Origin of the sequence: Bradyrhizobium sp. DOA1, assembly GCF_001593325.1 — a bacterium.
Lineage (GTDB): Bacteria > Pseudomonadota > Alphaproteobacteria > Rhizobiales > Xanthobacteraceae > Bradyrhizobium.
Map to the genome: position 1 here is coordinate 7,236,544 of NZ_JXJM01000001.1, position 43,881 is coordinate 7,280,424.

At 64.3% G+C, this 43,881-nt stretch carries 43 protein-coding genes; 13 read left to right on the forward strand and 30 right to left on the reverse strand.

The genetic code is table 11. The features are described 5' to 3' along the window. Positions 1-125: 125 nt before the first annotated feature. The 10 genes from phoB to SE91_RS33560 all read right to left on the reverse strand — a co-directional run bounded on the left by phoB (position 126) and on the right by SE91_RS33560 (position 10,065). Positions 126-833 (reverse strand): phosphate regulon transcriptional regulator PhoB, encoded by a 708-nt coding sequence (gene phoB, locus SE91_RS33515; RefSeq protein ID WP_008143479.1) that lies wholly within the window; start codon positions 831-833, stop codon positions 126-128. A 22-nt stretch (positions 834-855) separates the two neighbouring features. Further along, positions 856-1,572, reverse strand: a complete 717-nt coding sequence (gene phoU, locus SE91_RS33520; RefSeq protein WP_008541005.1) for a phosphate signaling complex protein PhoU — start codon at positions 1,570-1,572, stop codon at positions 856-858. 11 nt (positions 1,573-1,583) lie between these two features. Continuing rightward, complete coding sequence (gene pstB / locus SE91_RS33525; RefSeq protein ID WP_008541003.1) at positions 1,584-2,405, reverse strand: phosphate ABC transporter ATP-binding protein PstB; 822 nt, start codon at positions 2,403-2,405, stop codon at positions 1,584-1,586. After that, a complete protein-coding gene (pstA, locus tag SE91_RS33530) occupies positions 2,402-3,247 on the reverse strand; it encodes a phosphate ABC transporter permease PstA (protein WP_008541001.1) in 846 nt (281 codons plus the stop codon). The genes pstB and pstA overlap by 4 nt, the downstream gene beginning before the upstream one ends. A gap of 4 nt (positions 3,248-3,251) precedes the next feature. Further along, positions 3,252-4,241: a phosphate ABC transporter permease subunit PstC gene (gene pstC, locus SE91_RS33535; RefSeq protein WP_060737311.1), complete on the reverse strand. Its 990-nt coding sequence runs from the start codon at positions 4,239-4,241 to the stop codon at positions 3,252-3,254. 153 nt (positions 4,242-4,394) lie between these two features. Further along, a complete protein-coding gene (gene pstS / locus SE91_RS33540) occupies positions 4,395-5,408 on the reverse strand; it encodes a phosphate ABC transporter substrate-binding protein PstS (RefSeq protein WP_008540997.1) in 1,014 nt (337 codons plus the stop codon). Positions 5,409-5,553: 145 nt separating this feature from the next. Continuing rightward, the gene (locus SE91_RS33545) at positions 5,554-6,852 is read right to left on the reverse strand and encodes an ATP-binding protein (protein WP_060737312.1); all 1,299 of its coding nucleotides are present in this window, start codon (positions 6,850-6,852) and stop codon (positions 5,554-5,556) included. Between the two features lie 33 nt (positions 6,853-6,885). Continuing rightward, complete coding sequence (locus SE91_RS33550; RefSeq protein ID WP_061850679.1) at positions 6,886-7,941, reverse strand: putative bifunctional lysylphosphatidylglycerol flippase/synthetase; 1,056 nt, start codon at positions 7,939-7,941, stop codon at positions 6,886-6,888. A 424-nt stretch (positions 7,942-8,365) separates the two neighbouring features. Further along, a complete protein-coding gene (locus SE91_RS33555; protein WP_060738012.1) occupies positions 8,366-8,668 on the reverse strand; it encodes a hypothetical protein in 303 nt (100 codons plus the stop codon). Positions 8,669-8,670: 2 nt separating this feature from the next. Then, positions 8,671-10,065, reverse strand: coding sequence for an OmpA family protein (locus tag SE91_RS33560; RefSeq protein WP_061850680.1), 1,395 nt, complete (start codon positions 10,063-10,065; stop codon positions 8,671-8,673). Between the two features lie 166 nt (positions 10,066-10,231). Here SE91_RS33560 and SE91_RS33565 point away from each other — a divergent pair, with 166 nt between their 5' ends. Both SE91_RS33565 and SE91_RS33570 read left to right on the forward strand, forming a co-directional pair. After that, positions 10,232-11,290 carry a polysaccharide deacetylase family protein gene (locus SE91_RS33565; protein ID WP_061850681.1) on the forward strand — a complete coding sequence of 353 codons (1,059 nt, stop codon included), beginning with the start codon at positions 10,232-10,234 and terminating at the stop codon, positions 11,288-11,290. A gap of 87 nt (positions 11,291-11,377) precedes the next feature. Beyond that, entirely contained in the window at positions 11,378-12,190 is an 813-nt protein-coding gene (locus tag SE91_RS33570; protein WP_061850682.1) for an SDR family oxidoreductase, read from the forward strand. 257 nt (positions 12,191-12,447) lie between these two features. On the opposite strand, the gene boxB is transcribed toward SE91_RS33570, so the two are convergent. From boxB to SE91_RS33595, 5 genes are all read right to left on the reverse strand, one after another. Next, positions 12,448-13,884 (reverse strand): benzoyl-CoA 2,3-epoxidase subunit BoxB, encoded by a 1,437-nt coding sequence (gene boxB / locus SE91_RS33575; RefSeq protein WP_061851451.1) that lies wholly within the window; start codon positions 13,882-13,884, stop codon positions 12,448-12,450. 133 nt (positions 13,885-14,017) lie between these two features. Beyond that, a complete protein-coding gene (gene boxC, locus SE91_RS33580; RefSeq protein ID WP_061850683.1) occupies positions 14,018-15,706 on the reverse strand; it encodes a 2,3-epoxybenzoyl-CoA dihydrolase in 1,689 nt (562 codons plus the stop codon). Between the two features lie 119 nt (positions 15,707-15,825). Beyond that, a complete protein-coding gene (locus SE91_RS33585) occupies positions 15,826-16,350 on the reverse strand; it encodes a DUF309 domain-containing protein (protein WP_061850684.1) in 525 nt (174 codons plus the stop codon). Between the two features lie 21 nt (positions 16,351-16,371). Next, entirely contained in the window at positions 16,372-17,190 is an 819-nt protein-coding gene (locus tag SE91_RS33590; protein ID WP_061850685.1) for an alpha/beta fold hydrolase, read from the reverse strand. Positions 17,191-17,317: 127 nt separating this feature from the next. Then, the gene (locus tag SE91_RS33595; RefSeq protein WP_061850686.1) at positions 17,318-18,859 is read right to left on the reverse strand and encodes a benzoate-CoA ligase family protein; all 1,542 of its coding nucleotides are present in this window, start codon (positions 18,857-18,859) and stop codon (positions 17,318-17,320) included. Positions 18,860-18,990: 131 nt separating this feature from the next. On the opposite strand from SE91_RS33595, the gene SE91_RS33600 reads away from it, so the two are divergent. Then, positions 18,991-19,899: a helix-turn-helix transcriptional regulator gene (locus SE91_RS33600; protein ID WP_061850687.1), complete on the forward strand. Its 909-nt coding sequence runs from the start codon at positions 18,991-18,993 to the stop codon at positions 19,897-19,899. Then, positions 19,900-20,295 (forward strand): group II truncated hemoglobin, encoded by a 396-nt coding sequence (locus SE91_RS33605; protein WP_061850688.1) that lies wholly within the window; start codon positions 19,900-19,902, stop codon positions 20,293-20,295. 6 nt (positions 20,296-20,301) lie between these two features. Here the strand turns inward: SE91_RS33605 and SE91_RS33610 are convergent, their stop codons facing one another. Further along, positions 20,302-21,081: a cobalamin B12-binding domain-containing protein gene (locus tag SE91_RS33610; RefSeq protein ID WP_197489552.1), complete on the reverse strand. Its 780-nt coding sequence runs from the start codon at positions 21,079-21,081 to the stop codon at positions 20,302-20,304. A gap of 167 nt (positions 21,082-21,248) precedes the next feature. On the opposite strand from SE91_RS33610, the gene SE91_RS33615 reads away from it, so the two are divergent. Further along, positions 21,249-21,929, forward strand: a complete 681-nt coding sequence (locus SE91_RS33615; RefSeq protein WP_061850690.1) for a transglutaminase-like domain-containing protein — start codon at positions 21,249-21,251, stop codon at positions 21,927-21,929. 109 nt (positions 21,930-22,038) lie between these two features. On the opposite strand, the gene SE91_RS33620 is transcribed toward SE91_RS33615, so the two are convergent. The 4 genes from SE91_RS33620 to SE91_RS33635 form a co-directional block, all read right to left on the reverse strand. Then, positions 22,039-22,371: a PRC-barrel domain-containing protein gene (locus tag SE91_RS33620; RefSeq protein ID WP_061850691.1), complete on the reverse strand. Its 333-nt coding sequence runs from the start codon at positions 22,369-22,371 to the stop codon at positions 22,039-22,041. A gap of 112 nt (positions 22,372-22,483) precedes the next feature. Then, entirely contained in the window at positions 22,484-22,744 is a 261-nt protein-coding gene (locus tag SE91_RS33625; protein WP_144441639.1) for a hypothetical protein, read from the reverse strand. Then, positions 22,698-24,431 (reverse strand): YbaL family putative K(+) efflux transporter, encoded by a 1,734-nt coding sequence (gene ybaL / locus SE91_RS33630; protein WP_061850692.1) that lies wholly within the window; start codon positions 24,429-24,431, stop codon positions 22,698-22,700. The genes SE91_RS33625 and ybaL overlap by 47 nt, the downstream gene beginning before the upstream one ends. 63 nt (positions 24,432-24,494) lie before the next feature. Beyond that, entirely contained in the window at positions 24,495-25,280 is a 786-nt protein-coding gene (locus tag SE91_RS33635; RefSeq protein WP_061850693.1) for an IclR family transcriptional regulator domain-containing protein, read from the reverse strand. 111 nt (positions 25,281-25,391) lie between these two features. Between SE91_RS33635 and SE91_RS33640 the strand changes: the two genes are divergently transcribed. Both SE91_RS33640 and SE91_RS33645 read left to right on the forward strand, forming a co-directional pair. Next, entirely contained in the window at positions 25,392-26,750 is a 1,359-nt protein-coding gene (locus tag SE91_RS33640) for an aromatic ring-hydroxylating dioxygenase subunit alpha (protein ID WP_061850694.1), read from the forward strand. Between the two features lie 130 nt (positions 26,751-26,880). Further along, on the forward strand, positions 26,881-28,317 hold the full coding sequence (locus SE91_RS33645) for a glutamine synthetase family protein (RefSeq protein WP_061850695.1): 1,437 nt from the start codon (positions 26,881-26,883) through the stop codon (positions 28,315-28,317). A 679-nt stretch (positions 28,318-28,996) separates the two neighbouring features. On the opposite strand, the gene SE91_RS33655 is transcribed toward SE91_RS33645, so the two are convergent. The 9 genes from SE91_RS33655 to SE91_RS33695 form a co-directional block, all read right to left on the reverse strand. Then, on the reverse strand, positions 28,997-31,291 hold the full coding sequence (locus SE91_RS33655) for a TonB-dependent siderophore receptor (protein ID WP_245318580.1): 2,295 nt from the start codon (positions 31,289-31,291) through the stop codon (positions 28,997-28,999). 184 nt (positions 31,292-31,475) lie between these two features. Further along, complete coding sequence (locus SE91_RS33660; protein WP_061850697.1) at positions 31,476-32,348, reverse strand: helix-turn-helix transcriptional regulator; 873 nt, start codon at positions 32,346-32,348, stop codon at positions 31,476-31,478. Positions 32,349-32,505: 157 nt separating this feature from the next. Then, on the reverse strand, positions 32,506-33,219 hold the full coding sequence (locus SE91_RS33665) for an ABC transporter ATP-binding protein (RefSeq protein ID WP_061850698.1): 714 nt from the start codon (positions 33,217-33,219) through the stop codon (positions 32,506-32,508). Continuing rightward, positions 33,212-33,979, reverse strand: a complete 768-nt coding sequence (locus SE91_RS33670) for an ABC transporter ATP-binding protein (RefSeq protein ID WP_061850699.1) — start codon at positions 33,977-33,979, stop codon at positions 33,212-33,214. The genes SE91_RS33665 and SE91_RS33670 overlap by 8 nt, the downstream gene beginning before the upstream one ends. After that, on the reverse strand, positions 33,972-34,916 hold the full coding sequence (locus tag SE91_RS33675) for a branched-chain amino acid ABC transporter permease (RefSeq protein ID WP_061850700.1): 945 nt from the start codon (positions 34,914-34,916) through the stop codon (positions 33,972-33,974). Before SE91_RS33675 ends, SE91_RS33670 begins: the two co-directional genes overlap by 8 nt. Continuing rightward, positions 34,913-35,830, reverse strand: coding sequence for a branched-chain amino acid ABC transporter permease (locus SE91_RS33680; protein ID WP_060737326.1), 918 nt, complete (start codon positions 35,828-35,830; stop codon positions 34,913-34,915). Before SE91_RS33680 ends, SE91_RS33675 begins: the two co-directional genes overlap by 4 nt. A 286-nt stretch (positions 35,831-36,116) precedes the next feature. After that, complete coding sequence (locus SE91_RS33685) at positions 36,117-36,335, reverse strand: hypothetical protein (RefSeq protein WP_008540920.1); 219 nt, start codon at positions 36,333-36,335, stop codon at positions 36,117-36,119. Position 36,336: 1 nt separating this feature from the next. After that, positions 36,337-36,996: an acyl-homoserine-lactone synthase gene (locus SE91_RS33690; protein WP_061851453.1), complete on the reverse strand. Its 660-nt coding sequence runs from the start codon at positions 36,994-36,996 to the stop codon at positions 36,337-36,339. 83 nt (positions 36,997-37,079) lie between these two features. Then, the gene (locus SE91_RS33695) at positions 37,080-37,817 is read right to left on the reverse strand and encodes a LuxR family transcriptional regulator (protein WP_060737327.1); all 738 of its coding nucleotides are present in this window, start codon (positions 37,815-37,817) and stop codon (positions 37,080-37,082) included. Positions 37,818-37,983: 166 nt separating this feature from the next. Here SE91_RS33695 and SE91_RS36735 point away from each other — a divergent pair, with 166 nt between their 5' ends. Continuing rightward, complete coding sequence (locus tag SE91_RS36735) at positions 37,984-38,160, forward strand: hypothetical protein (RefSeq protein WP_061850701.1); 177 nt, start codon at positions 37,984-37,986, stop codon at positions 38,158-38,160. 150 nt (positions 38,161-38,310) lie between these two features. Here the strand turns inward: SE91_RS36735 and SE91_RS33705 are convergent, their stop codons facing one another. Then, positions 38,311-38,523: a hypothetical protein gene (locus SE91_RS33705; RefSeq protein ID WP_008540912.1), complete on the reverse strand. Its 213-nt coding sequence runs from the start codon at positions 38,521-38,523 to the stop codon at positions 38,311-38,313. Between the two features lie 293 nt (positions 38,524-38,816). Between SE91_RS33705 and kaiC the strand changes: the two genes are divergently transcribed. The 5 genes from kaiC to SE91_RS33730 form a co-directional block, all read left to right on the forward strand. Beyond that, complete coding sequence (gene kaiC, locus SE91_RS33710; RefSeq protein WP_060737329.1) at positions 38,817-40,514, forward strand: circadian clock protein KaiC; 1,698 nt, start codon at positions 38,817-38,819, stop codon at positions 40,512-40,514. 3 nt (positions 40,515-40,517) lie between these two features. Continuing rightward, positions 40,518-40,805: a circadian clock KaiB family protein gene (locus SE91_RS33715; RefSeq protein ID WP_008540910.1), complete on the forward strand. Its 288-nt coding sequence runs from the start codon at positions 40,518-40,520 to the stop codon at positions 40,803-40,805. After that, complete coding sequence (locus SE91_RS33720) at positions 40,805-42,289, forward strand: sensor histidine kinase (protein ID WP_063921176.1); 1,485 nt, start codon at positions 40,805-40,807, stop codon at positions 42,287-42,289. The genes SE91_RS33715 and SE91_RS33720 overlap by 1 nt, the downstream gene beginning before the upstream one ends. Positions 42,290-42,356: 67 nt before the next feature. Then, positions 42,357-43,295 carry a LysR family transcriptional regulator gene (locus SE91_RS33725; RefSeq protein WP_008540909.1) on the forward strand — a complete coding sequence of 313 codons (939 nt, stop codon included), beginning with the start codon at positions 42,357-42,359 and terminating at the stop codon, positions 43,293-43,295. A 132-nt stretch (positions 43,296-43,427) separates the two neighbouring features. After that, the coding region (locus tag SE91_RS33730) for a shikimate dehydrogenase family protein (protein WP_502687167.1) at positions 43,428-43,881 on the forward strand (454 nt) is incomplete at its 3' end.

The window sequence follows — 43,881 nt, forward strand, 5'->3', positions numbered from 1 at the left end:
GATGGTCACACCGAGTCGTCGTCAAACCACGTCTTGTGGTTATGGGTCCCGGGTTCGCGCTGCGCGCGCCCCGGGACGACAGCTGAGATTGTAGCCACAGCTGCCAGCGAACAAACTCAAAAACCTTACGTCTGCTCCGCCTTCGCAAACCGATCGTCGAGCGCATAGCCGGCACCGCGGACCGTGCGGATCGGGTCCTGCTCGCGGCCGAGATTGAGCAGCTTGCGCAGGCGGCCGATATGGACGTCGACGGTGCGTTCGTCGATGTAGATGTCGCGGCCCCAGACGCTGTCGAGCAGTTGCTCGCGCGAGAACACGCGGCCCGGATGCTCCAGGAAGAACTCCAGAAGGCGATACTCGGTCGGGCCGAGATCGATCGGCCGGCCCGAGCGCGCGACGCGGCGCTTGTCGCGGTCGAGCTCGATGTCGCCATAGGCCAGCACAGTGGCGAGCCGCTCCGGGCTTGCCCGCCGCAGAAGGCCCTTCACCCGCGCCAGCAGCTCCGGCACCGAGAACGGCTTGACGATGTAGTCGTCGGCGCCGGTCGCAAGACCCCGCACCCGCTCGCTCTCCTCGCCGCGCGCGGTGAGCATGATGATCGGCAGCTGCTTGGTCTCGGGACGGGTGCGCAGACGCCGGCACAGCTCGATGCCTGACAGCCCCGGCAGCATCCAGTCGAGCACGATCAGATCGGGGATGTGTTCCTTGAGGCGGGTGTCGGCGTCGTCGCCGCGCATCACCGTCTCCACGTCATAGCCGTCGCCTTCGAGGTTGTAGCGCAGAAGCTCGGTGAGAGCTTCTTCGTCTTCAACCACCATAATGCGTGCGCCCATGTGGTCGTCGCTCCTTAAGTCGTCAGGTATTCGGGACCGTCGTGGCGAAGGTCGTCATGTCGCCCTTCGGCCGCTTGTCGGTCATCGCCTGACCCTCGATCATGTAGAACACGGTCTCGGCGATGTTGGTGGCGTGGTCGCCGATCCGCTCGATGTTCTTGGCGCAGAACATCAGGTGGATGCAGAACGAGATGTTGCGCGGATCCTCCATCATATAAGTGAGGAGCTCGCGGAACAGCGAGGTGCAGATGGCGTCGACCTCCTCGTCGCCCTTCCACACCGCCATCGCCGCCGGCAGATCATGCGCGGCATAAGCGTCCAGCACCGACTTGACCTGCTGCTGCACGAGGTCGGTCATGTGCTCGAGGCCGCGAAACAGCTTCAGCGGATGGAAGTCCGCATCCAGCGCGGCGACGCGTTTGCCCATGTTCTTGGCGAGGTCGCCGATGCGCTCCAGATCGGTCGCGACGCGCATGGCGCCGACGATCTCGCGCAGGTCGACCGCCATCGGCTGGCGGCGGGCGATGGTGAGCACGGCGCGCTCCTCGATGCGCTTCTGCAGCGCGTCGAGCTCGGCGTCGATGGTGACGACGCGCTGGCCGAGTGCGACGTCGCGGCGGATCAGCGCGTCGACGGAGTCGACGATCATGCGCTCGGCGATGCCCCCCATCTCGGCGACCAGGCGGGTGAGCTCCTGGAGGTCGGTGTCGAAGGCCTTTGCGGTATGTTCAGAACCCATGTCCCGTCTCCTCAGCCGAACCGGCCGGTGATGTAATCCTGCGTGCGCCGGTCGCTCGGCGACGTGAAGATCTTGCTGGTGTCGTCGAACTCGATCAGCTCGCCGAGATACATGAAGGCGGTCTTGTCGGAGACACGGGCCGCCTGCTGCATGTTATGGGTGACGATCGCGATCGTGTAATTTTCGGACAGTTCCTGGATCAGCTCCTCGACCTTGGCGGTCGAGATCGGATCGAGCGCCGAGCAGGGCTCGTCGAACAGGATCACCTCGGGCCGCACCGCGACGGTGCGCGCGATGCAGAGACGCTGCTGCTGGCCGCCGGAGAGCGACAGGCCGGAGGCGTTGAGCTTGTCCTTGACCTCGTTCCACAACGCGCCGCCGCGCAGCGCCTTCTCGACCCGATCATCCATCTCGGATTTCGAGATCTTCTCGTAGAGGCGGATGCCGAAGGCGATGTTCTCGTAGATCGTCATCGGGAACGGCGTCGGCTTCTGGAACACCATGCCGACGCGGGCGCGCAGCAGGTTGAGGTCGAGCTTGGGATCGAGGATGTTGGTCTGATCCAGCAACAGCTGGCCGGTGGCACGCTGGCCCGGATAGAGATCGTACATCCGGTTGAAGATGCGCAGCAGGGTCGACTTGCCGCAGCCCGACGGGCCGATGAACGCCGTGACGCGGTTGGTGCCGAGCGCCAGATTGATGTTCTTCAGCGCGTGGTGCTCACCGTAATAGAAGTTCAGGTTGCGCGCGGTGACCTTGGCGGGCGCCTCGGGCAACGGCTGCGAGCCGGGGTGAACGGTCGGCGCACTGACGGAAACAGACATTTCGCTCATTTTGCAGTCCTCTCGGCGCCAAGGATGCGCGCGCCAATGTTCAGGGCAAGCACAGTCAGAGTGATGAGCAGCGCGCCGCTCCAGGCGAGTTGCTTCCAATATTCGTAGGGGCTCTGCACGAAGTTGTTGATGGTCACCGGCAGGTTGGCCATCGTCTTGTTCAGGCCGAGGCTGAAGAACTGGTTCGACAGCGCCGTGAACAGCAGCGGCGCGGTCTCGCCCGCGACGCGGGCAGTCGCCAGCAGCACGCCGGTGATGAGGCCGGAGCGCGCGGCCCGATAGGCGATGCGCTTGATCACCAGCGACCGCGGCAGACCGAGCGCGGAGGCCGCCTCGCGCAGCGGGTTCGGCACCAGCAGCAGCATGTCTTCGGTGGTGCGCACCACGACCGGGATCACGATGACGGCGAGCGCCAGCGCGCCGGCGATGGCCGAGAAGCCCCGCATCGGCACCACCACCGCGCCGTAGATGAACAGGCCGATGATGATCGAGGGCGCCGACAGGAGAATGTCGTTGATGAAGCGGATCACCGAGGTCAGCTTGTCGTTGCGGCCGTACTCGGCGAGATAGGTGCCGGCGAACAGGCCGAGCGGCGCGCCGATGCCGACGCCGATCACGGTCATGATGAGCGAGCCGACGATGGCGTTGAGCAGACCGCCCTCGTTCGATCCGGGCGGCGGCGTGTTCTCGGTGAAGACCTGGAGGTTGAGCCCGGCAAGGCCGTTGTAAAGCAGTGTTGCCAAGATCAGCGCGAGCCAGGTGACGCCGAACGCTGCGGCTGCGATGCAGAGGCCGCGAATGACGATGTCCCAGCGGCGGCGGCGTAAATAGATCGGGTTCATGGCTTCACTTCCCCGCCTTGGTTTCCAGGCGCAGCAGCATCAACCGGGCGGCCGCGAGCACGAAGAACGTCAGCACGAACAGCAAGAGGCCGAGCAGGATCAGGCCGGACTGGTGCAGGCCGTCGCTTTCGGCGAACTCGGAAGCAATCGCCGCCGAGATCGTGGTGCCCGGCGCGAAGATCGAGGAGGAGATGCGGAACGAATTGCCGATGATGAAGGTCACCGCCATGGTCTCGCCCAGCGCGCGGCCGAGCGCCAGCATGACGCCGCCGATGATGCCGACGCGGGTGTAGGGGATCACCACGCTGCGGACGACTTCCCAAGTGGTGCAGCCGACGCCGTAGGCGGCTTCCTTGAGCACCGGCGGCACCGTCTTGAACACGTCGACCGAGATCGACGTGATGAAGGGCAGCACCATGATGGCGAGGATCAGCGCCGCGTTGAACAGGCTGAGGTAGGACGGAGGCCCTGCGAAGATAGCGCCCAGCACGGGGACGCCGTCGAAGACCCTGATCATGAAGGGCTGGAACGTGTTGGCCAGGAACGGGCCGAGCACGAAGAAGCCCCACATGCCGTAGATGATCGAGGGAATGCCGGCGAGCAGCTCGACCGCCATGCCGATCGGGCGGCGCAGCCATTGCGGGCAGAGCTCGGTGAGGAAGATCGCAATGCCGAGACCGACCGGAATGGCGATCAGCATCGCGATGAAGGAGGTGACGAGCGTGCCGTAGATCGGCCCGAGCGCGCCGAGCACGGGCGGATCGGCCGACGGCGCCCAGCGCTGCGTCCACAGGAACGGCAGGCCGTATTCCTTGATCGCGGGGAAGGCTCCGACAATTAAGGACATGATGATGCCGCCGAGGATAAGCAGCACCGAGATCGCGGAAAGCCGCGTGATCCAGTAGAAGGTGACGTCGCCGAGCTTGAACGCGCTCAAAGCCTTGGCGCGATCATACGGTCCGGCGTCGTCGATTACATCGCTCTGAACGGCCATCTCTGCCACGCCGATCCCCTGTACCCGTTTATGTATACGCTTGTTTTTGGTCCGGTGCCCCGGATGCGGCGCTAGCCCATCCGGGGCTTGGTTCTTGCGGATCAGCGGCCCAGCAGTTCAGGCTCCGCCGCCTCCGGACGCGAGAGGAGAGCCTCAGCTCTTGATTTCGGCAGCCCAGGTCTTCTCGACCTGCTGGACGACGCTGTCCGGCATCGGGATGTAGTCGAGGTCCTCGGCCATCTTGCCGCCGTTCTTGAAGGCCCAGCGGAAGAACTTGATGGCCTCCTGCGAGGCAGCCTTGTCGGTGGCGGACTTGTGCATGAGGATGAAGGTCGCCGCCGTGATCGGCCAGGACTTGTCGCCGGGCTGGTCGGTCAGGATGACGTAGTAGCCGGGGGCCTTGGACCAGTCGGCGTTGGAGGCGGCCGCCTGGAAGGCTTCGACGGTCGGCTGCACCGGCTTGCCGGCCTTGTTGACGAGACCGGCGTAGGTCAGCTTGTTCTGCTTGGCATAGGCGTACTCGACATAGCCGATCGAGTTCTTGGTCTGGCTGATGTTACCCGACACGCCTTCGTTGCCCTTGGCGCCGACGCCGACCGGCCACTCGACCGCGGTGCCCTCACCGACCTTGCTCTTCCAGTCCGCGCTGGCCTTGGACAGGTAGTTGGTGAAGTTGAAGGTGGTGCCCGAACCGTCCGAACGGCGGACCACGGTGATGGCGTCCGACGGCAGCTTCACGTTCGGATTGAGCTTCTTGATCGCGGCGTCGTCCCACTTGGTGATCTTGCCGAGATAGATGCTGGCCAGCGTCTCGCCGTCGAACACCAGCTCGCCCGGCTTCACGCCCTCGAGATTGACGACGGGAACAATGGCGCCCATCACCATCGGCCACTGCACGAGACCGTCCTTCTCGAGCTGCTCGGCCTTGAGCGGCGCGTCGCTGGCGCCGAAGGTCACGGTCTTGGCCTGGATCTGCTTGATGCCGCCACCCGAGCCGATGGACTGGTAGTTCAGACCATTGCCGGTCTCTTTCTTGTAGGCGTCAGCCCACTTCGAATAGATCGGGAACGGGAACGTCGCGCCGGCACCGGTGATGTCGGCAGCAAAGGCTGCCGTCGCCGATGCGGCGACCAAGCCAGCAGCGACGATAGTTTTGAGGAAATTCATGCTGGTCTCCATACAGGGGAGCGAAGCGCCATCCGCGCCCGATCGCGCTCCCCACGCCCGCCCCTTTAGGAGCGGTCGGCTGTGCTTTTACGAAGGTTTCGTGACAGCTGGATGACACCCTCAAGCAACTGGAATCGCTTGATTTTCAGGTCACGGCCTGCGACTTGGCCTGGGGAAAACAGGCGGTGAAAGTGGCACCCTGGCGGGGCACGCTTTCGATCAGGAGGCGGCCGCGATGACGGTTAAGAATATGTTTCACCAGCGATAATCCGAGGCCGGTTCCACCTTGCGAGCGGCTGTCGCCGACATCGACCCGATAGAAGCGCTCGGTCAGCCGCGGCAGATGCTCGGGCGCGATGCCGGGGCCGAAATCGCGGACCATGACCCGGATTTCCTGAGTTCCATCAGTGGCCGATGTCGAGGTCAGCGACACGATGACGCGTCCGCCCGAGGCGCCGTATTTGAGCGCGTTCTCGATCAGGTTCTCGAACAGGCGGAGCAATTCCTCACGGTCGCCTGCGATCATCACCGGGGCGTCCGGCAGATGGGTCTCGACCTCGACCTGGCGTTCCCGCGCCAGCGGCTCGAGCCCGTCGGCGACCTGGCGGATGATCGGCAGCAGGTCGACCAGGGTGTCGGGGCGGACATGGGCCGAGAGCTCGACACGCGACAGCGAGAGCAGGTCGTCGATCAGGCGAGCCATGCGGGTGGCCTGGTTGTGCATGATGCCCAGGAAGCGCTCGCGCGCCTTCGGATCGTCCTTGGCCTGGCCCTGGAGGGTGTCGATGAAACCGGACAAGGCAGCGAGCGGAGTGCGCAGCTCGTGGCTGGCATTGGCGACGAAATCGGCCCGCATCTCTTCGACGCGCCGCAGCGGCGTCTGGTCGTGGAAGGTCATCAGCATGCATTTGTCGGCGCCGCCGAAGCTGGTCGGCACCGGCACCGGCGTGATCATGAGCTCCAGCCAGCGATCGACCGGGACATGGTCGAGATAGGTCGCGCGCCGCGGCTCGGTGGTCGCGATCGCCTCGCGCAAGGCCGTGATGATCTCCGGCGAGCGCAGCGCAAATTGGGCGAGCTCGTTCCTGCGCAGCGCCGGCGCGAGCTGGGCGGCGGCGGCATTGAGATGGATGACGCGGCCGGCGCGGTCAAGCAGCACTGCGGGATCCGGCATGCCGGCGACGACGGCAGCCACCGCCGCACTCTCGACCGGGTTGATGCGCCTGACGTCGTCGCGCGATGCGGCGGGATCGTGCAGACGCCAGGGGATCAGCGCCGCCGCGGCGATGCAGAGGAACACGAGGGCGGCGTGCAGCGCCGACAACTCGCCCAGCGAGACCACCACCGACAGCGCCAGCGCCGCGGCGATCAGGATGATGGTGGAGTGCCGCAACCGATCGGACCAGGGCTGGGCGTTGGGAGAAGATGGGGCGTCGATCGCCATCGGGGAGGGCTTCTCCTTCAGGGCTTGCGCCGGTCAGGCGCCGCCGTCGCTGCGCTCTCTCACATAGGCGGCCTCACGCGCCGGACCGGGATCGAGCTTGAGCGCCGCCTGCTGCAAGCGCTTCGAACGTGCGCCGATCATAACTTCGCGAAACGTCAGCAAGATTACAGATATGACGAAGGGGGCCAGATAATAGAGGACGCGGAACAGCAGCATCCCGCCCAGGAGCTCCTCCCGGTCCATCTGCCAGAGGCCGACCAGCATGGCGGCGTCGAACACGCCAAGGCCTCCCGGCGAATGGCTGGCGAAACCGAGCAGCGTCGCCGAGACGAAGATCACCGCGACCACGACGAAGCCGAGATTGGGCTCGTCCGGGACCAGCACGTACATGGCGAGCGCGCAGAAGCCGAGATCGACGATGCCGATCGCGATCTGGAGCAGCGTCAGCGGGCCGCCCGGCAGCACCACGGTCCAGGGCCCGCGGCCGACCACCCGCGGTTGGGTCCAGACCCAGACCACGTAGGCGATCAGCGCCACGATGATCATCAGCGCCAGCGTCCGGTTCAGCCAGGCCGGCAGCTGGTCGATCGAGGCGGCGGCCTCCGGATGGTAGGCGATGCCGAGGCCGAGCACGGCGGCGTTGCCGAGCCAGAAGGTCAGGCCGGCGAGGAAACAGATCTTGGCGACGTCGATCGCATTCAGCCCATAGGCCGAATAGATGCGGTAGCGCACCGCACCGCCGGTGAAGACCGATGCGCCGACATTGTGGCCGATTGAATAACTGGTGAAGGCGGCGAGCGCATTGATGCGATAGGGAACGTGGGGGTGGCCGATCGCGCGCGTGGCGAACAGGTCGTAGAAGGTCAGGGTGAAATAGCCAGCGGCGACGAACAGCGCCGCCATCGCAATCTGACTCGGCTCGGTGCTCTTGATCGCCTCGACGACCTCGTTGCGATCGATGCCTCGCAGCATGTGGTACAGCACATAGCAAGCGATGCCGATGACCGCGACGCTGATCACAACTCCAAGCTTATGCAGGACTTGCTTCTCGCGCAGAAACGTCATCGCTCTGCGTATGGCTTCCAGCATCTAGACCTCGAACAACGCTTCAGCGGCCAGGGTGGCCGGCAGACAGGCGGACGACGCACAGGCACCCAACGAACCCTTGCCGCCGGCTACGGTATCGCGCATGCCCCCTGTCCCTCCACTAGCGCGTTTTGGGGCGAAGTGGAATTCGCCAATTCGAACAAAAACACGTGCCTTCAATATTTTAGGCAGGGTTCTGGCTCCTGTTGCACGATTTGACCCTTTCGGCGGCAAGGCGTGACGCGAATCTCCTTGGCAATCCTGCGCAGGCGCCATGAAGTTTTGATGATTTCGCGCAGACAATGTTCCGTCACGGCTTAAGTCGACGTCAATCTATGGGGCACCCCTGCCTGTTGAAAGAGGGGCATTGCCCGGTCGTTTACGGGTTTCCGATGCGCCGAAAGGCCGCGGCCGACGCGCGCCCCGCTCACAGGGCAGCCGGCGGGGTGCTCCTCGACACCACGCGGTCGCGCAGCCACGCGCCGATGGTACAGCCGACGAGATAGCAGGCGAACATGATCAGGCCGAGGTCGAGCCAATAGCCGAAGCGGCCGGGGACGACATGCGCGAGCGAAGCCGCGACCAGACCGGCGGCAAGCGCGGCGAGCCAGCGTGCGGTCACCTTGGAGGTGCCGTTGCCGCGCTGAACCACCGAGATCCAGCCCATGCAAAAGCCCAGCAGCAGCGAGCCGATCAGCCAGCCCATGTGGAACGAGACGAGATAGGGCATCATCACCTCACCAGGAATTCGATGCGGCGGTTCTGCGCCTTGCCTTCGTCGGTGTCGTTGCCGGCGAGCGGCTGCGTGCTGCCGTGACCAACCGCCGTGAAGCGGCTGGCGGGCAGCCCGGCCTTGACCAGATAATCGATCACCGCCTGGGCGCGCTTCTCCGAGAGAGCCCTGTTGAAGCCGTCCTCGCCCTCGGCATCGGTATGCCCGGCGATCTCGACATTGACGTTAGGGCAGCGCAGCGCCGTCTCGATCAGGTGATCGAGAATGCCGGCCGAATCCGGATCGATGTCGGCGCGTTTCGCCGCAAAGCGGATCTTGCCCTTATTCAGCAGGTCCGAGAACAATTGCTGGCACACGGTGCCGTCGACGGGGCCGGCCGCAGGCTTCACCGTGATTTCCGGCTTGTATTGCCAGTTCTTCGGAAAATCCTTGCCAAGCCCGGCGCGGATGTCGTTGGCGGCGCCTTCATAGAGCGCATCGCCCGACAGCTTCACCTCGCGGTCCGACACCACGAGCGTGCCGGTGGACAGCCGCGACAGCGCACCGAGCGCTGCGATCACGGCGGTGTTGAAGGAGCCGGGCGCGCCGATGCTGGCCTTGAGGCTGTCGACGACCTTCTCGTTGAAGAACTTTCGCGAGGCGCTGGTTGCGATCGCGGCGTGAACAGCGTTGTCCGGGACATAGCCGGTCAACGTCACCGTTGCGGCCACCGGATCCTTGTAGGCCTGGAAGATGTAGGGCGGCGCCTTGACGTCGTTGGCGGCAATCGAGAAACCCTCAGGCAGGTTCTTCAGTGCGGCCGCAATCGCCTCACGGCCGCCGAGCTCGCGCGCCATGCCCGACAGATTGACCTTGGTGTCCGTGATCGTGATCTTGCCGTCCTTGAGCTTGCCGATCTGGTCGAGCAGCAACGTCGCGGCGGCCTCGAACCGCGGAGGCGCGCCCCGCGCCAGACCCATCTGATCGGCGACCTCGACGCCGGCGACCTCCTTGCGCGCCGCCTCGGTCAGCCGCGCACGCATCGAGGGCAGCGGCGCGGAACCCGAGAGGGTGACCCGCACCACATCGCGTTCGGCATTCCAGACGAAGGGCTTGGCCTCGGGAACAAGTCGGGTCCGGTCATCCACCAGCCGCACGCCCGGGACGGTCTCCACCGCCATCACGGCGTCGCGGCGCCCCTCCTCGGAGAAGGCCTCCGCGGCCAGGCTGACATCGCGGCCATCGACCGCGATCCGGGTCTTGTCCAGAACGGTATCCTTCAGCGCCGCCGCGCTGCGGGCCGACAGGTCCGCCTCGACCGGCAAGGTATTATTCCAGGCCGCAAATCCCCACATCACGGCCAGGGGAATCAGCCCCGGCCACCATTTGCTGGCCCACCTGAAAAGCTTCTGCATTCGACGACCCGAACTCTGGAACCGGAGACAAAACAAACCCTTGGCAGGCTGTCAAACCGGAAATGGGACCCTTCCGGTGGGCCTGCGTGGACAACCGGAATAACTTTTTCTTCAAGGGTCCTTCCGTAAGTTGTGGGTGGAATGCCCGGGGGTCCGCCAGCCTGCAATGAAACAACTCCGCAACAACGTCATCCGCGCCGGGCTGGAAGCGCTCTATTTCAGCGGGGCGCACCATTTGTTGCGCCCGTTGCTATCGGGCGTCGGCGCCATTTTCATGCTGCATCACGTGCGGCCCGCCCGCGAGGCTGCGTTCCAGCCGAACCGGCATCTCGAAGTCACCCCCGATTTCCTGCGCGCGACGCTGTGCCACTTGCGCTCGCGCGACATCGACATCGTCAGCATGGACGAGCTGCATGAGCGGCTGGCGCAAGGCCGGTTCGAACGCCGCTTCGCCGCCTTCACCCTCGATGACGGCTATCGCGACAATCTGGAGCATGCGCTGCCGGTGCTGCGCGAATTTGACGCGCCTTTGACCGTCTATGTCGCGAGCGATTTCGCCGAGGGCACCGGACGCCTGTGGTGGATCGCACTGGAAGCGGTGATCGCCAAGACCGACCAGATCGACGTGCGGATCGGCCACTCCGCACTGCGGCTCGATGCATCGACACCCGCCGCCAAGCAGGCGGCGTTCGGCCGCCTGCACGACTGGCTGCGCGCGTTGCCGGGCGAGCACGACCTCAAGCGCGAGATCGAAGCCCTCTGCACGAATTACGGCGTCGACATGGAAGCGCTGTGCCGCAGCCTCTGCCTGTCGTGGGACGAGGTGAAGACATTGGCCGCCGATCCCTTGGTCACGATCGGCGCCCATACCGTGAGCCACAGCAATCTCGCCAAACAGACCGAAGAGATCGCCGCGCGGGAGATGGCGGTGAGCCGTGCCCGGATCGAGCAGGCATTGGAGCGGCCCGTGCTGCATTTCGCCTATCCCTATGGCGACCGCGACGCGGCGGGCGAGCGCGAATTCGCACTCGCTGCGGCAGCGGGCTTCAAGACCGCGGTGACCACGCGCCCCGGCATGCTGTTCGCCGAGAACGCCGGCCACATGACCGCGCTGCCGCGCGTCTCGCTCAACGGCAACTACCAGGACGCGCGGATCCTGCCGGTGCTCACCTCGGGCGCCGCGACCGCGATGTGGAACGGCTTTCGCCGGATTGCGGCGGCGTAGCCGTTGCCCTGGCTTTCGCCAGGACGACGACGCGATTGACTCCCCTGCCCGCCCCGCACACAACGGGCGCCAACCAAGGGAGGCATCATGTTCAACGACCTGTTCTCGCTCAAAGGCCGCATTGCGCTCGTCACCGGCGGCTCGCGCGGCATCGGCAAGATGATCGCGGCGGGCTTTCTCAGCGCCGGCGCGGCAAAGGTCTACATCACCGCGCGCAAGGCCGGCCCCTGCGAGGAGACCGCCAAGGCGCTCACCGCGCAATATGACGGCGAATGCATCGCGCTGCCGATCGACATCTCGACGGTTGCCGGCGCCGAGCTGCTGGCGAGCGAATACAACAAGCGCGAGTCCAAGCTCGACATCCTCGTCAACAATGCGGGCGCGGCCTGGGGCGCGGATTTCGACGAGTTTCCGGAAAGCGGCTGGGACAAGGTGATGAACCTGAACGTGAAGGCGCCGTTCTTCCTGACCAAGGCACTGGCGCCGACGCTGCGCGCATCCGCGAGCGCGGAGCGGCCGGCCAAGGTGATCAACATCGCCTCGATCGACGGCATCTTCGTCAATCCGGGCGAGACCTATTCCTACGCGGCGAGCAAGGCCGGGCTGATCCACCTGACGCGGCGCATGGCGGTGAAGCTCACCCCCGACCACATCGTGGTCACGGCGATCGCGCCCGGCCCGTTCAAGTCGGACATGAACCGCGCCGCGCGCGATCATGCCGACGAGGTCGCGACCCGCGTGCCGGTGGGCCGCATCGGCACCGACGAGGACATGGCTGGCGCCGCGATCTATCTGGCGTCGCGTGCGGGCGATTACGTGGTGGGCGCAACCATCGCGGTGGATGGCGGGATCGTTTATGCGAACCCGGGCATCAAGGGGAGCGGCTGGGACAGCGATTGATCGGGCGATTTCCGCCGCACGCAGCGGGCTCCGAACCAAACGCCGAAAACAACCCCATGCACAGTAGGATGCCCCTTGAACAATAAGGGGTTTTTCAAAGCCGTGCGGCGATGCCATTCACGGCTGCGATGATGTTGACTCGTCGGGCAAAACACTGGGACGCGGGACCCATCTCCCTCGTCCCATACTCGCCGTCATGCACCCGCTTTCGCGGGTGATGACGTCATTTGTGTCGCGCGAACGTCAAGCCGCGCCCCTTACGACTCGATCTTCACATACTCGAAATCGCCGGGCTTGTTGTCGATGCCGACCTTCGGCGGCGAGATCCAGGACGCGAACTTGCCGGTCTCGGTGACGGGCTGCATCAGGGAGGTGATGAAGTCGCCGTCAGCGGTCGACGGCAGCCATTCGTCCTTGCGCTTGGCCCAGGTCGCCTCGTCGATCAAGATGCCGTCGGGCGTGGCGTGGATGTCTTTGAATTCGCCGATGTGGCGATGGAAGGCGACGTTGGGCAGCGTCAGTTTGAAGTCGTAGCCCGCGGTCGAGATCACCTTATTCCAGCGCAGCATGCCCTTGACGCAATCCTGGCTGTAATCGTCGCGCAGGCGCATGTTGAGCGCGGTCAGCGCCGGCTCGTCCACCAGCTTGATCTCGCCGTTGATGAACTTGAGCACGGGATAGGTGGCGTTCTTGAGCTGGTGATCGTCCTCGATCTGGGTCTCGTGATAGCGGCCCTTGATGCCGGCATTGAAGGCGTTGGCGGCGTTGGTCGAGACCTCCGAGCCGAACAGGTCGAGCGACAGCGTGTAGTGCAGGTTCAGCTTTTTCTGGATGGTCGGAAGGTCGATCACCCCGAGCGCACGGACTTTGGCGATGTCGGTGGGATCGGTGATGCCGGCTTCGCGCATGGCATCGCAGGTGCGCTGCACGACGCGGGTGATGCCGGTCTCGCCGACGAACATGTGGTGCGCTTCTTCGGTCAGCATGAAGCGGCAGGTGCGCGACAAGGGATCGAAGCCCGACTGCGCGAGCGAGTGCAGCTGCATCTTGCCGTCGCGGTCGGTGAAATAGGTGAACATGAAGAAGGACAGCCAGTCCGGCGTCGCCTCGTTGAAGGCGCCGAGCATGCGCGGCGCATCGGCATCGCCGGAGCGGCGGCGCAGCAGATCATCCGCTTCCTCACGGCCGTCGCGACCGAAATATTTCTGGAGCAGATAGACCATCGCCCAGAGATGGCGGCCTTCCTCGACATTGACCTGGAACAAATTGCGCATGTCGTAGAGCGAGGGCGCGGTCTTGCCGAGATGGCGCTGCTGCTCGACCGAGGCAGGCTCGGTGTCGCCCTGGATCACGATCAGGCGGCGCAACATGGCGCGATGCTCGCCCGGCACTTCCTGCCAGGCCGGCTCGCCATAATGCTCGCCGAACGGCACGACGCGATTTTCTTCCTGGGGAGCAAGGAGAATGCCCCAACGATATTCAGGCATGCGGACGTAGTCGAACTTGGCCCAGCCGCGCGGATCGACCGAGTATGCGGTGCGCAAATAGACCAGCGATTCCTGGAAGCCTTCCGGCCCCATGTCGCTCCACCAATCCATGTAGCCGGGATGCCATCCCTCCAGCGCCTTCAGCACCTGGCGGTCTTCGGCGAGGTTCACGTTGTTCGGAATCTTGGTCGAGTAGTCGACGTTCATGATGTTCATGGCCGTGCTCCTTGCGATCTCTTTCCGTCATGCCCGGCCTTGTGCCGGGCATCCACGCTCCTGCTTATTCGAGCGAAGGACGTGGATGGCCGGGACAAGCCCGGCCATGACGCAGTGAATGTCGTTACACCCGCGTCATATCGAATTTCGGCTTCTGACCGCTGCCATAGCGGCGCAGAGCGCCTTCCTCGCCGACTGCGTTCGGGCGCTGGAAGATCCAGTTCTGCCACGCAGTCAGCCGCGCGAAGATCTTCGATTCCATCGTCTCGGGACCGACGAAGCGCAGGCTCGCTTCCATGCCGGTGAGGCTGTCGGGCGAGAAGCTGGCGCGCTCCTCCAGGAACACGCGGACTTCGTCGTCCCAGTCGATGTCGTCGAGCGCGAAGGTGACGAGGCCGAGCTCTTCCGCCTGCTCGGCGTCGAGCGCGGTGCCGAGCGTTGCTTCGACGCGCTCCACGTCGGACGGATCGGCCTGGAAGCGAGAATCCAGCCGCGTCAGCCCATGGCTCATCGGATACGGGCCGAAATTCATTGCGGAGAGTTCGATCGACGGCGGCGGACGGTTGTCGCCCTGGCGCGTGCCGATCAGCATGTAGGAGCGGTCGGCAGCGAAGACGAGTTCGGCGAGCGTGCCGGCAAAGCAGGAGCCGGGCTCGACCAGGGTAACCAGCGTGCGCGAGGTGACGTCGATGCGCTTGAGCACGCGCTTCCAATAATGCCTGATCTCGTTGACCAGCCAGTGCGCCTTGTTGGCTTCGAGGAAAGCATCACTGGCGAGCACATGAGCGCGATCGCCGTGGCTCTTGAACACCAGCATGGCGATCTCGAGCTCGTTGATGCGCAGATGCAGGATGGCGTCGTCGATCTCTCGCGCGACCTGGAGCGGCCAGAACGCAGCGCCTTGCGCCATCATGCCATCGATGTCGGCTGGCGGTGCGGTCTCGGAGGCCTTGATCGAAATCGTGGCGATGCGCGCCGTGCGGTCGATATCGACCGTGACGAAGCCGTAGCGGATGCTGTTTTCGTCGATGACGCGCTTGAGCGGCGTCAGCGCGATGCCCTTGCCGCTGCCCTTGCGTTTCGATTGGCCTGCGAACTCCTTGGCACGCTCGGCGATCTTGGCCTCGAGCTTCGAGTTCGGCGCGATCTCGTCGACGAGACGCCATTGTACCGCGCGCTTGCCCTTCACGCCCTCCTCGATGGTGCAGAAGAAGTCGGCGTGATCGCGGCGCACCTTGCGCTTGTCGACGACGCGCGTCAGACCGCCGGTGCCCGGCAGCACCGCGAGCAGCGGCACCTCGGGCAGCGCCACGGCGGACGAGCCGTCATCGGCGAGGATGATGTGATCGGTCGCAAGCGCCAGCTCATAACCGCCGCCGGCGGCGGAGCCGTTCACCACGGTGATGAAGCGCTGGCCGGAATTCTCGGAAGAATCTTCCATGCCGTTGCGGGTCTCGTTGGTGAACTTGCAGAAATTGACCTTGTGAGCGTGCGTCGAGCCGGCGAGCATGCGGATATTGGCACCGGCGCAGAACACGCGGTTCTTGGCCGAGCGCATCACCACGACCTTCACCTCCGGGTGCTCGAAGCGAAGCCGCTGGATCACATCGGCGAGCTCGATGTCGACACCGAGGTCGTAGGAGTTGAGCTTGAGGAGATAGCCCTCGAACAGGCCGCCGTTCTCGTCGACGTCCATGGTCAGCGTCGCGACGTCACCCTCGACCGCGAGCTTCCAGTGCTTGTAGCGAGAGGGTTCGGTCTGGAAATCGATGAATGTCGCGCCGCCTGCAAGGCGCCGATCTTCCCCGGCCATGGGTCATCCCTGAGCTTGGTTATGCATTGTCGTCGTAGTGTTAGATGCACAATAGTGCATCTTTTTGAACGCGTCTAGTCGTTAACAGCCACCACATGCACTTTGTTTCATGAACGCACTTACGAGCGCACGATCGCCCCGAGCGCGATCCAATCGGCCTTGGAGAGCTCTGAACGGCCCAGCTTGGCTTGCAACAGTGCGATCAGGGCCGCGACCGGGAAGGTCTCGACGAAGCCGTCGCCGGCCGCTGCGGCCTTGCGGGACTTCAGCATGCGCAATTCGCCGAGCGCATCCCCGAACAGGCGCGCGGCCGAGTGCGGCCGCTGCATCCGCAGCCTCAAATTGGCATTGGCGATGTGGACGCAGGCGCGCAGCAGAATGCGCTCTCGGCCGCCTTGCGGGGCTGCGGCCCATACGGCCTCCAGCACCTCCTGCGCTTCCCAGAAATAGCCGCGATCGTTGAGAGCAAGTCCGTACCGTAGCGCCGGGTGGCGCGCCGGCACATGGCCGCGGAACGCCGGAGGCACCAGCGCCTTGGCGATGTCCAGCGTCTCGCCATCGGCATCGGGCGCACCGGTCTCGCCCGGCACATAGGCCCATTGCGGCCACCGCAGCGGCCCGCTCGCGTTCGAAGGCACACTCATTGAAGGTGCACCCCCGCAACATCATGCGGCGCGTCCCTGAAGCCCCTGATCGTCGCGCAGGGCCGCGCTTGCAAATTGCTCGATTGCGTCAAGCGTCGCCCCCGGCGCTTCACGATGCGGGGAATGCCCCGCCTCTGAAATGACTTTAAAATCCACCGGACAGTAGCACTCTTCCTGCGCGATTTCGACCTGACGCAATGTCCCATATTGGTCGTTCTCGCCTTGCAGGATCAGGACGGGAACGCGGACATAGGCGAGGTATTCGGAGATATCCCAGTCGCGGAATTTCGGATCGAGCCAGGCGCCGTTCCAGCCATAGAAGGCGTTGTCGGCATCCTGATGCCAGCGCGCCAGCTTTGCCTTGAGGTCCGTGGTCTCGAACGTCGTCTTGATCGCGGCGATGGATTTGACCGAGATGTCCTCGACGATGAAATGCGGCGCGATCAGCACGAGACCGCTGAGGCGATGATCCTGATGCGCGCCGGCATAGATCGTCGCGATCGAGGCACCGTCGGAATGACCGAGCAGCAGGCCGCGCTTGAAGCCGATGGCGTCGAGGAGCTTGGGCAGCACGTCCAACGCTTCGCGCTGCATGTAATCGAGCGGACGCGGCAGCGTCACCTTGCTCGACTGGCCGTAGCCGGCGCGCGAATAGACGAAGATGCCCGCGCCCGTGGCTTGCTGGAGCCTTTCCGGGAAATCGCCCCAAAGGCCGACGGAGCCGAGGCCTTCATGCAGCATGACGATGGTGGGAGCGTCGGCGGATTGCGGCGCCAGCCATTTGTATTCGAGGCTGGCGTTGCCGATGCTGAGGAAACCGGTAGGGGTGAGGTTGGTCATGTTTGCGCTCTTCTCTCTCAGTCGTCATGCCCGGGCTTGACCCGGGCATCCACGTCTTTCCTCGTTCGCGGCCGCACGTGGATGGCCGGGACAAGCCCGGCCATGACGGCCTGTTGCACGTGGCTGACTAATTCGCCCCTTCCCGCAGCTTGAACCGCTGGATCTTCCCCGTCGCGGTCTTCGGCAGGGAGTCCACGACGTCGATCCAGCGCGGATATTTCCAGGGGCCGATCTTCTGCTTGACGTGCTCCTTCAACATCTCCTGCAGGTCGCTCGCCTTGGCGCCGGGCCGCAATACGACGAAGGCCTTTGGCTTGAGCAAGCCTTCCGGATCGGCCTCGGGCACGACGGCAGCTTCCAGCACGGCCGGATGCGTGATCAGTGCACTCTCGACCTCGAAGGGCGAAACCCAGATGCCGGAGACCTTGAACATGTCGTCGGCGCGGCCGCAGAAAGTGTAGCGGCCGTCGCTGTCACGAACGTATTTGTCGCCGGTGCGCGTCCACGGGCCCTCGAAGGTGCGCCGGCTCTTGTGGCGCTGGTTCCAGTAGCCTTCACCGGCGGAGGGCGCATCGACCAGGAGCTCGCCGACCTCGCCGTCGGCGACGTCCTGGCCGGCCTCGTTGACGAGCCGCACCGCATAGCCGGGCACCGGCTTGCCGGACGATCCGTATTTGATGTCGCCGGGCGCATTCGACAGGAAGATGTGCAGCAGCTCGGTTGAGCCGACGCCGTCGAGAATGTCGACGCCGAAGCGCGCCTTCCAGCTGTTGCCGACGGATTCCGGCAGCGCCTCGCCGGCCGAGGTGCAGATGCGCAAGTTTTTGCCGCCGCGCTCGGTCTTCATCGTCTCGTCGTTGAGCATGGCCGCGAACAGCGTCGGCACGCCGTAGAAGATCGACGGGTTGTAGCGGTTCATCAGGTCGAACATGCGCGCCGGCGTCGGCCGCTCGCTGTTCAGGATCACGCTGGCGCCGACCGACATCGGGAAGGTCAATGCGTTGCCGAGACCGTAGGCGAAGAACAGCTTTGCCGCGGAGAGGCAGACGTCGCTCTCGCGGATGCCGAGCACCTGCTTGGCGTAGGTATCGGCGGTCGCCTGCAAATTGGAGTGCAGATGGCGGACGCCCTTGGGCATGCCGGTCGAGCCTGACGAATAGAGCCAGAACGCCGGCTCGTCCAGATGCGTCGCCGCGGTGGTGAACTGGTCGCTCTCGCCGGCGATCTCCTCGGCGAGTTGCTTGTGGCCGTTCTGCTTGGCGCCGGAGACCACGACATGCTCGAGGTCGGGCATGCGACCGACGACGTCCTTGATGACGGGATAGAGCGCTTCGGACACGAACAGCACGCGCGCGCGGCAGTCGGCCAGGATGTAGGCGTATTGATCCGCGGTGAGCAGCGTGTTGAGCGGCACCGGCACGATGCCGGCGCGGATTGCGCCCAGGAACACGATCGGAAAATCGACCGTATCCAGCATGATCATCGCCACGCGTTCCTCGCGGCGGACGCCGAGCCGGCGCAGCATGTTGGCGGCGCGTCGCGTCTGGTGCTGGAGTTCGCCATAGGTGAGCCGCGAGACGGTGTCGTCGAAGACGAGCTTGCTTCCCCTGCCCTCCTCGACGTTACGGTCGAGCAGCCAGGTCACCGCGTTGTAGGATCCCTCGCTCACGGACGTCTCCCCAGAATTTAGAATTATAATTCATAGAAAGACACTGCGACGGCTTGCTGTCAATGCCATCAGGCACTATGTTTCATTAAAGCGCGGACCTTCTTCAAGAAGACATCCGTTAAAGAAGGCTCATGACCGACAGTCCCGGCGCCGAATCCCACTTCCTCGAACAACTCGGCCAGCGTGTGCGCACCATGCGCGCACTGCGCGGCATGTCGCGCAAGGTGCTCGCCAAGGTATCAGGCATTTCGGAGCGCTACATCGCGCAGCTCGAAAGCGGCAAGGGCAATGTCTCGATCGTGCTGTTGCGCCGCGTCTCCGACGCGATGGGCGCACATCTCGAAGATCTGCTGCCGTCCGCCGATCCGACGCCGGACTGGCAGATGTTTCGCGACCTGCTGCGCAAGGCGACACCGGCGCAGATCGCGCAGGCCAAGGACCTGCTCGCCGGCGGCAGCGCAACCGCGCCGCGGCGCGCGCCGTTCTGCGGCATTGCGCTGATCGGTCTGCGCGGCGCCGGCAAATCGACGCTGGGGCGGATGCTGGCGAAGAAGATCGGCTGGAGCTTCGTCGAGCTCAACAAGGAGGTCGAGCAGCAGAACGGGCTCTCGGTCGCCGAGATCATCGCGCTCTACGGCCAGGAAGGCTTTCGCCGCATGGAGCAGGCAGCCTTGCAGCAGCTGCTCGCGCGCAACGAGTTGATGGTGCTGGCGACCGGCGGCGGCATCGTCTCCGAGCCGCTGACCTTCGACCAGATCCTGTCTTCGTTCTACACGATCTGGCTGAAGGCCGAGCCCGAGGAGCACATGGCCCGCGTCCGCCGCCAGGGCGACCTCCGTCCGATGGCCGACGACCGCTCCGCGATGGCGGAGCTGCGCAACATCTTGCTGAGCCGCGAGCCGCTGTATTCGCGCGCAACGGCGGTGGTGGATACCGCGGGGCTCAGCGTCGATGCCGCGGCGGTGCGGCTGATCGATGCGGTGCGGCCGGTGCTGCAGAACGAGGCGCGCAGCTTCGGCCTGCGCAGCGTGGCGCTGTAGATGACCGACAGCACGGTCACCCTCTCCATGTTCGAACGGATCGGCGGGAGTAGCGCGATCGATCGTCTCGTCGATCGCTTCTACGACCGCATGGACACGCTGCCGGAAGCGAAGATCATCCGTGCCATGCATGCGGACGACCTCGGCCTGATCAGGGACGTCTTGAAGCGCTATCTCACCGAATGGACCGGCGGGCCGCGCCTCTATACGCCCGAGAAGGGCCATCCGCGTCTGCGCCAGCGGCACATCGGCTTTGCCATCGGCGATGCCGAGCGCGACGCCTGGATGATGTGCATGCGCGGCGCGCTGGAGGAGACGGTGACAGATGCCGCCGCGCGGCAGGATCTCGACAAGGCGCTGTCCGGCCTCGCCGACTGGATGCGCAACCGCAGCTAGCCGCTTTCAGTCGAGGCCCAGCGCGCTGATGTCGCGGGCGAGCACCACCCCGGGGATACGAGGCACCAGGTGCGTTTTGACGGCGTAGCCACCGAGGACGATCTTTGGACGACTAGGTGCCGGCAGCGCCTGCACCCGCTCGACGAGCGCCCTGACGGCCTCGCACTGCTCGGGCAATGCGATCGAGACGAGCAGCGTCTTGGGCTCGCCGGCAAGAGAAGGCTCGGACAAGGCATCGAGAACCGTAAGCTCGTCGACGTGACGCGTCTGCCATCCCTGGTTCTGCAGCCAGAGCGCGAGAATGCGAATCCCCACCACATGGGTGTTGGCGGGCGCGTTCATCAGAAAATAGCGGCCGTCACCGGCGAGCCGCGCCCGCTGTGACGAGGCCTGATTCATCCGCGCCTCGACAAGATCGACCACCCGCTCGGCGAAGGCCGTGAACTCGTGCTCGCCCGCGACCGTGAGCGTGCCGCGCTCCCAGGCGCGGCCGATCTCGTAGAGCATCGGCGCGATCATGCCGACGAGGATGTCCACCGGACGGCAGTTGGCGACGATGGCCCGGTCGACCAGCGGCCCGGCCGCATCGAAATCGCTCTTGCGACCGGCGGCAAACAGCGCCTGAAAGATGTCCCGCAGCACCACCGCATGGGCGAACTCATCGTTGCTGAGCAGATCCGGCTGCTCTCCCGAGCATTTCCTGCACAGCCCGTGCGTGATGCTCAGGTCCGCGTGCGGCGGCATCTCCCCAATGAACTGCTGGCAATGGGCACACCACCTCAGCACGCTACGTCTCCCCCGGGGTCGACGGTTCCAGTAATCCTAGCGCAGCGTCGCCGCTTGCAAAAGCCGTAGCGGCTCGACGCAAGCGGTGACGGGGTAGTGCCGCGAGCATGGGCGGCCTGCAACGAACGAAATTGAGCCCGGCCAAAGCCGGCTGCTAAGCTCAGATCATGACCGAAACCCTGCCCGATACCATCCGCCGCCTCTACACCGACCCCGGCGAGTACATCGACAGCGACCACCCCGCCGTGCGGCAATTCGCCGAGACAGCCGTGCGCGCGGATGCGAGCGTGCGCGGCAAGGCGAGCGCGCTCTACAAGGCGGTGCGCGACGGCATCCGCTACAATCCCTATGTCAGCATGCGCGCCGCCGAGACCTTCCGAGCGTCGAGTGTGCTCGCCGCAGGGCAAGGCTATTGCGTCGGCAAGGCCGCACTCTATGCGGCCGCCTGCCGCGTCCACGGCGTTCCGGCCCGCGTCGGTTTTGCGGATGTGAAGAACCACCTCACCACCGAGAAGCTGCGCCAGAGCATGGGGACGGACATCTTCACCTGGCATGGCTTTACCGAGGTTTATGTCGATGACGCCTGGCGCAAGGCGACGCCAACCTTCAACGACACGCTCTGCGCCAAGGTCGGCGTGGCCCCACTCGATTTCGACGGCCACACCGACGCGCTGCTGCATCCCTTCGACGGCGAGGGACGCGCCTATATGCAATATGTCAACGACCGCGGCACCTATCACGACGTGCCGGCGAAGTTCTTGATGCGGGAGATGGCGCGCGACTATGCCAACATGCAGGGCGAGGATCTCTCCGGGCGCGACATGGAGCGCGAGGCGGCCGAGCGGTAAGGACGGGCGCGGGACGCCGAAGCCCGGATGCGCGCAGCGATATCCGGTCGTCGCGATGACTTCACCCGGTCTCGCTTCGCTAGTCCGGGCAACAACGATTGCTGCTCGGCTAGATCGACCAGTAATTCGGATGCTGGTACGGCCGCGAGCGGTCGCCCCAGTCGAATTCATCGCCATCGGCTTCGCAGGGGCCGCGGCTCAATTGCTCCGGCGTCAGATCGACCTGGAAGGCCTGACGTCCCGAATCATATTTCAGCGAGCTCCACTGCACGGGATAATGGTGATGGGTGCCGAGCAGCCGGCCGGTCTTGATGACGGCGTAGGCAACCGTTCCGCTCATCTTGTCGAGCATCAATCGCTCGATCGTGCCGAGCTTGGTGCCGTCACGGCCATAGACGGCGACGTGCTCGACGCGATCACTGGGAACCATGGTGTGTTGCATGGCATGCTCCCTTGGACTCGTGTGGAGCGGATTATAGGCCCGCAGTCCGGATGTGCGAAGCGACATCCGGGGTCTTGCGACACTTTCGCGGGTATCGCTTCGCTTGCCCGGGTTACGACATTCCAATCGGCTGCCCAATCCGATCATTGCACGCGTCAAACATCGACCGATCCAAGGCCTCGGCGGCAAAGCCCGCGACATAGATCAAGCCCAGGATAGCGGCCGAGATCGCCAGGGTTTCCGCATGTGCCAGTCCCCACCGCAGCAGCCGCTGCGCCAAGGTCGGCGGCGGAAACCGGTAGATCCGCCCTGCAGGCGTCATCAGATCAAAGGACCGAACCCGCCGCGATGGTAGAGGGAGTTTGGGCAGCATCTGGATATCTCCTCTCCAGCTCCTCGATCATGCCGCGCGCGATTTCGCGTTCACCCATGATCACGACATCCGCGCCCAGCCCCTTCAAGTGCTCGACTTCGGCATCCGCATGCGCCCGCGCGATGATCTGAATGTCCGGATTGGCGGCACGCGCCTGTTGCACGATCTGTCCCGCCTCGAACGCTTCTGGGATCGCGATCACCAGATGCTTCGCGCGAGAGGGGTTGGTTGCACCGAGAATCTCGGGCTTCGCGGCGTTGCCCATGACGGTTTCGATGCCGCCCTGCTTCAGCTTCTCGAGCACGCGCTCTCCGACTTCGGCGACGAGAAATGGCCATTGCCGCTGCATCAACGCATCGCCAACGAGTGCGCCGACGCGGCCATAGCCGATCACGATCGTATGGTCAGTCAGCTCAGTTGTGCGGATCGGCTCGGGCACTGCGGCGACCGCTTGGGGCTCATCCCGGCGCGGCTCTAGCAGCGGCGCCAGCCAGGTGACGGCTGCAAACATCAGCGGATTGAGCATGATGGAAAGGATCGCCCCCGCCATGATCAGATCGCGGCCCTCCTTCGGCAAAATTTGCGAGGAAACGCCGAGTTCTGCCAGGATGAAGGAGAACTCGCCGATTTGCGATAGGCTTGCGGAGATCGTCAGCGCGGTCGCGACCGGATGCCGGAACAGGATCACGATCAGGAATGCCGCAGCCGATTTGCCGAGCATGATGATCGCAAGCGTCGCCAGCAAAGGCCAAGGCTCGCGGATGACGCTGAGCGGGTCGAACATCATGCCGACCGAGACGAAGAACAGCACCGCGAAGGCATCGCGCAGCGGCAGCGATTCCTGCGCGGCGCGCGCGCTGAGCGGCGATTCCCGCAGCATCATGCCGGCGAAGAAGGCGCCCAGCGCCAGCGAGACGTCGAACAGCTTCGAGGCTCCGAACGCGATGCAGAGCGCAATCGCGAGCACGCCCAGGCGGAACAGTTCGCGTGAGCCCGTGTGCGCAATGTAATGCAGGATCCAGGGGATGAAGCGGCGCCCCACTACCAGCATCAAGCCGATGAACACGACGATCTTGACGACCGTCAGCATCACGACGCCGGCCAGTCCGAGGCCCAGCTGCGCCGCGAGCGGATCGAAGGCAGGCTTGCCATCGGATCCACCCTGGAGGCTCGCGATCGCCGGAAAAAGCACCAGCACGAGCACCATCGCGAGGTCCTCGACGATGAGCCAGCCGACGGCGATGCGGCCGCGATCGGTTTCCATCAGTCGCCGCTCCTGCATTGCGCGAAGAAGGACGACAGTGCTCGCGACTGACAAGGCCAATCCGAACACGAGACCCGCGCCGATGCTCCAGCCCATCAGAACTGCAAGACCGAGCCCCATCACCGTTGCGGCCGCGATCTGCACGACGGCGCCGGGAACGGCGATCTTGCGCACACTGAGCAGATCCTGAAGGGAGAAATGCAGCCCGACGCCGAACATCAGCAAGATGATGCCAAGTTCGGAGAGCTCGGTGGCAAGCGCTTGATCGGCAACGTATCCCGGCGTGAACGGGCCGACCGCGACGCCCGCAAGGAGATAGCCGACCAACGGCGGAACACGGAACCGTTGCGCGATTGTTCCGAGTACGAAAGCTAGTCCAAGTCCAGCAACGATGGTGGCGATGAGAGGTGTGTCATGCGGCATTTTTGCCTTTTGACACACGAGGTGCGCATGTGCACCGCGACCTGTGCGCGCGGCTAGCGACGCTCACAGCAGTTGCGAGCGCACCGATTCCGCGCCATCGCGCAGCAATGGCAGAAATCGATCGATCAATTCGCGCTCCGGCACACGGTCGACATGTGCGCCCATGTTGATGGCGGCGACGATCACATTATCGTAACGATGCACGGGAACCGAGATCGAGCGGAAATGCGGCTCGGCCTCGCGGTCGACCAGCGAATAGCCTTGCGCGCGGTCGGAAGCGATGCGCGCGAGCAGCGCCTTCGGGTCCGTCACCGTCTGCGGCGTCAACGCCTCGCGCTTCATCGCCTTCAGCCGAGCAGCGAGTGCGGCCTCGTCGAGCTGACCGAGCATGGCGCGGCCGACCGAGGTGCAGAAGGCCGGCAGCCGATAGCCGATCTCGAGGCCCCCGGAGAACATCCGCGCCGGACTGCTGCGCGCGACGAACACGACATCGTCCCCGTCGAGCAAAGCGAGCGAGGAGATTTCGTTAGCCGCGATCGCGACGCGGTCGAGCACGGGCTGAAGCACCGCAACGAGCTGATTGGAGCGCAGGTAGGACGCCGCCAGGGTCAGCACATGCGGCGTCAGCGAGAACAGTTTGCCGTCGCCGGAAACGTAGCCGCCGCGCTGAAGTGTGAACAGCATGCGCCGCGCGGTGGCGCGCGGCAGCTCCGCGGCCCGGGCGAGATCGCTCAGCGTCATCGGGCTCGTAGTCGAGCCGAAGCATTGCAGCAGGCGCAGGCCACGATCGAGCGCCTCGACGAAATCCGTCGCGCGCTCGTCGCTCTCGCTTCGCTTCAGCTTGGGCATGGCCTCGGGACAATCCTGCAAAATAGTGCTTGCCGCCTTTTCGAGGCATGTCATAATTCGCCCATTCGTTCAATAGGCGAACAACCGCCACTCCACAAGGATGTATGCGCCATGATGAGCCAGGAGCAGAACGACCTGATCACCCGCACGGGGCCGAAGGACCCTTGCGGCAAGCTGATGCGGAGCTATTGGCAGCCGGCCGCGCTGGTCGATGAGCTCGAGGGCGCGCGGCCGATCCGCCCGCTCAAGCTGCTCGGCGAGGATCTGGTGCTGTTCCGCGACGAGAGCGGACGCTATGGCCTGATCGACCGCCATTGTGCGCATCGCGGCGCCGACCTCGCCTTCGGCCGGCTCGAGCATGGCGGCCTGCGCTGTGCCTTCCATGGCTGGCTGTTCGACGCGACCGGCCAATGCATCGAGACGCCGGCCGAGCCGAAGGAGTCAAAGCTCTGCCAGAATATCCGACAGCGCTCCTACCCCGTGGTCGAGAAGAGCGGCATTCTCTGGGCCTATCTGGGCGAAGGCGCCCCGCCGGCATTCCCGGAGCTCGACTGCTTCGTCGCGCCCGGCACTCATACTTTCGCTTTCAAGGGCCACATGGCCTGCAACTGGCTGCAAGCGCTTGAGGTCGGCATCGATCCCGCGCATGCCTCCTATCTGCACCGCTTCTTCGAGGACGAGGACACGTCCACCGCCTACGGCAAGCAATTCCGCGGGGCTTCCGCCGGCTCCGATCTGCCGATGACCAAGATCCTGCGCGAATACGACCGCCCGATCATCAATGTCGAGCACACCGAATATGGCTTGCGGCTGATCGCGCTGCGCGAGATCGACGAGGAGCGCACCCATGTGCGCGTCACCAACCAGCTCTTCCCGCACGGCTTCGTCATCCCCATGAGCACGGAAATGACGATCACGCAGTGGCACGTGCCGGTCGATGACGAGAACTGCTATTGGTACGCGATCTTCACCAGCTATTCGAACCCGGTCGACAAGCAGAAGATGCGCGAGCAGCGGCTCGAGCTCTACGAGCTGCCGGACTACAAGTCGCGCAAGAACCGCAGCAACGATTACGGCTTCGATCCGCACGAGCAGCAGACCGCGACCTATACCGGCATGGGCACCGACATCAATGTCCACGACCAATGGGCGGTGGAATCCATGGGCGCGATCCAGGACCGCACCAAGGAGCATCTCGGTTCGAGCGACAAGGCGATCGTGCAATATCGCCGCCTGCTGCGGCAGGAGATCGAGAAGGTCGGCGGCGGCGAGAAGCCGATGCTGTTCCTGGACGAAGGCAATGCGCGCAGCATCCAGGGGCCGGCGACCATGGACGGCATCGGCCCGACGCGGGGCTGGGAGACCTACTGGATGGAGGTCGACGTCAAGCGCCGCCGCGGCGCGCCGTGGACCGCGCCGGTGCCCAAGGACATCGCCGACAATGTGCACCGGCTGACGGCGGCGGAGTGACGTCCATGCACGGACCCCGTAGGGTGGGCAAAGGCGCAAAGCGCCGTGCCCACCATGTTTCCGTGAGGACGATAGACACGGTGGGCACGCTTCGCTTTGCCCACCCTACGGCAGTTGAGGGGGTGATGAAGTGACTTTCGTCGCGCGTCATGCGCTGTGGTCGGATGAGCAGAAGGACGCGGCGGCGCGCATGCGTCGCATCGTCGAGGAAAAGAACCTCGAAGTCATCCGTCTCGCCTTCCCCGACCAGCACGGCATCCTGCGCGGTAAGACCATCATCGCCTCCGAGGCGGTTGCCTCCCTGGAGAGCGGCTGCTCCATCACCACCACCATGCTTGCCAAGGACACCTCGCACCGCACGGTGTTTCCGGTGTTCACCGCCGGCGGCGGCTTCGGCATGAAGGAGATGGAGGGCGCGGCCGACGTGCTGATGGTCGCCGATCCCAGCACGTTTCGCGTGCTGCCGTGGGCGCCCACGACGGGCTGGGTGCTATGCGACCTCTATTTCGGCGATGGCCGTCCGGTGCCGTTCGCAACGCGGGGGCTCTATCGCAAGGTGCTCGATGAGCTCGGCACGCGCGGCCATGAGTTCGTTGCGGGTCTCGAGGTCGAATTCCACATCTTCAAGCTCGATGACGCACATTTGCGGCCCGAGGACGCCGGCCAGCCGGGCACGCCGCCCTCGGTCAGCCTGCTCAGCCATGGCTATCAATATCTCACCGAGCAGCGCTTCGATCAGATGGAGCCGGTGCTGGAGATCGTGCGGCGTGACATCGTGGCGCTCGGGCTGCCGCTGCGCTCGGTCGAGGTCGAGTTCGGGCCGAGCCAATGCGAATTCACCTTCGCACCGAAGAAGGGCGTGGAGGCCGCCGACAACATGGTGCTGTTCCGCTCGGCCGTGAAGCAGATCGCGCGCCGTCACGGCTATCACGCCACCTTCATGTGCCGGCCGAAGCTGCCGAACGTGTTCGCGAGCGGCTGGCATCTGCACCAGTCGGTCGTGTCGCGCGCAAGCGGTGAGAACCTCTTCATGGCGAAAGACGGCGGCGAGCCGCTCAGCCCGTTCGGCAAGGCGTACCTGGCGGGCCTGCTCGACCACGCCCGCGCCTCCGCCGTGTTCACGACGCCGACCATCAACGGCTACAAGCGCTACCGCTCCTATTCGCTGGCGCCGGATCGCGCGATCTGGGGCCGCGACAATCGCGGCGTGATGATCCGCGTGCTCGGTGGCGCCAATGATGCCGCGACGCGCCTGGAGAACCGCATCGGCGAGCCCGCGGCCAATCCCTATCTCTACATGGCCTCGCAGATCCTGTCGGGCCTCGACGGCGTCGATCGCAAGCTCGATCCCGGCCCGTCCGCCGATACGCCCTACGAGACCAAGGCGCCGCTGCTGCCGAAGTCACTGCGTGATGCGGTCAGCGCGCTGAAGGACGATCCGTTCTTCCGCGAGAAGTTCGGGCCGGAATTCGTCGACTATTACACCCACATCAAGAACGCCGAGATCGACCGCTTCCTGTCAGAGGTGACCGACTGGGAGCATCGCGAATATTTCGAGACGTTTTGATGGGGATAGGCCTCACGGCGGCGTGAGGCGACTTCGTCCGGCCTGTTCCGACGACATCACTCCGCGCGCCGACGAAGCCAATTTCCCAATGTCTCGAAAACCGCCGGAAAAACGGCCGCGCTAGGCTGCCTGCATGTGATCAACAGTGGAGTTCGGTCATGTGGGGTCAATTGTTCAACCTGATCTATCGCCTGTCGTGCCGGACCACCTTGATCGAGATCGGCGTGCATCGCCTGGCGCGCTAACGCCAAGGGGATGCGAAATAGGTAAGGCGGATTGACAGATACGGGGCTTCCCATGCGCAAGCTTGTTCTGATCGCCGCGGTGTCGCTGCTGGCAAACCCAGCCTATGCGGGCGGTTCGCGAGGCCTCAGCTTAGCCGCAGCCAATGCAAACCAACCGGTAGCCGAGCAGCCGGCCGCCACACCGCCGCAGGCGACGTCACCGTCACCGGCAAGCGTGCAGACAGCGACCACAACGCCAACGTCAGCTCCGCCGGCCGCAACGGCGTCAACTGCAACGGCTCCTGTTCAATCGAGCCCCGCACCGGCGGCGAGGACAATCGAGGCGCCGAAGCCGAAGCGCCGGCAGCCGTCCGTCGAAGCCCGCGTGATCCGCGAACTGCACCGCCACGGCATCTATTGGTGACCGTCCGGCCGTTTCCTTCCTGCGGCAACGTTCACCAGCGATAGCCGAGCGTGGCGATGACGGTCAGCGGGGCGCCGCGGTAGCAATAGCCGACCTGGCACGTGGTGTAGTGCAGATTGAACAGGTTCTTGGCATTGACCTGGAACTGAAGCCCCTTCAGCTCCTTCGCCGCCTGGCCGAAATCATATTTCAGCGCCGCGTCGACCAGGGTCACCGAGTTGTTCCTGAACGTGTTCAGGTCGTCGCCATAGCTCCACGACATGTAACGCACGCCGCCACCGATGCTCAGCCCCGCGAACGGGCCGGCAAACGGCAGGGTATAATTGCCCCATAGCGTTGCCGTGTGCGGAGGATTGCCCGACGGAAACTTGCCGACCAGCGAACTGTCACCAGCCTGCTTGGTGACCATGTCGAGATAGGTGTAGGAAGAGGTGATGTCGAAACCGCCGCCAAGACTCGCGAGCCCCTGCAATTCGAAGCCGCGGCTTTGAATCTCGCCGCGCTGGACCGTCACGCCCGTTCCCGTCGTGACCAGCCCGCCGTCCTGGGTCAGGTCGAACACCGCGGCGGTGATGAAACTCCTCGTCCCCTGCGGCTGATACTTGATACCGACCTCGGTCTGCTTGCCGGTGGTGGGCTTGAAGAAGGCGCCCGAGGGGTCGACGCCGAGATTGGGAAAGAACGACGTCGAATAGGCGACATAAGGCGCCACGCCGGAATCGAACACGTAGGTCAACCCGGCTCTGCCGCTATAGGCCTGATCGGATTGCTGCTGCCGCGTCAGCGCGAACAGATTCTCGCCGGTGGTGCTGACCCAGTCGCTGCGGCCGCTCAACGTCAGGATCCAGTGGTCGAGCCTGGCCTGATCCTGGATGTACACGCCGGACTGGGTCTGGCGCTGCTGCGTCGAGGACGAGATCGCAGGATCGGGAATCGATTCCGGCGCGTAGACTGGCGAGGCCACGTTGAGGTCGGAGACACCGAAGCCGAAACCCTGCCTGTCGTTGAACTTCGACGCGGTGTAGTCAGTGCCGACCAGCAGCGTGTGCTGCACCGGCCCGGTCGAAAGCTTGGCCTCGACCTGATTGTCCATGATGGCCGATTGCAGCGTGTCATGAACAAGGCCGGTATAGCGCGAGACCACATTGCCCACGGGAGCGCCGAGAAAACCGACATAGCGGGTGACCGCATCGATATCGACGTAGCGGAATTTCTGGCGGACGGTGATGTCGTTGTTGAACGCGTGCTCGAACAAATAGCCGACACGTCCCTGCTCCTGGTCGAGCGAATTGTAAGACGGGCTGCCGGTGAAAACATCGGTGGCGGTGCCGGTACCCGTGGAATAGGTGAACATGGATCCGGGCGTCTTCGACTTCTGATAGGAGCCGAGAATCGTGAGTGTCGTCGATTGATCCGGCTTCCAGGTAAAGGCGGGAGCGATGTAGGTCCTGTTGTCCTTGCCGCCGGGCACGAACACGTTGGCGTCACGCATCACGCCGGTCAGCCGGTACGAAATCTGGCCGTTGGGATCGACCGGTCCCGAGAAATCGAAATTGCCTTGGATGCGCTCGCGGTCGCCGAACACGGTCTGCACCTCGTGAAACGGCTGGCTGGTCGGCAGCTTGCTCGAGAGGTCGATGAGTCCCCCGGGCGAGCCAAGGCCATAGAGCGCCGAGCTGGGCCCGCGGACCACGGTGATGCTGTCGACTCCATAGGGCTCGGTCTTGAAGACGCTGAGACCGGCTCCGACGAGACGCAGCCCGTCGAGATAGACACCGTTATAGGTGATGTCGAAGCCGCGGATCGAGATGGCGTCGAAGCGCGGATCGTAGCCCGACGCGTCGATGCGGACGCCCGGTTCATAGCCGACCGCCTCCGTCAGGGTCTGCACGGCGCGATCGTTGAGCTCCTTGCGCGTCACCACCGAGATCGACTGCGGCGTCTCCAGCAGCGGAGTGTTCGTCTTGGTGCCGGCAGAACTGCTGTTGGCGACGTAGCTGTTCTCGCTCGCCAGCTTGCCTTCGCCGGTGCCTGCTTCGCGCGCGTCCGGATTTCTGGCCGGCCCGGATGCGGCATTGCGCTGCGCCGCGACGCGGCCGCGCTGAGACGCTGAATTGCGCTGGGCGGACTGGGCACGCGGACGCGCCTGGTTCGGCGCCTCGACGGTGACGGGAGGCAAGGTCCCCGCCGTCGATCCCGAATTCGTCCCGGAGACCTGGGCGAGCGTCGGTGTGGCGTGCAGCACCACGCCGAGGCCGGCCACACCCAGTCCGGCCTTCACCACCCGTTCCCAACCGAACGTCTGTCCGTCGTCGCGCCGCATCATCTTCCCCAAGTTCCGTCTTTAAGCAAACCCGGGAGTAATCAGATCGGGGCGCGCACCGCCTTTGCGGCTGCGCAAATCGTCTTTGATTCCAGGTGGAGCCTTTCAAGACTGCGGACGGAGACCTCATCGCGAACGACGCAGACACATCGCGAAACATTTCGGCCGGCGCGCAATCCTCTCGCCGCTACTGACAGCGGCTGGGCGAATAGCCGAAGTGCCTGCGAAAGGCCGTCGCGAAATTGGCCGGATGGGCGTAGCCGACCCGAAAGGCCGCTTCGGTGACCGACAACCGTTGATGAATCAGAAGGTCACGTGCGGCCTCGAGCCGCCGGGCCCGCAAATAGTCGATCGCGCTCTCGCCATACGCCATCTGGAATTTCTGGTTGAAGGACCGCCGGCTCAGCCCTGCGTTGCGCGCCAGCTCGTCGATGCCCCAGCGGTAAGCAAGATCGGCGTCCATCCGCTCCTTGACCAATTGCAGCCGCATCCGCTGCAGGTCGGTCGCCGGATCGAGTGCGATCCGGCCACGCTCGCTGCACAAGGCATGGACGACGATCTCGGCGGCATGCGCCGACAGCAACAATTGCGCCGCGTTTCCGGCGACCGGCGGCGAGAACATTTCCGCCGCGACGGCCTGCACGCGTGCAGATGCCACCAGCGAGACGATGGCCGGCTTAGCCCCCTCGTCCCGGAACAGCGCCCGAAACTCATCGCCGAGGCCGAGCTCATCGATCGAAGTCTGGGGCAGTGCCAGGCCGATCGCAGGACGTTCGTCGCGCCGGACCGAGCGGCACATCGCGAGGGATTCGCGCACGGCAATTGTCGTGATCTGCCTTATCGCGCGCGTCGAACTGCCGCGGTCTGCACCGTCATCGAAAACCACAGAGATGAACAAGCCCGCCGCGCCCATCGCAGGCCCGTTCGCATCGGCGCGAAACTCACCTCTGACGAACACGCAGCCCGGGAAATCCAGCCATTGGCCTCTCGTTGAAGCTCCTTGCGCGGAACCGATGTCGTCTTTGGGCCGTCCGATAATTTGCTCGTAAAAGTCCCGCATCGAATCCGCTTACATCGCGGCCTCTTTGACGGCAGACGGCGGCGCGCTCAAGGGGACAGCGCGCAGTTTGGAGGATTTCGAAACTGGATTTGCTCGAAGTAATCTTACGCTGCGGCGGCCCAAGGCAACGAGAAGGGAACGAGAAGCAACGAACGCGTCAGATTCCCAGATATTTGTGCTGGAGATCCGGCTCCGCCATCAATTGGTCGGAGGTGCCGCTCCACACCGTCTTGCCGCGCTCGATGATGTAATGGCGGTCGCAAATGCGGGCGAGATGGTCGACGTTCTTGTCGACGACCAGGATCGACTGTCCCCGGCTCTTGAGCAGCGACAGGCAATTCCAGATCTCTTCGCGGATCAGCGGCGCGAGACCCTCGGTCGCTTCATCCAGGATCAGCAGCTTCGGGTTGGTCATCAGCGCGCGGCCGATGGCAAGCATCTGCTGCTCGCCGCCGGAGAGCTGGTTGCCCATGTTGGCGGCGCGCTCGGCGAGGCGCGGAAACAACACGTAGATCGCGGCCAGCGTCCAGGGATTCGGACTACCGAAACGATCGGCGGCGGCCGCGACCAGGTTTTCACGCACGGTGAGGTTCGGGAAGATCTGGCGCCCCTCGGGGACGAGGCCGACGCCGAGCTTTGCAATTCTGTAGGACGGAAGCTGCCTGACCTCGTCGCCCGCAAAGCGGATGCTGCCTGCGCGCGCCGGCGTCAGGCCCATGATGGAGCGGATGGTAGTGGTCTTGCCCATGCCGTTGCGGCCCATCAGCGAGACCATCTCGCCCGGCCTGATCGACAGCGACAGGCCGAACAGCACCTGGGACAGGCCGTAGCAGGTCTCGATGCCCTCGACCTCGAGCAGCGTGTCAGCCATGATGCGTCACCACATGCTGATCGCCGAGATAGGCGCGCTTGACCTCGTCGTTCGCCCGGATCGCAGCGGGATCGCCGGAGGCGATGACGCGGCCATAGACCAGCACCGTGATACGGTCGGCGAGCGCGAACACCGCCGGCATGTCGTGCTCGACCAGCACGATCGACACTTCCTTCCGCAGCTCCTGGAGCAGCTTCACCATGCGCTGGGATTCGGTGACGCCCAAGCCGGCCATCGGCTCATCCAGCAGCAGCAACTTCGGCCTGCTCGCGAGCGCGACCGCAAGCTCGATCTGGCGGCGTTCGCCATGGCTGAGCCTGGACACCACGACGTCGGCGCGATGCAACAGGCCGACGCGGTCGAGCGCAGCATGCGCCGCATCGCGCAAGCCCTTCTCCTTGCGTGCATCCGCGAAGAAGCGGAACGAGGTGCCGGCATGCGCCTGCGCCGCCAGCGCGACATTGTCGGCTGCGGTGAAATCGAGCAGCAGCGAGGTGATCTGGAACGAACGTGCCAAGCCCAGCGCGCAACGGCGATAGGCCGGCAAATAGGTGATGTCGCGCCCGGCCAGCGAGACGGTGCCCGAATGCGGTTCGAGATGGCCGGTGAGCTGGCTGATCAGCGTGGTCTTGCCGGCGCCGTTCGGGCCGATGATGGCGTGCAGCTCGCCGCTGGCGACGTCGAGCGAGACATTGTCGGTGGCGATGATGCCGCCGAAGCGGCGCACCAGCTTCTCGACGCGGAGCAAGGGTTCAGCCACGGCCAGCCCTCCCGAGCGCGCCCATGATGCCGCCGCGGCCGAACAGGACGATGACCAGCAGCAGCGGGCCCATGATCAGCGCCCAATATTCGGTGATCTGCGACAACAGCTCTTCCAGCAGCAGGAAAAACACCGCGCCCATGATCGGACCGAACAGCGTGCCCATGCCGCCCAGGATCACCATCACCATGAGATCGCCGGAGCGGGTCCAGTACATCACGGCCGGGCTGACGAAATCGGTGTTGTTGGCCAGCAGGGCGCCGGCCAAGCCACACATGGTACCCGATATGACGAAGCAGACCAGCTGGTAGCGCTTGGCAGGGAAGCCGATTGCCTGCATGCGCTGCTCGTTGGAGCGCAGCCCCTGCACGACGAGGCCGAAGCGCGAATTGACGATGCGCCAGATCAGGACGATCACGCCGAACAGACAGGCAAGGCAGAGATAATAGAACTGCGTGCGGTTGCTGAGGTTGATCAGACCGGAGAAGTCGCTGCGGTTGTAGACGGTGAGGCCGTCGTCGCCGCCGTAGCGCGCCAGGCCCGATGCGACGTAATAGGCCATCTGCGCGAAGGCCAGCGTGATCATGATGAAATAGACGCCGCGGGTGCGCAGAGAGAGTGCGCCGATCACCAGCGCGTAGAGGGCGGAGGCCGCCAGCGCGACCGGAAACTGGATGAAGCCGGACCCTACGCCTTCCTGCGCCAGCATGCCGACGGCATAGCCGCCGATGCCGAGATAGGCGGCGTGGCCGAAACTCATCATGCCGCCAAACCCCATGATGAGGTTGAGGCTCGCAGCCGCCAGCGCCAGGATGATGATGCGCGTGAACAGCGTCAGGATGAAGATGTTGCCGGTGAGGTGCGAATAGAGCGGCAGCAGCGCGAGGCCCGCCAACATCAGGACCGTGACGGCCTTGCTCACAGTGAAAGTCTTCATCGACGATTGGCCGGAAACAGCCCCTCCGGCCGCACCACCAGCACGATCGCCATGAGGAGATAGATCAGCATGGACGACAGCGCGGGCGCGGCGGTGGAGGCGGCAGCGCCACTCAACACCTGCCGGAGCAGGTTCGGCAGGAAGGCGCGGCCGAGCGTATCGATCATGCCGACAAAGATCGCGGCCAGGAACGCGCCCCGGATCGAGCCGATGCCGCCGATCACGATGATGACGAAGGCGAGGATCAGGATGTTCTCGCCCATGCCGATCTGCACGGTGAGGATCGGGGCCTGCATCAGGCCGGCGAGGCCCGCGAGGGCGGCGCCCAAGCCGAACACCAGCGTGTAGAGCAGCTTGATGTTGATGCCGAGCGCGCCGATCATCTCGCGGTTGGACGCACCGGCCCGGATCAGCATGCCGATGCGGGTGCGCATCACGCCGAGATAAAGCAGCAGCGCAACCAGCAGAGCCACCGCAATGATGGCGAGGCGATAGGCGGGATAGTGGATGCCGGGCAGGATCGGCACCGGCACCGTGAGCCAGGCCGGCAGCGGCAGCGCAAGGCCGGCCGGGCCCCAGATCAGCCGCACCGCTTCATTGAAGAACAGGATCAGGCCGAAGGTCGCGAGCACGTGGTCGAGATGGTCGCGGCCGTAGAGATGCCGCAGTGCCGACACCTCGAGCACGATGCCGAGCACGAGCGTTGCCCCTAGCGCCATCAGCGCACCGAGCAGGAAGCTGCCGGTCCACGCCGCGAAGGTCGCGGCAAAATAGGCACCCATCATGTAGAGCGAGCCGTGCGCGAGGTTGACGAGATCCATGATCCCGAACACCAGCGTCAGGCCGGCGGCGAGCAGGAACAGCAGCAGGCCGAACTGCAATCCGTTCAAGAACTGTTCGACGACGAGCAGCATCAAGACTCTTTCAGGCGCACGCAGCGTCGCGCCGATGTTCGAACACAGTCGCCATCAGTGAAAGAGCCCCCCCTGCCTGTTCAAGGCGGAAAAATGGGTAATGGCAGTATCGTTCCGAGGCAAGAGCGATTCTGCGCCAAACATGCACTTTGTTGCATCTCGGCGCATGCGCCCAGCCCGCGAAGCAAGAAGGCTGCCGCGGAGCATGGGGCGTCCTGTCGCACCCAAAAGAATACCTCCCCCGGATGACCGAGGGAGGATGCGACATTCGTTAGCGTGTGAGCGTCTAGTGCGACGTCATCTGTCGGGGAAGGTCATCCGGTTCGGCGAGCACGCTGTTGGCCGTCGAGGCCTCCAGCGCCGCCATCCGAAACAGATAGGCGAGCGTCGCCAATCCGGTGTCTTCCGCCATCTGCGCCAGCTCCAGCGCCATGTCGGACATGTAGCCGAGATTTTCGTCCTTGGTCTGCGCCATAATCTGGCTGTCCCGCATCATGTTCGACATTTCAGGCGCTCTTTCGTTGCGTGGCGGCGAAGCCGCTGAGGTTGGCACGGGCGACGGCATCCAGACGCGGGCCGTCCTGGCGCACGACCGAAGCCATGCCGATGCGATCATGCAGCGCGTCGAGCGTCTGCTGGCGAATGTCGATGGTCGCCGCCATGGTCCATGCATTCTCCACCAGCGCCGGCAGGCCAAGCGGCGTCACGACGAATCCGGCCTCATGGAAGCGCGGCAACCACCAGGTTTCCATGATCGCACTGACCTGCGTGATTCCCTGATCGAGGCAAAACTCCTGCACCGCCGCCATCAGTTGAAGGTTCAGAGCGCCGTCGCGACGATCACGCACGACGAAGTAGCGCGACCATTCCCAGATCAGCGGATCCGCGGGGCACCCGCGCACTGACGCCAGATGCGGGAAGACTTCGCTCATCATCGATGGCTTGGTTGTTGGATAGAGCCGATGTCCCCCAATGACGCGCCGCCCATCCAGCGCGAGCAGATAGACGGTGTCCTCGTCGTCATAGGAATCGATCTCGCGGCCGTCGGGCCTGCGCAGCGTTTCCCAACGGCGCTCCCCGACGAAAATCTCGTGCCGCAGCCGGAAGTGCTGCTCGATCACGTCTTGATAAAGGTGACGATTCACCGCGGAAATTGCGTGGATCATGAAATCCCCCATTCATCATCAATGGGGGGCAGAATCTGCGAAAAGACGCAGGTCCGGTATTGGGAAATTTCCCAGTACGCGCTCTAGGGAGCGATGATCTTGTTCCGGATCGCCAGTGCCACCGCATGCGTGCGGTTGACGGCGCCGAGCTTGCGCGCGGCAGTTGCAAGATGCTCTTCGGCGGTGCGCTGCGTGATGTGCAGGATTTCGCCGATTTCCCACGCCGACTTGCCCTGCGACGCCCAGGAGATCACCTCGCGCTCGCGTGGCGTCAGACGCGCCGACGGATGCGGCGCAGGATCGAGCAGACGGCGGATGTGGTCGAAGCCGTACATCGCCATCAGGTGCAGCGCCGGCTTGCTGCGGGGATTGAGGTCGAGATGGACGCCGCCGAGCGACACCGCGGCCTCGTAGCCGGTGAGCCCGTGAATCGGCACGATGAAACCGCGCGACATGCGAAACTCGCTGGCACGATTCATCACCTCGGCCGCGTTCGGCTCGAGTTCGGCGTCATAAGGCGCTTCCGACCATTCGAACGGGTTGACCGATTGCCGGCAAAGTCGCACCACCGGATCGAAGCGATCGTAATTCTTCTCAGTGTAGAGGCTGAACCATCCGGCAGGCCAGCGCTTGGCGAGCACCATCTGCGCAAAGCGCTGGTCGGGATTCGGCAATCCCGTCACTATGATGGTCTCGAAGCCGAAACGACCGAACGCCGCTTCGAGCGCATTCATCGCATCCGGCACCTTGGTATAGGCCCCGAGGCCTTCGATGAAGTCGAGCGCCTCTCGGCCATAGTCAACTGCACCTGCGGCAGACATCAGCGCGTTTCCTGACCCTCTTTCTCCCGTATAGCACGTATTTGGGGGCTGCCTCAATTCGCTGCTCCCGTAGTTTGCCGGTGTTCCGCTTGATCCGAAAGTTTAATCTACTTGTGGCAGAAGCGACGCTCAGTTACACCTGAACGCGTTCGCAGGGAAACACACAATGCAAGACGAGGACATTGCTCTCAACAGCGTGCTCGGCCTGGAATTGAACCGCGTGTTTTTCGCCGTGCATCAAACGGCGAACAAGCAGAAGATCATCGAGTTCGCGCGCGAGGTGCTGGAAAGCGAGCGCGCGGAGCTGGCGGAAAATCGCTTGCCCGAGGGCCCGGCGAGTTGACCAACGTCGCACCAAGGATGCGTTCGCGACCCGAACAAACTTGCACAGCATTCAACATCCCGCGCGCCAGTTGATCGAATTCGTGGCATCGCCCCGCCTCGCTGATGAGGCGTTCGCCAAGTCCAGGTACCGGCCCAGCAGCTACGTCGCCTAGCCCGACGATCTGCTTCTGAGATCGATCAGGGCGCGCCGGGCGACCGCCGTCAACTCCTCCAGAGCAGTGACGCCCGAACGGGCCGCCTCCATCAGCCGGGCAGCGATGAGTTTGCGGCTCTCATGATCGCCGCCGTGCCTGACATGACTGAAAGCGGCTTCCAAAGCCGCATCAAGTGCGCTTTGCAAGCGGCCCTCGAACTCGCTCATCTCGTCCCCCATTTCGCCAGGCCCGTTGCCGAAGCGGGCTCAGTGATGGGGCGGCGCGATGATGCTGTATGTGCACAAGTGAACACGGCGCACTGGTAAATGAGCACCTGCCAATCACGTCAAAGCGATCAGAGTTATCAGAGGGTATTGAGTGCGGAGGAAAATGGAGCAGAGAAACGCAACGCTCATTCCACGGCATCGTTCCCCGCGACGATCAGCCATGCTTGCCTTGGGGCCCTCTATGCAGCCCGCTTTTCTTTGCCTAGAAAAATCCGTGGGAACCAGGATAGGGCATGACTGAAGGTATTACGAAATCTCCAACCGGCATCGAAGGCTTTGACGATCTGACATTGGGCGGCCTTCCCACCGGACGGCCGTCGCTCGTCTGCGGTTCGGCTGGCTGCGGAAAAACACTGTTCGCTTCGACATTCCTCTTCAATGGCGCGCGGCTCTACGGCGAGCCCGGTGTCTTCGTGACCTTCGAGGAGCGCCCGGTCGACATCGTCGCCAATGTGGAATCGCTCGGCTTCGACCTGCAGGGGCTGATCGACCAGTCGAAAATCCATATCGAGCACATCGCGATCGATCCCTCCGAAGTCGCCGAGATCGGCGACTACGACCTCGAGGCTCTCTTCCTGCGGCTCGAATTCGCCGTCGACCAGATCGGCGCAAAGCGCATCGTGCTCGACACCATCGAGAGCTTGTTTTCGGCCTTCTCCAATCCGGCGATCCTGCGCGCCGAGATCCGACGCCTGTTCGATTGGCTCAAGCAGAAGGGCCTGACGGCCGTCATCACCGGAGAACGCGGTGACGGCAGTCTGACCCGGCAGGGGCTCGAGGAATACGTGTCCGACTGCGTGATCCTGCTGGATCACCGGGTCGACAACCAGATCTCCACACGGCGGCTGCGCATCGTCAAATATCGCGGCACGGCGCACGGCACCAACGAATATCCGTTCCTGATCGACGAGGACGGTTTCAGCGTACTGCCGGTCTCTTCGCTCGGCCTCGGCCATCAGGTGTTCGACGAACGCATCTCGACCGGCGTGCCTGATCTCGATGCCATGTTGACCGGTGGTGGCTTCTACCGCGGCAGCAGCATCCTGCTCACCGGCGTCGCCGGTTCCGGCAAGAGTTCGCTCGCCTGCATGATGGCGGACGCCGCCTGCGCCCGCGGCGAGCGCGCGCTTTATCTTTCCTTCGAGGAGTCCGAGGCGCAGACCGTGCGCAACATGAGGTCGATCGGCACCGACCTTGCTCGATGGCTGAAGAAGGGGCAGATGCGTTATATCGCGACGCGCCCGACCTTCTACTCGCTTGAGATGCACCTCGCGATCATGTTGCGCGAGATCGGCAGGTTCAAGCCGCAGCTGGTCGTGCTCGACCCGATCTCCGCCTTCACGGGCTCAGCCGATATCGCCGAGGTCCAGGCGATGTTGCTCCGCATCGTCGATTACCTCAAATCCAACGGCATCACCGCCGTCTTCACCCATCTCGCCAATGTCCAGCAGGCGGAAACCGATGCCGGCCTGTCGTCATTGATGGACGGCTGGATTCTCCTGCTGAACCGCGAGGCGAACGGCGAATTCAATCGGGAGCTCTATCTGCTGAAGGCGCGCGGCATCGCTCATTCCAACCAGGTCCGCGAGTTCGTGATGTCGAGCAGCGGCATTCACCTGCTGGAGCCCTATCTCGGCGAAGGCGGCGCCTTGACCGGCTCGGCCCGCCGCAACGAGGAGGCACGGGCCCGGCGGACGGAGGTCAGCAGACAGGCCGAGGTCGCGCGTCTCCAGGACCAGGTGACGCAGCGCCGGCGACGCGCCCTTGCGCAAATCGAATCTCTCAAGGCCGACATCGATGCCGACGAGGCTGAACTCAACCGCCTCGTTTCGGCCGAGCACCATTATCTTCAGCAAAGCCGGGACGACGCCGCGGCCATGGCGCGGGGACGGGGAATCGACACCCCTTCCGGCAAGACAAAACAGGACTGACCCATGTCCCAAGCAAGCAGCGAGCCGGTTAAGCTCGTCCTTTACGTTGCCGGCGAGACGCCGAAATCGCTCGCCGCGATCCGCAATCTCGAAAAGATCTGCTCCGAGCATCTGGCCGGCAAGTACAAGGTCGAGGTGGTCGATCTGAAGAAGCAGCCGCAGCTGGCCCGCGAGCACGGCATCGTCGCGATTCCGACCCTGGTGAAGGAGCTTCCTGTTCCGATTCGCAAGATCATCGGGGACCTTTCCGACACCCAGAAAGTTCTAGTTCATCTGTCGGTTGAGGAATGATGACGGTGGTGTCGCTCGTATCCGCGTTGACCCGGGACGAACTCGAGGCCCGCTTGTACGAGGCCGAAGAGACGCTCCGGGCCATTCGCGAGGGCGAGATCGATGCCGTGGTCATCAAGGGCGGAGCCATCGAACAGGTCTTCACGCTCGAAGGCGGCGGCCAGTCCTACCGCACTTTCATGGAGGCGATGGATATCGGCGCCGCGGCGTTCGACGCCGAGGGGCAGCTGCTCTATGCCAACCAGGCCCTGTGTACGTTGCTCGACCGGCCGGCCGACGAATTGTCGGGTCAGGCGCTGCTCGGCATGCTCGACGCCGTCAATCAAACCACGTTTCGCCGCCTGCTGACGCAAGCGCTGAAGGAGCGTCAATCGTCCGAAATCCACGTTCGGGTGGGCCACATCGAGCGCAGCTTCCTTCTCACCGGGGCCCCGATCGATTTCGGAATCGTAAGCGGCGTCGCGATCACCTTCACGGATATCAGCGAGCGTGAACAGATCGCCGCCGCCAAGGAGTCGGAGCGGCTGGCGCGGTCGGTTCTTGCCTCCGCCAACGAGGCCGTCATCGTCTGCGACCGCTCCGGTCGGGTGACCCACATCAATGCGGCCGCGGAGCGGATCTGCGCCGAAGCTCCGATCGGAAAGCCGTTCGAGCAGGCGATCGAGCTGACTTTTGCCGATGCGTCCGAGTTGATGTCAGGGTCCGACATCGTCGCGATGGCCGCCGGCGGCACGCCGGTACAGGGCCTCGAAGCCGCCGTGAAGACATCGGCCGTCGACGTCACCGACGTCATGATCAGCGCGGCGCCGCTCATCGTATCCGGCGACCGGACACAGGGCTGCGTGGTGACGCTGATCAATCTGTCGCAGCGCAAGGCCGCCGAGCGCCGCCAGGCTCTCCTGATGGGCGAGCTCGACCACCGCGTCAAGAATACGCTGGCGATGGTGCTGGCGATTTCCGCGCGCACCGCATCGCACGAACGCACGATCGAGGACTTCCAGAAGTCCTTCTCCGGCCGCATCCAGGCGCTGGCGGCCACCCACACGCTGCTGTCGAATGCGTCATGGGAGAATCTGCAGATCAAAGACGTGCTCCGCGTCGAGCTCGCGCCTTATGCAACGCTGTCGAGCGGACGCATCACGATGGAAGGACTGGATATCTCCGTCGATTCCAAGACGGCTGTCTCGCTCGGGCTCGTCTTTCACGAGCTGACGACCAATGCAGTGAAATACGGCGCGCTTTCGACCCGGTCCGGCAAGCTTTCGGTTCGGCGGATCGGACTGCTCGACGACGGCGCGCTCCAGATCGAGTGGGAAGAGCGCGACGGGCCGCTGGTGACGCCGCCGACTGCATCCGGCTTCGGGCAGACTTTGATCTCGCGCAGCCTGGGGAGCGGTCCGAACGGCGGCACCAGGCTCGAATACCGTCCGAGCGGCGTGGTTTGCCAGATCGTGATTCCGAAATACGGTCACTTCCTGTCCTGAAAACGCGCTGGATGACGGCGCGGCTTCCGTGACATGATCTGAAAGGACGTGTCGGGACAGCCGGGACATGATGACGCTGCGCCAGGTGGAAGTGATCCGCGCCGTGATGGTGACAGGCACCATCGGCGGTGCGGCGAAGCTGCTCAACGTCTCGGCGCCGGGCATCAGCCGCCTCGTCAAATACACCGAGCGCTCGCTCGGCATCCGCTTCTTCCAGCGCCAGAACGGGCGCTACTTCCCGACGCCGGAAGCCGAGAGCATCTTCGAGCAGATCAACGGCGTCTACAAGAAGGTCGACGACCTCTCCGAGATCATCTCCAAAATCGGCCGCGGCGGCCTGTCGGAGCTGCGCATCGGCTCGGTGCCGAGCATCTCGCAGGTGATGGTGCCGCGCGCGATCGAGCGCGTCCGCCGCCGCTATCCGGATCTCGGCATCGACATCAACATCCTCAAGCTCGAGGAGGCCATCGACTATCTGATGCTCGGCCGCGGCGAGTGCGTCGCGATGAGCTACCGGCTGGAGCATTCCGGGCTCGACTTCATGCCGCTCGCCTCGGGCGAGCTCTATTGCATCGTGCCGCCGGGCCATGAGCTCGCAGGACGCAAGCAGGTCTCCGCCGCCGAGATCACGCGCTATCCGCTGATCGGCATCGACCCGAACGATCCTTATGGCCGGATCATGGCCGAGATCTTCGCGCGCAACCGGCTCGACTACAACATCACCATCCGCGCGCGCTTCGGCACCACGGTCTGCGCGCTGGTGAAGGCGGGGCTCGGCATCGCCATCATCGACCAGTTCACGGTCGCTCATGGCGGCTATCCCGGGATCGAGCTGTTGCGGATCACCGAGCCGACGCGGTTCGACACCTATATTGCCGTCAAGCGCGGCGCGCCGCTGTCGCTCCATGCCGAGAATTTCATCGACGCTCTGCGCACCGAGATGCGCGCAGTCGAGCCCGCGCGCGGCAATGGCAGGGCCACCCCGGCACGCGTCCGGAAGAAATAACATGATGTTAGGTTTGCCGGATAAAAGGGTAATTGTGTTAGGCCGGGGAAAGGCTATCGTCACAGCTGGAATGACGCGGATTTCCCCGCTAAGGGCCGGGACCGGACGCTCCCAACGAGACGATAGCGAACCATGTCGAAGCGCGGATACGCCGCCAGCCAAAAACTTCTCACCGGCCTGATCGGCGCACCGATCGCGCATTCCGCGTCCCCCGCCATGCATGAGCGCGCCGCCGAGGCGCTCGGCCTGCGCGGCCATTACCAGCTCATCGAGGTGGCCGGCGCCGACGCGGCTGGCCTTGCCATGATGCTGGAAGGCGTGCGGCGGCTCGGCTTCGCCGGTGTCAACATCACCTACCCCTATAAGGAAGCCGTGGTCCCGCTGCTCGACGCGCTGGCGCCGGGGGCTGCCGCCATGGGCGCGGTGAACACCGTCGTCGTCAGGGATGGCCGGCTGACCGGCCACAACACCGACACGACCGGCTTTGCACGCGCGGTGGCGCCGCTGTTGGCACCCTCCGCCAACGCCGTCGCCGTGATCGGGGCCGGCGGCGTCGGCAAGGCGATCGCGTTTGCGCTGGCGAGCC

Excerpts from the sequence above, each read along its gene's own strand:
- phoB (WP_008143479.1), bottom strand. The coding sequence starts at position 833 with ATGGGCGCACGCATTATGGTGGTTGAAGACGAAGAAGCTCTCACCGAG.
- phoU (WP_008541005.1), bottom strand. The coding sequence starts at position 1,572 with ATGGGTTCTGAACATACCGCAAAGGCCTTCGACACCGACCTCCAGGAG.
- pstB (WP_008541003.1), bottom strand. The coding sequence starts at position 2,405 with ATGAGCGAAATGTCTGTTTCCGTCAGTGCGCCGACCGTTCACCCCGGC.
- pstA (WP_008541001.1), bottom strand. The coding sequence starts at position 3,247 with ATGAACCCGATCTATTTACGCCGCCGCCGCTGGGACATCGTCATTCGC.
- pstC (WP_060737311.1), bottom strand. The coding sequence starts at position 4,241 with ATGGCCGTTCAGAGCGATGTAATCGACGACGCCGGACCGTATGATCGC.
- pstS (WP_008540997.1), bottom strand. The coding sequence starts at position 5,408 with ATGAATTTCCTCAAAACTATCGTCGCTGCTGGCTTGGTCGCCGCATCG.
- SE91_RS33545 (WP_060737312.1), bottom strand. The coding sequence starts at position 6,852 with ATGGCGATCGACGCCCCATCTTCTCCCAACGCCCAGCCCTGGTCCGAT.
- SE91_RS33550 (WP_061850679.1), bottom strand. The coding sequence starts at position 7,941 with ATGCTGGAAGCCATACGCAGAGCGATGACGTTTCTGCGCGAGAAGCAA.
- SE91_RS33555 (WP_060738012.1), bottom strand. The coding sequence starts at position 8,668 with ATGCCCTATCTCGTCTCGTTCCACATGGGCTGGCTGATCGGCTCGCTG.
- SE91_RS33560 (WP_061850680.1), bottom strand. The coding sequence starts at position 10,065 with ATGCAGAAGCTTTTCAGGTGGGCCAGCAAATGGTGGCCGGGGCTGATT.
- SE91_RS33565 (WP_061850681.1), top strand. The coding sequence starts at position 10,232 with ATGAAACAACTCCGCAACAACGTCATCCGCGCCGGGCTGGAAGCGCTC.
- SE91_RS33570 (WP_061850682.1), top strand. The coding sequence starts at position 11,378 with ATGTTCAACGACCTGTTCTCGCTCAAAGGCCGCATTGCGCTCGTCACC.
- boxB (WP_061851451.1), bottom strand. The coding sequence starts at position 13,884 with ATGAACGTCGACTACTCGACCAAGATTCCGAACAACGTGAACCTCGCC.
- boxC (WP_061850683.1), bottom strand. The coding sequence starts at position 15,706 with ATGGCCGGGGAAGATCGGCGCCTTGCAGGCGGCGCGACATTCATCGAT.
- SE91_RS33585 (WP_061850684.1), bottom strand. The coding sequence starts at position 16,350 with ATGAGTGTGCCTTCGAACGCGAGCGGGCCGCTGCGGTGGCCGCAATGG.
- SE91_RS33590 (WP_061850685.1), bottom strand. The coding sequence starts at position 17,190 with ATGACCAACCTCACCCCTACCGGTTTCCTCAGCATCGGCAACGCCAGC.
- SE91_RS33600 (WP_061850687.1), top strand. The coding sequence starts at position 18,991 with ATGACCGACAGTCCCGGCGCCGAATCCCACTTCCTCGAACAACTCGGC.
- SE91_RS33605 (WP_061850688.1), top strand. The coding sequence starts at position 19,900 with ATGACCGACAGCACGGTCACCCTCTCCATGTTCGAACGGATCGGCGGG.
- SE91_RS33615 (WP_061850690.1), top strand. The coding sequence starts at position 21,249 with ATGACCGAAACCCTGCCCGATACCATCCGCCGCCTCTACACCGACCCC.
- SE91_RS33620 (WP_061850691.1), bottom strand. The coding sequence starts at position 22,371 with ATGCAACACACCATGGTTCCCAGTGATCGCGTCGAGCACGTCGCCGTC.
- SE91_RS33625 (WP_144441639.1), bottom strand. The coding sequence starts at position 22,744 with ATGCTGCCCAAACTCCCTCTACCATCGCGGCGGGTTCGGTCCTTTGAT.
- ybaL (WP_061850692.1), bottom strand. The coding sequence starts at position 24,431 with ATGCCGCATGACACACCTCTCATCGCCACCATCGTTGCTGGACTTGGA.
- SE91_RS33635 (WP_061850693.1), bottom strand. The coding sequence starts at position 25,280 with ATGCCCAAGCTGAAGCGAAGCGAGAGCGACGAGCGCGCGACGGATTTC.
- SE91_RS33640 (WP_061850694.1), top strand. The coding sequence starts at position 25,392 with ATGATGAGCCAGGAGCAGAACGACCTGATCACCCGCACGGGGCCGAAG.
- SE91_RS33655 (WP_245318580.1), bottom strand. The coding sequence starts at position 31,291 with ATGATGCGGCGCGACGACGGACAGACGTTCGGTTGGGAACGGGTGGTG.
- SE91_RS33660 (WP_061850697.1), bottom strand. The coding sequence starts at position 32,348 with ATGCGGGACTTTTACGAGCAAATTATCGGACGGCCCAAAGACGACATC.
- SE91_RS33665 (WP_061850698.1), bottom strand. The coding sequence starts at position 33,219 with ATGGCTGACACGCTGCTCGAGGTCGAGGGCATCGAGACCTGCTACGGC.
- SE91_RS33675 (WP_061850700.1), bottom strand. The coding sequence starts at position 34,916 with ATGAAGACTTTCACTGTGAGCAAGGCCGTCACGGTCCTGATGTTGGCG.
- SE91_RS33680 (WP_060737326.1), bottom strand. The coding sequence starts at position 35,830 with ATGCTGCTCGTCGTCGAACAGTTCTTGAACGGATTGCAGTTCGGCCTG.
- SE91_RS33685 (WP_008540920.1), bottom strand. The coding sequence starts at position 36,335 with ATGTCGAACATGATGCGGGACAGCCAGATTATGGCGCAGACCAAGGAC.
- SE91_RS33690 (WP_061851453.1), bottom strand. The coding sequence starts at position 36,996 with ATGATCCACGCAATTTCCGCGGTGAATCGTCACCTTTATCAAGACGTG.
- SE91_RS33695 (WP_060737327.1), bottom strand. The coding sequence starts at position 37,817 with ATGTCTGCCGCAGGTGCAGTTGACTATGGCCGAGAGGCGCTCGACTTC.
- SE91_RS36735 (WP_061850701.1), top strand. The coding sequence starts at position 37,984 with ATGCAAGACGAGGACATTGCTCTCAACAGCGTGCTCGGCCTGGAATTG.
- SE91_RS33705 (WP_008540912.1), bottom strand. The coding sequence starts at position 38,523 with ATGAGCGAGTTCGAGGGCCGCTTGCAAAGCGCACTTGATGCGGCTTTG.
- kaiC (WP_060737329.1), top strand. The coding sequence starts at position 38,817 with ATGACTGAAGGTATTACGAAATCTCCAACCGGCATCGAAGGCTTTGAC.
- SE91_RS33715 (WP_008540910.1), top strand. The coding sequence starts at position 40,518 with ATGTCCCAAGCAAGCAGCGAGCCGGTTAAGCTCGTCCTTTACGTTGCC.
- SE91_RS33720 (WP_063921176.1), top strand. The coding sequence starts at position 40,805 with ATGACGGTGGTGTCGCTCGTATCCGCGTTGACCCGGGACGAACTCGAG.
- SE91_RS33725 (WP_008540909.1), top strand. The coding sequence starts at position 42,357 with ATGATGACGCTGCGCCAGGTGGAAGTGATCCGCGCCGTGATGGTGACA.